This is a genomic window from Citrobacter portucalensis (genome assembly GCF_002042885.1).
In the GTDB taxonomy this organism is placed as follows: Bacteria; Pseudomonadota; Gammaproteobacteria; order Enterobacterales; family Enterobacteriaceae; genus Citrobacter; species Citrobacter portucalensis.
The window spans coordinates 229,451-287,121 of record NZ_MVFY01000006.1 but is presented as its reverse complement, the minus strand read 5'-3'; the positions used below and the strand labels follow the sequence as shown (position 1 = coordinate 287,121).

Genomic DNA, 57,671 nt, shown 5'->3' with positions numbered 1-57,671 from the left:
GCCCCTTCACCCAATGCCACCACGCCAGGCATCATACGCGGCGTTACTTTCGCCTCGATGTGCACTTCACCACGATCGTTAAAGATGCGCACCTTGTCGCCGTTGTTAATGCCGCGTCGCTGTGCATCCATCGGGTTGATCCACATTTCCTGACGGCAGGATGCTTTCAGAACATCCACGTTGCCATAGGTCGAGTGGACGCGAGACTTATAGTGGAAGCCGGTCAACTGCAGAGGGAATTTCTCCACCAGCGGATCGTTTAAGCTCTCAAAACCTGGGGTATAAATCGGCAGTGGATCAATCACATCACCTTCCGGCAGCTCCCAGGTTGACGCGATCTCGGCAAGCTGCTGCGAATAAATTTCGATCTTACCTGACGGCGTGGTCAGCGGATTGGCGTTAGGATCCTCACGGAACGCCTTGTAGGCCACGTGATGTCCCTGCGGGTCGCGCTGTTTAAAGATCCCCTGCTTGCGGAATTCTTCAAACGTTGGCAGTTCAGGAATGGCTTTGCGCGACTGCTCGTACAGATGACGCATCCACTCTTCCTGAGTACGACCTTCTGTAAACTGCTGCTCAACACCAAGGCGTTTCGCTAGCTCGCTGGTCATCTGGTAGATAGTCTTGCATTCGAAGCGTGGTTTGATCGCCTGATCGGTGAAAATCACATACGACATATTTCCGCAGGAGGCATCCAGTGCGAAGTCCATCTGCTCCGAAGCGGTGCAGTCCGGCAGCAAAATATCCGCGTATTTCGCCGAGGAGGTCATATGACAGTCGATGACAACGATCATCTCGCACTTCTTATCATCCTGTAGGATTTCATGTGTGCGGTTGATATCAGAGTGCTGGTTAATCAGACAGTTACCGGCATAGTTCCAGATCATCTTAATCGGAACATCGAGCTTATCTTTGCCACGAACACCGTCACGCAGCGCCGTCATCTCCGGACCTCGCTCAATGGCGTCCGTCCACATAAACATAGAGATGCTGGTTTCGACTGGGTTTTCCAGCGTAGGCATACGTTCAAACGGCAAACTGTATGAGCCCTCACGCGCCCCGCTGTTGCCGCCGTTAATCCCAACGTTACCGGTAAGGATTGCCAGCATAGAAATGGCACGAGTCGCTATTTCACCGTTAGCATGGCGCTGCGGTCCCCACCCCTGACTGATATATGCCGGTTTAGCGCTACCGATTTCACGTGCCAGTTTGACGATTCGATCAGCAGGAATACCGGTAATTTGCGCTGCCCATTCCGGGGTCTTGGCGATACCGTCTTTGCCCTGCCCAAGAATATACGCCTTATAGTGACCGTTTTTCGGTGCGTCGGCCGGTAAGGTTTTCTCGTCGTAACCCACGCAGTATTTATCAAGGAACGGTTGATCGACCATGTTTTCGGTGATCAGCACATACGCCAGACCATTCACCAGCGCCGCATCGGTACCTGGGCGGATCGGGATCCATTCATCTTCACGACCCGCACCGGTATCCGTGTAGCGAGGATCGATAATAATCATGCGGGCATTGGATTTCTGTCGCGCCTGTTCAAGGTAATAGGTTACCCCACCCCCGCTCATACGGGTTTCACCTGGGTTATTCCCGAACAGAACCACCAGCTTGCTGTTTTCAATGTCGGACGGGCTGTTACCGTCTGCCCAGCCGCCGTAGGTGTAGTTCAACCCGGCAGCGATTTGCGCTGAAGAGTAGTCACCGTAGTGGTTCAGGTAGCCGCCACAGCAGTTCATCAGACGTGCTACCAGCGTTTTGCCTGGCGGCCAGGAACGTGTCAGGGTGCCGCCCAGCGTACCTGTGCCGTAGTTCAGGTAGATAGACTCGTTGCCGTAGTCTTTGATAAGACGCTGCATATTGCTGGCAATGATGTCGTAGGCTTCATCCCAGCTGATACGCTCAAATTTCCCTTCGCCACGTTTACCGACACGTTTCATCGGGTATTTCAGACGGTCGGGATTATAAACGCGACGACGCATGGAGCGACCACGCAGACAGGCGCGTACCTGGTGCAAGCCGTCATAGTTGTCATCACCGGTGTTGTCGGTTTCAACATACTTTATTTCACCGTCTACCACGTGCATACGCAGAGGACAGCGGCTACCACAGTTCACCGTACATGCGCTCCATATGACTTTCTCATTGGCCTGTGTCGGATTAAGGGCTTCTGCAGCATTTGCAATACGGGTAAATGGCAGGGTAAACGCGCTACTGGCCACCGCCAGTCCGCCTATCGCCGTCGTTTTCACCAAACCTCGGCGACTAACCTCAGCTGCCAGCATGGCATCGGGGATCTTAGTTTTCATAGTGGCTCACTCTGCTGCTCACAATAAACAAAAGAGAAATACTCGTTATATAGATTTTTATATAGCGTTAATATCAATATACAGACTGGTAGATACTGAATTTGCGAAAAGACAGAGATAAATACTGACTTTCATTCGAAGGCAGTATTACTCCTATGGAGGTAGGCGTTATTGTCCGACGTCAAACGGGCATAAAAAAAGCGCCCTGAGGCGCTTTTTTAGCAAAGAAAGGTAGCTTAGCCGATAAACTCCAGGCCATTCATGTACGGACGTAACACTTCCGGAACCTGAATACGGCCATCAGCCTGCTGATAGTTTTCCATCACCGCAACCAGCGTACGTCCAACCGCCAGACCAGAACCGTTCAGCGTATGTACTAAACGGGTCTTTTTGTCGGATTTGCTGCGGCAACGCGCCTGCATACGACGAGCCTGGAAATCCCACACGTTAGAGCAAGAGGAGATTTCGCGATAGGTGTTCTGCGCCGGGATCCACACTTCCAGATCGTACGTTTTGCATGCGCCGAAGCCCATGTCGCCTGTGCACAGGACGATCTTACGGTACGGCAGGCCCAGCAGCTGAAGAACCTTCTCGGCATGGCCGGTCATCTCTTCCAGCGCGTCCATAGAGTCTTCTGGGCGAACGATCTGCACCATTTCAACTTTATCGAACTGGTGCATACGGATCAGACCACGGGTATCACGACCGTAAGAACCTGCTTCAGAACGGAAGCACGGCGTATGCGCGGTCATTTTGATCGGCAGCGCATCTTCGTCAATGATTTCGTCGCGAACCAGGTTGGTCAGCGGAACTTCTGCCGTTGGGATCAGCGCATAGTTGCTGCTGTCAGCTTCTTCATCCAGCGGACGGGTGTGGAACAGATCGCCAGCAAATTTCGGCAGTTGCCCTGTTCCGTACAGCGTGTCATGGTTAACCAGATACGGAACGTAGTTTTCGCTGTAACCATGCTGTTCGGTATGCAGATCCAGCATGAACTGAGACAGCGCACGGTGCATGCGCGCGATCTGCCCTTTCATCACGACGAAACGAGAGCCGGTCAGCTTAACCGCAGCGGCAAAATCAAGACCCGTGTGCATTTCACCCAGGGTAACGTGATCGCGCACTTCGAAATCAAACTCACGCGGCGTACCCCAACGGCTGACTTCAACGTTGTCATTTTCATCTTTACCCACCGGAACGTCGTCCGCTGGCAGGTTAGGAATGGTCAGCGCAATGTCGCGGATCTCGGCCTGTAAGGTATCAAGTTCAGCTTTCGCGGCATCCAGCTCTTCGCCCAGTTTGTTCACTTCCAGACGTAAAGACTCGATATCTTCCCCGCGCGCTTTTGCCTGGCCGATGGATTTCGATCGAGAGTTACGCTCTGCCTGCAGGTTTTCAGTTTGTACCTGCAGAACTTTACGACGCTCTTCAAGAGCGCGCAGCTTATCTACATCCAGCTTAAAGCCCCGGCTTGCCAGTTTTTCTGCGACTGCGTCTGGCTCATTACGCAGCAGATTGGGATCGAGCATGCTTATCCTGTGCTTATCGAATTAAAATAGGAGAAAGTGACCACAGCCTGCGGTCACAGGGATACAGAGACAACATTACCGCAACGATAACACTAACGGTAGCGTTTTATAGGGCTATTTTGATCCTGTCCGGCGAGCCAGGCGAGCTTTTCGCCAATCTTGCCTTCAAGACCTCTGTTTGTGGGGTGATAATAGCGCGTTTGTGCCATTTCCTGCGGGAAGTACTCTTCTCCGGCGGCATAGGCATTTGGTTCATCATGGGCGTAACGATACTCCTGACCATAGCCCATTTCTTTCATCAGCTTAGTTGGCGCATTGCGCAGGTGGACCGGCACGTCGTAATCCGGACGTTCACGGGCATCAGCCAGCGCGGCTTTGAAGGCGGTGTAAACCGCATTACTTTTCGGCGCGCAGGCCAGATAAACAATTGCCTGAGCAATCGCTCGTTCACCTTCCGCGGGTCCCACGCGGGTAAAGCAGTCCCATGCGGAAATTGCCACCTGCATGGCGCGAGGATCGGCATTGCCGACATCTTCAGAGGCAATGGCCAGACAGCGACGGGCAACATACAGCGGGTCACCGCCTGCACTAATGATGCGCGCATACCAATAAAGTGCCGCATCCGGGGCGCTGCCGCGAACCGATTTGTGTAATGCGGAGATGAGATCGTAAAAACGATCGCCTTTATTATCGAAGCGTGCGCTGCGTTCACCGGCAATTTCAGTGAGCAATTCTGGTTTCAATACGCGCTTACCGGAATCATCAACTTCGGCCATATCGGCCATCATTTCCAGCGTATTCAGCGCTCGCCGCGCGTCGCCATTCACCAGTTCGGCAATCGCCCGACGCGTCTCTGGTGGCAGTACGATATCCTGACCACCGTAACCACGGGCATTATCTGACATCGCCTGGTCCAGCACCTGTTCAATATCGTCGGTGGTTAACGATTTCAGTAAATAAACACGCGCCCGCGACAACAGTGCCGAGTTCAGTTCAAACGAGGGATTTTCAGTGGTGGCGCCAATAAACGTGATGGTACCGTCTTCAATATGCGGTAAAAACGCATCCTGTTGGCTTTTATTAAAACGGTGAACTTCGTCCACGAACAGGATCGTACGTCGACCCGCGTTACGATTCTGACGCGCCCGCTCAATCGCTTCACGAATTTCTTTTACACCAGACGTGACCGCCGAAATTCGTTCAACATCGGCGTTAGCGTAACGGGCAATAACTTCGGCTAGCGTGGTTTTCCCCGTCCCCGGCGGACCCCATAAAATCATAGAGTGCAGGTGCCCGGCCTCGATGGCGCGCGGCAAGGGTTTACCCGCAGCCAGCAGATGCTGCTGGCCGATGTACTGCGCTAAATTTTCTGGCCGCATACGTGCGGCCAGTGGCTGAAAGGTATTATCAGAAAAGTCGAGCGACAGATTGCTCACTCACACGCCTCTACTTACGTTGATCGTCAACCGTTACACCTTGCGGCGGGGTAAAGGTGAATTTCGAAGGTTCAATCGCACCATTCTGCTGAGATTTCAGCTGATAGCTGCTGCGCTGATCGTCTTGCTCAACGGCACTGAACTGATGGATCGTCCCGTCCCGCCCAACATTGATAGTAAACTGCTTCAGATTACCGCTGCTGGTTTTTGGCGTCAGTACGAAATCGTCGCCGTTTTGCTTAATGTTGTACTGTTGCCAGTCGCTGGCCTGGTTACGCGCAATCAGCATGAACGGCGTGTTGCCCGTGGCGTCTTTCAACCAGGTCGCAGTCGCCTGCTCAACAAACGGGTTAAAGAACCACAGCGTTTTACCATCGGAAACCAGGATGCTCTCGTCAGGCTGCGTCATATGCCAGTTAAACAGATTAGGGCGTTTAACCCATAAGTCGCCCTGACCTTCCTGCACCGCCGCGCCGCTACCGTCCGTGACCTTCTGAGTAAAGCTGGCATGGAAGCTACTGACTTTATCCAGACGGCTTTTCAGGTCGCTGGCAGCATCAGCCCAGACGCTGCTCACCACAAAGCTAGACAGTAATGCACAGGTGATTGCGATTCTTTTCATCGTTATTCCTCAAAATACGTCACTCCCAATGGGGAGATCCCTCTGCTATCCATTTCAGGCCAAAAATCAGCATGAGGAAAGTAGAAAATACTGAATTACTTAACTTTGCAATCATTCGAAGGGCGGCGGAGCCAGCACTTCACGATTACCATTATGCCCTTGTTCGCTGACTATTCCCTGCGCTTCCATCTGTTCGATGATGCGCGCCGCTCGGTTGTAACCGATACGGAACTGACGCTGGACGCCGGAGATTGAGGCTTTGCGTTTCTGAGTAACAAAGTTCACCGCCTGATCGAACAGCGGATCCAGTTCTTCGCCACCATCAAAGCCGCCACCGCCGCCTTCGCTTTCGCTGTCAGAGGTAATGCCATCAACGTATTGTGGACGGCCGCGCGCTTTCCAGTCCTGAACTACCGCGTGAACTTCTTCATCGCGTACAAAGGCGCCGTGTACACGCACAGGGATCGTCGAGTTTGGTGCAGAATAAAGCATGTCACCCATACCCAACAGCGATTCCGCTCCGCCCTGGTCAAGGATGGTACGCGAGTCAATTTTACTGGACACTGTAAAGGCGATACGCGTCGGGATGTTCGCTTTAATCAGACCAGTGATAACGTCAACTGACGGTCGCTGGGTTGCCAGCACCAGGTGGATACCCGCCGCACGCGCTTTTTGCGCCAGACGAGCGATTAGTTCTTCCACCTTTTTGCCAACGGTCATCATCAGGTCAGCGAATTCATCCACCAACACCACGATATACGGCAGTTTTTCCAGCACCGGATGCTGAACATCCATGCTGTCGCCCGGCTTCCAGTATGGGTCTGGAATCGGACGTCCCATACGGGCGGCTTCAGCAATCTTATCGTTATAACCGGCAAGGTTACGCACGCCAAGCGCCGACATCAGTTTGTAGCGACGTTCCATTTCATTGACGCTCCAACGCAAGGCATTGGCGGCATCTTTCATGTCGGTCACAACTTCAGTCAGCAGATGTGGAATACCTTCATAAACAGAAAGTTCCAGCATTTTCGGGTCAATCATGATAAAGCGAACGTCTTCCGGCTGCGCTTTGTACAGCATGCTGAGGATCATGGCGTTCACCCCAACAGACTTACCGGAACCGGTTGTCCCTGCCACCAGCAGGTGCGGCATTTTAGCCAGATCGGCCACCACCGGTTCGCCCGCAATATCTTTGCCCAGCACCACAGTCAGCGGAGATGAGTTATCACGGAATTTAGCGTTATCCAGCACTTCTCGCAGATAGACGGTTTGACGTTTTTTGTTCGGTAACTCCAGTCCGACATACGGTTTGCCTGGAATAACCTCGACCACACGTACCGCCGCGGTCGACAATGAACGCGCCAGATCTCGTGACAGGTTAGAAATACGCGCTGCTTTAACCCCTGGAGCCAGATTAAGCTCAAAGCGGGTAATCACCGGGCCAGGAGAATAGTTCACCACATCGGCTTTAATGCGGAAATCCGCCAGACGCGCTTCCACCAGACGTGCCATTTGTTCCAGTGCGAACGTATCTATCGGCTCAACTTCGCTCGGCGGCGGCGTGAGCAGATCTAACGATGGCAGCGGCGTGCTTGGACGGTGCGCCGGACGACTATCCCCATTACGCATCAGCAGCGGATGGATCAGACTATCCTGCGGCGGCGGTGTAACAGGCTGCGCTGGCTGCTGATAATGCTGCTGCGGTGCAACTGGCTGCGCTGGCTGTTGATAATGCTGCTGCGATGCAACTGGCTGCACCGGTTGCTGGTAGTGCTGCTGCGATGCAACTGGCTGCGCTGGTTGCTGATAATGCTGCTGTGGTGCAACTGGCTGTGCCGGTTGCTGATAGTGCTGCTGCGGTGCAACTGGCTGCGCCGGTTGCTGATAATGCTGCTGCGGCGCAACTGGTTCCTGGTACTGCGGCGCGGGCTCCGGCATTACGCCAGGCGTAAACAGCGGCTCATGCGGCCCCTCATCCACCAGCGTTTTCATTGGCGAAAATTCAAAGTCATCGAGGGAGAACGGATTCGCTCCGACAGGCTGTTCACCGGAATAACGCTGCTGCTGAGAAGAAGCAAACTGGCGAGCCAGTTCCGCTTCTGCGGCTGAATCTTCGTCATCAGTCTGGTGGGTATCGTCCTGATACTCTTCGCCATAACGATGCTGCTGCGACTGAGCGAACTGACGTGCCAGATCGTCCTGCTGCATTGCATCCATTTCATCGTCACTATACGCATCTGTATCAAGCTGCTCTTCGCGCGCTTTCTCTTCAGCCATACGCTGTGACGGCAGTTTTATGCCATATGAAGCCAGCTCACGACGAGTAGGCACGCGCACACGATTCGGACGCGGCAACTGCGGGCCAATGCCCTCTTTCACCTGCGGACGCGGCGTACCGCTGCCTGCAAGGCTAAAGACAGGTGCTGCGGCAGCGGCACCTGCCCCTAACGCGGCGCTTTTTACGCCAGCGGCCAGCGGTGCAACGGCAGCAACAGACTCAACGGGTGGTATGGATGCAGTCGCCGGCATAGATGGCGTAGACGGCTTAACACGCTCAGGCTCCTGAGCAGGTTCTGGAATCGGCTGATACCATGCGGCCAGTTGCTCACGCTCACGCGCACGTTTCTCTTCGACTTCTTCAAAGTAATAGAGCGGCGGACGAGTCGGTTTAACTTCTTCAACCACCGGCTCAGGTTCCACCACTGTTGGTTGTTCAACCACAGGCTGCTGGAACGTAGTGCTCTGTTGAAAAGTTGGATCCTGCTGATAAACAGGTTGCTGCACAGGCTCCGGCTGATAACCAGGCTGCTGGAATGCGGTGTTCTGTTGAGAGGTCGGATCCTGTTGATAGACAGGTTGCAGCACGGGCTCCGGCTGATAAACAGGTTCCGGCTGCGGCGCGACAGGCTGCGTATAAACAGGTTCAACGGGCTGCTGTGCGTAATATTGCGGCTGCGGACTCTGCTCCACAACCGGTTGTTGCCATGGCTCATACGGCTGCTGCACCGGAGGTTGCGCGTACTGGGCTGGCTGCGGATAACCTTCAGGCGCTGGTGCAATCGCGGCATCACCGGTTTGCGGGCCAGGCACGGGTTGCCAGGCCACAGTTGGGACCGGTTGCTCCATAACAGTGTTGGTCACGGGTGACGTTTGCAGCAACGGATCGACCGGTGCGCTCCAGGCCTGAGCGGCCGTTGTAGCTACAGCTGCTGCAGCCACAGGCTCGGTCACCGAGTGGCCGTTAAGGAGCGGATCAAGTTCGTCATATTCAGGCAGCGTCGCGCGATTACCGGAAAACAGCACATCATTAGGATCGGCAACCACGCCACGGGCGCTGTATTCAATTTCGTCTTCATCATCCATGCGTTTGCCGGAGAACAGCGCCGCATCGGTATGACGACCAAGCGGGTTGGTAAATTTCTCCGCCAGACGTTTACGGCGCGCTAACGCACCGCGCAGGATACGAGCTCGGCGCGATTCATGGGGTTTGCCATCAGCGGCGTCGACAGACTCTTCTTCGTCTTCATACTCTTCGTCATCGACCCAGGTATCGTCGCGGCGGGTACGGTTGCTGGCAAACGTCAGGATATTGAGTAACCAGCCGCCCAGTTTTTCCGCAATGCTCACCCATGACCAACCGGTGAACAGCGTTAATCCCGCTGCCCAAATGCACAACAATGTCAGCGTGCCGCCGCTGCTGTGCAGCAATGGTTGTAGCGTGGTGCTGAGCAGACTGCCGATCACGCCGCCAGAGGCGAAATACCAGATGTCATCGGCGTTAATTGCGGCCAGCCCGCAGGAAGTGAGAATCAGCGCCAGAACGCCAATAATGCGTAGCGAGACGGCAAAATAATCGACGTATTCGTCGCTGGCCTGATGTCGCCAGGCAAACCAGCAGCCACCGACAATGATGACGGGGATGGTGTAGGCCATGACGCCAAAAATAAAGAACAGCGTGTCCGCCAGCCATGCTCCAGGTATTCCACCCAGATTATGGATAGGCTCATGCCACGCGGTTTGCGACCAACTGGGATCCGAAGGGTTAAAGCTGAGTAAGGCAGCCATCAACCAGACGGCAAAAAGGGCAATAAGGATCAGTAGCGCTTCCAGAAGTCGGCGCCCGCTGCTTAACTTCGTCAATATGACGTCTTTGTCTTCAGTGTATTCCTGGCTCAAAAACGGCTCTCCAGGTTTCGGGCTTTTCCTGCCCGATGCTAAAACGGACAACAGCACCGGGTTGCCCCGGCACTGTTGCTGTATGGATTAACAGGAGTGTAATCAAACTGCGTCGATTTTGCACCTGTTCCGTGTTAGCGCGTCTTAATTACCAGACGATTGCTCTGTTTGACTTCTTCCATTACTACATAAGTACGTGTGTCATTCACGCCAGGCAGACGCAGCAGGGTTTCCCCCAACAGCTTACGGTATGCCGACATATCCGGTACGCGTGTTTTCAGCAAATAGTCGAAATCACCGGAAACCAAATGACACTCTTGAATTTCTTCAAGTTTTTGTACTGCAGAGTTAAATTGTTCAAACACATCCGGGGCGCCACGATTCAGAGTAATCTCAACAAAAACCAGAAGTGATGCATCCAGATAATGCGGGTTTAACAGCGCTGTATAGCCCTGAATAAAACCCTGTCTTTCCAACCGACGCACACGCTCAAGGCAGGGCGTTGGTGAAAGTCCCACACGTTTAGAAAGCTCGACGTTAGAAATACGCCCATCCTTTTGCAGCTCATTAAGAATGTTACGATCGATACGGTCGAGATCTTTGCCAGGGCGCTTCTTACTATCTACCATTATTATTGTCTCTCTGTATTCCTTCCCTACTCCTGCCTGACTCTACCAACATCACTGTTCAGAGTCGCTACCCATCAAAATAACCGCAACCCAGAGGGATTTTCGGTTCGCAATGTCTGGGTTTATGGTGAGAAGACCGTTGCCTGTCGGCGGCTATCGACATCACGAATGGCATCTGTCCACACCATGCGTAGATTTCGCTAACACGGTAAACATGGTATCTACATGCATGATTATGCAGCACATACATGACACAGTTTTTTTCTTCCTTGAATGTTTTCGCAAAACAGCAGGGGATTGTCAAAGCAAAACATCGATTTTTAGTACAACATGCCAGTTATTCATTCGCAGTGATGGAAAATCGTCATTTTATCACCTTATAACTGACCTATTTTAAGTAGAAATCGTTATAGTATTACGACTAATTCTGCCGTTCATCGGTTCCCGCTATTACACATATTGTTAACAAAATCGCCATACTCTTTTTTTACGCCTGTAAATTCCCTACAATCCTGCTCATTGCCTGCTAACAACTATGGGGATCTCATGGGCGCAACCAAACACAGTAAACTTCTTATTCTGGGCTCTGGCCCTGCGGGGTATACCGCTGCGGTCTACGCTGCACGCGCGAACCTGCAACCGGTACTGATTACCGGTATGGAAAAAGGTGGTCAGTTGACCACAACAACAGAAGTGGAGAACTGGCCTGGCGATCCGCACGATCTCACAGGCCCATTGCTGATGGAACGCATGCACGAACATGCGACCAAATTTGAAACTGAAATTATTTTTGATCATATCAGCAAAGTTGATCTGCAAAACCGCCCTTTCCGTCTGACCGGCGACAGCGGTGAATACACCTGTGACGCACTGATCATCGCCACCGGTGCGTCAGCACGCTACCTGGGTCTGCCTTCAGAAGAAGCCTTCAAAGGCCGTGGCGTTTCCGCCTGCGCGACCTGCGACGGTTTCTTCTACCGTAACCAAAAAGTTGCGGTGATCGGCGGCGGCAACACCGCTGTTGAAGAAGCGCTGTACCTGGCGAATATCGCATCTGAAGTGCATTTGATTCACCGTCGCGACAGCTTCCGCGCCGAGAAAATCCTGATCAAGCGTTTGATGGATAAAGTCGAAAACGGCAACATCGTGCTGCATACCCACCGCACACTGGAAGAAGTGACCGGCGATCAAATGGGCGTAACCGGACTGCGCCTGCGCGATACGCAAAACACTGACAACGTCGAGTCACTTGACGTTGCAGGCTTGTTTGTCGCTATCGGCCACAGCCCGAATACCGCCATTTTTGACGGTCAGCTTGAACTGGAAAATGGCTACATCAAAGTTCAGTCCGGGATTCATGGTAACGCCACCCAAACCAGCATTCCGGGTGTATTCGCCGCCGGTGACGTGATGGACCATATTTATCGCCAGGCGATCACTTCAGCAGGCACCGGTTGTATGGCTGCGCTTGACGCAGAGCGTTATCTCGACGGTCTGGCAGACGCTTGCAAATAAGTTTTACAAATCAGTAACAAAAGTAAAAAAGGCGACTATAAGTCGCCTTTATTTTTGCCTCGTTGTAACATTGTCCTGCCCAAAAATTCCAATAACTCACCTGCTAAGCGTGCAATGAATAAAACCCGTCAAAAAGAGCTGACCCGCTGGTTAAAACAGCAAAGTGTAATTTCCCAACGATGGCTGAACATTTCACGCCTGTTGGGGTTCGTGAGCGGCCTGTTAATTGTCGCTCAGGCCTGGCTCATGGCCCGAATTCTCGACCATATGATCATGGACAATATCCCCAGAGAGGCGCTTCTGCTCCCTTTCATTGTGCTGGTATTGATTTTCATCCTGCGGGCATGGGTCGTCTGGTTACGCGAACGCGTCGGGTTTCATGCTGGCCAACATATCCGCTTTGAGATTCGCCGCCAGGTTCTGGATCGCCTGCAACAGGCGGGTCCGGCCTGGATACAGGGTAAACCAGCCGGGAGCTGGGCTACGCTGATCCTCGAGCAGATTGACGATATGCATGATTACTATGCACGTTATCTGCCACAAATGGCGCTGGCCGTATGCGTCCCCTTATTGATCGTGGCGGCGGTATTCCCGTCAAACTGGGTAGCCGCCCTTATTCTGCTTGGAACTGCCCCGCTGATCCCGTTGTTTATGGCGATGGTTGGTATGGGTGCAGCCGATGCTAACCGCCGCAACTTTCAGGCTCTTGCCCGCCTCAGCGGCCATTTTCTCGATCGCCTGCGGGGCATGGAGACGCTAAGAATCTTTGGTCGCGGTGAAGCCGAAACAGAAAGCATCCGCGCAGCGTCACAGGATTTCCGCCAGCGCACGATGGAAGTCCTGCGCCTGGCGTTTCTGTCATCCGGTGTCCTTGAGTTCTTTACCTCCCTGTCCATCGCACTGGTCGCGGTTTACTTCGGTTTTTCCTACCTCGGTGAACTCGATTTTGGCCACTACGGGACGGGCGTCACATTGGCTGCTGGCTTCCTGGCGCTCATTCTGGCGCCGGAATTTTTCCAACCCCTGCGCGATCTGGGTACGTTCTATCACGCCAAAGCACAAGCCGTTGGTGCTGCAGACAGTCTGAAAACCTTCATGGAAACCCCGCTTGCACATCCTGAGCGTGGCGATATTGAGCTGACAACAAAAGACGCAGTTACAATTGAAGCAGAAGATCTGGTCATCACCTCGCCGGAAGGTAAAGTGCTTGCAGGTCCGCTCAACTTTACCCTGCCAGCGGGCCAACGCGCGGTGCTGGTTGGCCGCAGCGGCTCCGGCAAAAGTTCGTTGCTCAATGTCCTGTCCGGTTTTCTCTCTTATCAGGGATCGCTGCGGATTAACGGCTTTGAGCTGCGCGACCTGTCGCCTGATTGCTGGCGCAAACAGCTGTCCTGGGTTGGACAAAATCCGCAGCTCCCTGCCGCCACGTTACGCGATAACGTGCTGCTCGCTCGCCCCGATGCCAGCGAAGAACAGCTGCAAGCCGCACTCGACAGCGCCTGGGTCAGTGAGTTTTTACCACTTCTGCCACAGGGTGTGGATACACCAGTAGGCGATCAGGCTGCTCGACTTTCTGTCGGACAAGCGCAGCGCGTTGCCGTGGCTCGCGCCTTACTCAATCCATGTCAGTTGTTGCTGCTTGACGAGCCCGCCGCCAGCCTTGATGCACACAGCGAACAACGCGTGATGCAGGCATTGAAAGCAGCATCACGCCGCCAGACCACGCTGATGGTGACACACCAACTTGAAGATCTTGCCGACTGGGACGTTATCTGGGTGATGCAGGACGGACAGATCGTTGAACAAGGCACTTATGCCGAACTTAGCGCAGCCAACGGGGCGTTTGCGACATTACTGGCTCATCGTCAGGAGGACATCTAAATGCGCGCTTTGCTACCTTATCTGACGCTGTATAAACGTCACAAATGGATGTTAACCCTGGGGATCGTTCTGGCGATCGTCACACTGCTGGCAAGTATTGGTTTGCTGACGCTTTCCGGCTGGTTCCTGTCGGCTTCTGCTGTGGTGGGTGTCACCGGGATTTACAGTTTTAACTATATGCTCCCTGCTGCCGGGGTACGCGGTGCGGCAATCACCCGAACCGCGGGCCGCTATTTCGAGCGATTGGTCAGCCACGACGCGACGTTCCGCGTGCTGCAACATTTGCGTATTTATACCTTCAGCAAACTGCTGCCGCTCTCCCCTGCTGGCCTGTCCCGTTATGGACAAGGTGAATTGCTTAACCGCGTGGTGGCGGATGTCGACACGCTCGATCATCTCTATTTGCGCGTGCTCTCCCCGCTTGTGGGCGCTTTTGTCGTCATCATGGTGGTCACGCTGGGGCTAAGCGTTCTCGATTTCACGCTGGCTATCACTCTCGGCGGTATTATGCTGCTGACCTTATTTATCCTGCCCCCACTCTTTTATCAGGCAGGTAAAAGCACCGGGCAAAGTTTGACGCATTTACGTGGGCAGTATCGTCAGCAGTTAACATCCTGGCTGCAGGGCCAGGCTGAACTGACCATCTTTGGCGCCAGTGAACGTTACCGCGCCCAAATGGAAGCCACCGAGTTGCAGTGGCATGAAGCCCAACGACGTCAGTCTGAATTAACGGCGCTATCACAGGCGGTCATGCTGTTAGTCGGCGCACTGGCAGTGGTTGTGATGTTATGGATGGCCTCCGGCGGCGTGGGTGGCAATACCCAGCCTGGCGCGCTGATCGCGCTGTTTGTCTTCTGTGCGCTGGCCGCGTTTGAAGCTTTGGCACCCGTCACCGGGGCATTTCAGCATCTCGGACAGGTTATTGCCTCTGCGCTGCGCATCACCGAACTGACCGAACAGCAGCCAGAAGTCACCTTCCCGGATGCCGGTTCTCCAGTTTCTGAGCAGGTCACTCTCACGCTACGCGATGTTTCATTCAGCTATCCGGGGCAAACACAAAAAGCGCTCGACACCCTTTCGCTGCAGGCTCAGCCCGGTGAACACATTGCGATTCTCGGTCGCACTGGCTGCGGTAAGTCAACGTTACTACAATTGCTGACCCGCGCATGGGATCCGCAGCATGGCGAAATTCTGATTAATGAGCAGCCGATTTCAGCCCTCAGTGAAGCCGCGCTGCGCCAGAGCATCAGCGTCGTGCCACAGCGCGTGCACCTGTTCAGCGCGACGCTTCGCGATAATCTGCTGCTGGCAGCACCGCACGCCAGTGATGACACATTATCCGCAATGCTGTGCCGCGTCGGTCTGGACAAACTGCTAGAGGGTGATGGACTCAATGCCTGGTTAGGCGAAGGCGGTCGTCAGCTTTCTGGCGGCGAACTCCGTCGTCTGGCTATCGCTCGCGCCTTATTGCACGATGCCCCACTGATGCTGCTGGATGAACCGACCGAAGGGCTTGATGCCACAACAGAAAGCCAAATGCTTGAATTAATTGGCGATGTCATGCGCGATAAAACCGTGCTGATGGTGACACATCGTCTGCGCGGCTTGTCACGTTTTGATCAAATAATAGTGATGGACAACGGACACATTATTGAGCAAGGTAATCACGCAGATTTGCTAGCCCGGCAGGGGCGTTATTACCAGTTTAAGCAACGTCTGTAAGCTATTATTGAACGATCAAACTCGCGTAGTGGAGTTTCGCTGTCATGCGCCTGGTGCAATTGTCCCGCCATTCTATAGCCTTCCCTTCACCGGAAGGCGCTTTACGCGAGCCTAACGGTTTGTTGGCGCTTGGCGGCGATCTCAGTCCAGCTCGACTGTTAATGGCCTACCAGCGCGGAATTTTCCCATGGTTTTCACCTGGCGACCCCATCCTTTGGTGGTCGCCCGATCCACGCGCCATTCTTTGGCCCGAGAAATTTCATCTCAGCCGCAGCATGAAACGTTTTCATAAAAACTCGCCTTATCGCGTGACGCTCAATTACGCGTTCGGTCAGGTGATTGAAGGCTGCGCGAACGACCGGGAGGAAGGTACCTGGATAACGCATGATGTGGTGGACGCATACCATCGCCTGCACGAACTGGGGCATGCGCACTCTATTGAAGTGTGGCGACACAATGAATTAGTGGGCGGTATGTATGGTGTGGCGCAAGGCACGTTGTTTTGTGGCGAATCGATGTTCAGCCGTCAGGAAAATGCGTCCAAAACCGCACTGCTTGTTTTTTGCGCTGAATTTATCCGTCAGGGCGGAAAATTAATCGACTGCCAGGTATTAAATAGCCACACAGCTTCGCTGGGAGCGGTCGAAACACCGCGTCGGGAGTACCTTGAGCACCTGAGCAGACTGCGCCAGCAGCGGCTACCGAGCCATTTCTGGGTTCCCAGGACGTTATTTTCGCCTCAGGGGTGAATGTTTTCGGCACATTTTTTGTCGGGGTGTTATAATTGTCGCGCAGAGTTGGTTTAGCCCATTACCCCGCCGCCGTTAAGGAACAGTTCGCGTCAGGCAACGCCTATCGTTTATCTCCTCGTTCCCTTACACGTTGCGCTTTAAGTGCGGCTTTGCCGTGTGTGGTTAGAGTAATGCGCCAAACCCGATTTGCTGTGTTTTAAACGCACAAATCTTTACTTATTAAAAGAACTTCGGCATTATCTTGCCGGTTCAAATTACGGTAGTGATACCCCAGAGGATTAGATGGCCAAAGAAGACAATATTGAAATGCAGGGTACCGTTCTCGATACGTTACCTAATACCATGTTCCGCGTAGAGTTAGAAAACGGTCACGTGGTTACTGCACACATCTCCGGTAAAATGCGTAAAAACTATATCCGCATCCTGACGGGCGACAAAGTGACTGTTGAGCTGACCCCGTACGACCTGAGCAAAGGCCGCATTGTCTTCCGTAGTCGCTGATTGTTTTTAACGCCCGAATGGCGTCCAGATAATAAAAGGTCGGTTTAACCGGCCTTTTTTGTGGGCCAAGGTCAGGTATTTAATCCTCAATCATCCGCGCATATTCTTCCGTTAAGAAATCCACTAATGTGCGTACTGACGGCAATAATCCCCTGCGTGATGGAAAGACTGCGTGAATTATTTCTCGCTTCGGTTCCCAGCCGTCGAGCAATGCCACCAGTTCACCCGCAGCTACTTGATCTTTTACCATCAGCTGTGGAAGTTGAACTACCCCCACACCGGCAACTGCGGCTTCACGTAACGCCAGCATATCGGTGGTGATCATACGTGGCGTGAAATGCACCTCCGCACGTGCGCCCTGCGGCCCGAATAACTCCCAACGATGCACATGTTTACCCGTCGCCAGACTCAGGCCAGGCCAACGCGTCAGCTCCGCCGGAGAATGTAGCGTTCCCATTTGCTCGATTAACTGCGGGCTGGCATACAAACGATGTCCCCTGTCCGCCAGCACACGCATCACCAGGTCGCTATCCTCAAATGGTCGGGGCCTGACGCGAATCGCCACGTCCAGGCCCTCTCCAACAACGTCCACGCGGCGGTTAGTGGCCTCCAGTTGCACTGATACGTCAGGATAACGCGCCATAAAACGGGCAAGCATTGGCCCGATATGCACATGCAGCAGCGTGACCGGACACGTCAACTTCACCACGCCACGCGGTTCAACCTGTAACGCGGCAATCGCATCCTGCGCTGCCTGCGCTTCCACCAGCATCGCCTTACAGTGTTCGTAAAAGGTTTGCCCAACTTCCGTCACGTTAAACTGGCGGGTGGTTCGCTGAATCAGTCGAACTCCCAGCGTCTCTTCCAGTTGCGCTATCCGTCGGCTTAGTTTTGATTTCGGTTCATCAAGCGCCCGACCCGCCGCCGCGAATCCCCCTTCCTCTACAACATGTACAAACCATGCAAAATCATTGAGATCCGGCTTTGTCATCTAATTGTCCTATTTATGAGACAGTGAGGACTATTTTAGCTACTACTCAGCTCGCTGTCATGAATATAAGCTTATTCACATCAAGATAACGCCACAGAGGAGACAAATATGAAACAAGTAACAGGCGTCTACACCGCACCTCGCCCACACTGGGTTGGCGATGGATTTCCGGTTCGCTCGATGTTTTCTTACCAGTCTCATGCTGAACAGCTAAGTCCGTTCCTGCTGCTGGATTACGCCGGCCCACATACGTTTACGCCGGGTAACGAAAAACGCGGCGTAGGTGAACACCCTCACCGTGGTTTTGAGACGGTGACCATCGTTTACAGCGGCGAAGTTGAACACCGTGATTCAACCGGTCGCGGCGGCATTATCGGCCCCGGGGACGTGCAGTGGATGACCGCAGGAGCAGGAATATTACACGAAGAGTTCCATTCACCTGAATTTACCCGTCAGGGTGGCGAACTGGAAATGGTACAGCTGTGGGTCAATCTGCCAGCAAAAGACAAAATGGCCGTTCCGGGTTACCAGGGCATCAGCAGCGATGTGATCCCCACTGTCACCCTGCCAGATGAAGCAGGGAGCGTTCGTGTGATTGCGGGCAGCTATCAGGATACAAAAGGCCCGGCACATACCTTCTCGCCGCTGAACGTCTGGGATATGCGTGTGCAACGTAATCATCAGCTCACGTTGTCCCAGCCGGAAGGATGGAGCACTGCCCTAGTGGTATTGAAAGGGAATATCACCGTAAACGGCACTACGTCTGCCAGCGAAGCGCAACTGGTGGTGCTGAGCCAGCAGGGGAAAACGCTGCATATTGAAGTCTCCAGCGACGCCAGCGTGCTGCTGCTTTCTGGAGAACCGTTGAACGAGCCGATTGTAGGTTACGGTCCGTTTGTAATGAACACGAAACAAGAAATCGCTGAAGCCGTACGCGATTTTAACTCCGGCCGCTTTGGCCAAATCTGAATCGAAGGAGAAGAATATGTCCAGTCCTGCAAACTTTAATGGTTCACGTCCGGTCATCGATGTGAATGATTCCGTCATGCTGCTTATCGATCATCAGAGCGGGCTGTTCCAGACCGTCGGCGACATGCCAATGCCAGAACTGCGTGCGCGTGCCGCCGCGCTGGCTAAAATGGCGACTCTGGCGAAGATGCCGGTGATTACCACGGCATCCGTACCGCAGGGACCTAACGGCCCGCTGATCCCTGAGATCCACGCCAATGCGCCGCATGCCCAATACGTGGCGCGTAAAGGCGAAATCAACGCCTGGGATAACGAAGACTTCGTGAAAGCGGTCAAAGCAACGGGTCGTAAAACGCTGATTATCGCCGGTACAATTACCAGCGTGTGCATGGCTTTCCCGGCTATCAGCGCGGTTGCGGAAGGCTATAAGGTCTTCGCAGTGATCGACGCTTCCGGTACTTACAGCAAAATGGCGCAGGAAATCACCCTGGCTCGTGTTGTTCAGGCTGGCGTCGTGCCGATGGATACCGCCGCAGTCGCTTCTGAAATTCAGGGCACTTGGAACCGTGAAGACGCCGCCGAATGGGCGGAAGTGTATACCAAAGTCTTCCCGGCTTATCAGTTGCTGATCGAAAGCTACAGCAAAGCTCAGGAAGTCGTGACCAGCGGCGAAAAACTGGACTCTCAGCGCTAATCCTTTCCTCCGCGCCTGCCTGGGCGGAGGAATATGTATATTGCGTAACCAAACGAGAGTTAACACGTAAATTCTGCTTGACCGTTTTAGCGCAACTCCCTATAGTAGCGCCCCGTTGCCCCCCAAGCGGTCAGGCAGCAATACAATATGGTGAGGTGTCCGAGTGGCTGAAGGAGCACGCCTGGAAAGTGTGTATACGGCAACGTATCGGGGGTTCGAATCCCCCCCTCACCGCCATATTTTAAGAAGAGCTCGTACGAAAGTACGGGCTTTTTTTTCGCATGTTGCATTTGCCGGATGCGGCGCAAGCGCCTTATCCGGCCTACATTGCTACAGCCCTGAATATCTCCGTAGGCCTGATAAGCAAAGCGCCATCAGGCATGGCAACTATTGTCGGCTGAGCAGCGTTAGCACTTCATAGTGCGCGGTGTGTGGGAACATATCGAAAAGTTGGACGCGTTCAATGCGATACCCAGGCAACTCACGAATATCCTTCGCCATGGTTTGCGCATTACAGCTGGAATAAACGATATAACGCGGTGCCATGCGAGAGAGAAAATCGCACAGCGGCTTTCCAATCCCCCGACGCGGCGGATTCACCAGCACCAGGTCAGGTACTTCGCCCTGAGCGGTAGCAAACTGGGTTGAATCCAGCGCCTGAAAATGCAGATTCTGCAACCCAAGCTCCTGCGCTGACTGCTTCGCGCAGGTAATCGCTTCTGGCGCGATTTCAATCCCCGTCAGTTTCATTTGCGGTGTAGCACAGTGCAGACCAAAACCCCCGACGCCGCAAAACAGATCCCACATGTGATTAACCGGAAGCTGACGCACCCAGTCACGCGCCGTGGCATATAATTGCCCCGCTACCACCGGATTGGTCTGGAAGAAACTCTGCGGGCGGATCCACAACGGCACATCGTTAAAGCGTTCCGCCAGCGCCTGTTGTTCCGTCAGGAAGATTTCTGTCTCCCCTTCCATGATCGCCATATGCACCGGCTGAATATTGGCAGTGATCACTTTTAACTGTGGGAGTTGTGCCTGCAACCAGGGTAGCGCCGCGCGCAGCTGTGCCAGTTTTGCGTCAGAACGCAGGACAAAACGCAGCATCATACCGCCATCGAATCTGCTTTCCGTTAACAGCAGATATTTCAGCTCCCCGCGTTTGCGCGCCACGTTATAGGGCGTCAGCCCCGCCCGAGCGATAAACGGCTTAAGCGCGGCAAATACGGGCGCAAAAGACTCAGGATAGAGCGGACAGTCGCACAAATCCTCAGGCGTACCGTCACGATGCAGCATTCCCAGAAGCGGTTTTTCCACGCTGCCGCTGACTACCATTTTGGCTTTATTACGAAACGCGCTTTCCGGACCACTGACCGGCGCGCACCATTCTCCGACCGGATACTCGGCCAGCAGATTCTGCAGATCGGCTGTTTTTTCGAAGAGTTGATCGGCGACAGGCTGTGTTATCCACTGACAGGAGCGGCAGCGTTCGGCGTCATATAGTGCGCACTGCATACAAAGACCTACAAATTAACCGGGGGCCAAGATTATACACGTTATTGCAAACGGAAGAACCGCCTGCTGGACGCAGGAACAAACAGCAGCAGCAATACCAGCATATCCGGCAGTTTTTGCATTACCAGAGTATGCAGGATTTCGCGTCTGGACTCCCCCGCAATGCTGAACAGTTCGGGATATCCGTAGCCCAGCGAAGCCGCCCACAGATAGACGCTGGCGATAATCTGGGTCAAGAGATAGATCCAGCGTGCCCAGTTCCGTCCTTTTACCAGCGAAAATGCGCAGTAAATTTCGATAAATAGCAGCACCAGACTGCCCAGAAACACCAGCGTCAAATTCCAGGTCTGCACACTGCGATGAATAAACTCACTGGTTCCACGAAACCCAAGCGTATTAAAAATCATCAACAGATCGAGACAGCGGATCATGATAATAGCCAGCGCCGCCACCTGCACCAAAGCAGGGACGTTTAAGCGAGCATGTGATGTGGATGATTTCTTAAAAAATCCCAACGCGTCGTCTTCCATGAAAACGGCGCAACCACCACAGCTGCGCCGTATAGACAGGTTGGCAGATTTTAGTTTTTTCAGCCGCGTCTTGCACGTTGGATATCGCGGATCCGTTGTTTTTCTGTTCGCGCCATCAGATACCACGCGATAAATCCGATAATTCCTACCACACCAAGGATCAGCGTCGCCAGGGCGTTGATCTCCGGGTTCACCCCCATACGTACGCTGGAGAACACCAACATCGGTAACGTTGTGGCGCCAGGACCAGAGACAAAGCTGGCAATAACCAGATCATCGAGTGACAGCGTGAAGGCTAATAACCAACCGGAAATCACCGCCGGCATAATCATCGGCAGGGTGATGACGAAAAAGACCTTCAGCGGCGTGGCGCCGAGATCCATCGCAGCTTCCTCAATGGAGTGATCCAGTTCGCGCAAACGTGAAGAAATCACCACTGCTACGTACGCCGTACAGAAAGTGACGTGCGCCAGCCAGATGGTCAGCATGCCGCGATCCGCCGGCCAGCCGATGGCGTGAGCCAACGCAACAAACAGCAGCAGCAGCGACAAACCGGTAATGACATCCGGCATGACCAGCGGCGCGGTGATCATAAAGGCGAAACCATTCGAACCACGAAAACGACCAAAGCGCACCATTACCACGGCGGCGATGGTGCCAAGGATTGCCGCCATCGTCGCAGCACCCGCAGCAATCGTTAAGCTCATGCCGACGGCGCTTATCATCGCGCTATCGTGAAAAAGCTCGCCATACCAACGTGTTGACCACCCCGCCCAGACCGTCACCAGCTTCGAGCTGTTAAACGAATAGATAACCAACATCAGCATAGGCGCGTACAGGAAGGTAAAGCCCACTACCAGGATAAAAATACGCCACGGCGAGCGAACGACCGGTAAGTTATTCATCCGTGTTCCCCCACGCTTTTTTGCTGATATTTATGGAACCACATGATTGGCACAATCAGTAACAGCAGCATAATAATGGCGACAGCAGAAGCCACCGGCCAGTCGCGGTTATTAAAAAACTCCTGCCAAAGCACGCGGCCAATCATGATGCTATCCGGTCCGCCCAACAGTTCCGGGATCACAAACTCGCCAACAGCCGGAATAAATACCAGCATTGACCCGGCGATAATGCCGCCCTTGGTCAACGGTACAATCACGCTAAAGAAGGTCTTCAGCGGCCGGGCACCTAAATCCAGCGCAGCTTCCACCAGCGAGTAATCAATACGGGTCAGCGCGGTATAAATCGGCAGCACCATAAAGGGCAAATAGGCGTAAACAATACCGATGTAGACCGCCAGATTGGTGTGCAAAATCGTCAACGGTTGGTCGATGACACCCAGCCACATCAGGAAGTTGTTCAGCACGCCGTTGTTTTTCAGGATCCCCATCCAGGCATATACGCGAATTAAAAACGAGGTCCAGGACGGCAGGATCACCAGCAACAGCAGAATATTACGCGTTGAGGGTTTACTGTGCGCGACGGCCCATGCCAGCGGGTATCCCAGCAGCAGGCAACAGATTGTCGAAATTCCCGCCACCTGTAACGATTGCATGTAGGCATCGAAATAGAGCGGATCGTCCGTTAACTGCAGGAAGTTGGCTAAGTTGAGCGTGATGGATAGCTGATCGTCAGCCCATGAAACGAGGTCCGTATAGGGAGGAATAGCGCGCGCCATTTCAGCCAAACTGATCTTGAAGACGATCAGAAAAGGCAGCAGAAACAGGAGCAGCAGCCACACATACGGCAGCGCGATCACCAGCTTGCGCCCGTGCTTCATTTGCAGCCGCGACATAAACAGCGTGAATCGCCCTGCTTTATCCACGCGTGCCGGAGGTTCAAGTGTACTCATCTTCGCTCCTTAAACCGTCAACACCACACAGCTGTCCGCATCCCAACATAAACGGACTTCGTCACCCCAGGTTGGTAATCCCTTGCGATAACGATGCTCATTTTGTAGCTGGGCGCTCAACATCTGGCCGCTTTTCAAACGTACGTGGTACACCGACAAATCGCCCAGATAGGCAATGTGCACCACTTCGCCTACCGCGAAGTTATAACCCTCTGGCGGAGGGGCTTCGCAGAGCATGATTTTTTCCGGACGCAGCGCAACATACACCGGGACGTTATCGACAACAGAAGCATCGGCGTCCACTTTCAGCGGATGCACCAGACCAGGAGACTCAATCACCAGACCGTCTTCCTGGCGTTCTTTTAGCAGTCCCTCAAAAACGTTTACCGAACCGATAAACTCTGCGCTGTAACGCGTAGTCGGATGCTCATAGATCTCTTCCGGCTCGCCAATCTGGACAAATTTGCCACGGTTCATGATCGCAATACGGCCCGCCATCGTCATGGCTTCTTCCTGATCGTGTGTCACCATCACGCAGGTCACGCCGACGCGTTCAAGGATATCCACCACTTCCAGTTGCATGCGGTCTCGGAGTTTTTTATCCAGCGCTCCCATCGGCTCATCCAGCAGCAGCAGTTTTGGCCGTTTCGCCAGACTACGCGCCAGTGCCACACGCTGACGCTGGCCGCCAGAAAGCTGATGCGGCTTGCGTTTGGCGAACTCCTGCATATGCACGAGTCCCAGCATCTCATTCACCCGACTGGCGATTTCAGCCTTCGGCAGTTTGTCCTGCTTGAGGCCAAAGGCAATGTTCTGCTCGACAGTCATGTGCGGAAACAGAGCATAGGACTGAAACATCATATTAATCGGACGCAGATAAGGCGGGACATGCGCTAAATCGACGCCATCAAGCATGATTTGCCCGGTGGTCGGCAGTTCAAATCCCGCCAGCATCCGTAGCAGAGTCGATTTGCCACAGCCGGACGCGCCGAGCAGCGCAAATATTTCACCTTTGTAGATAGTAAGATTGACGTCATCAACGGCGTGCTGACCGTCAAATGACTTGGTCAGATTGCGAATTTCAAGCAGCGGGGTCAGCGCCTTGCGGATTTTCGCTTGTGGGCGTGGGGTTGCATCATTCACTCAGGTGCTCTCCGGCATAAAACAAAGAAACGGTGCAAATAACGCACCATAACGGTGCGTATTGCCGGGTTCAACGCTGCCCGGCAGGCAAAAATCCTGCCGGGTCATGTCCCAAACATCGGTTTATTTCCCGCTTTTTACCTTCGTCCATGCGCGGGTACGTACACGATCGATCTTCGGATCCTGTACTTTCAGTGTGAACAGCTTGGCGCGAACATCCGCAGGCGGGTAGATACCCGGGTTGTCACGAACTTCAGGGCTGACCAGAGCCGTCGCTTCTTTGTTGGCATTGGCATAAAACACGTGGTCGGAGATATGCGCAATCACATCAGGGCGCAGCAGGTAATTGAGGAACTGATAGGCTTCATCTTTGTTTTTCGCATCGGCAGGCATCGCGAATACGTCAAAGAACGCCATTGCACCTTCTTTAGGAATTGAGAAGGAGATATTGACGCCATTTTTCGCTTCTTTCGCACGGTTTGCCGCTTGCCATACGTCCCCTGCCCAGCCAATCGCGACGCAGGTATCACCGTTTGCCAGGTCGTTAATATATTGCGAGGAGTGGAAGTAGCGAATATTTGGGCGCAGCTTCAACAGCAGATCGGTTGCCGGTCCGGTGTAATCATCCGCTTTGGTACTGTTTGGGTCTTTACCCAAATAGTTCAGCACCGTGGCAAACACCTCTTCGGGCGCATCGAGGAAAGAGACGCCGCAGCTTTTGAGTTTTTCCAGATTTTCCGGTTTGAGGATTAAATCCCAGCTGTTAACCGGCGCATCTGGCCCCAGCACCGCTTTGACTTTATCCACGTTATAGCCAATACCGGTCGTAGCCCACATATACGGCATCGCGAACTTGTTGTCCGGATCGTGTTTACCCACCAACTTCAGCAGTTCAGGATCAAGATTTTTCCAGCCCGGCAATTTGCTCTTATCCAGCGGCTGGAATACGCCCGCAGTCAGTTGACGCTCAAGGAAGCTGGCAGAAGGAACGACAAGGTCAAAGCCGGTACTGCCAGCCATGAGCTTACCTTCCAGTACTTCATTGGAATCAAATACGTCATAGATAACTTTAATTCCGGTCTCTTTTTCAAAATTAGCCACCGTGTCCGGGGCAATATAATCAGACCAGTTATATATATGCAGCGTTTTTTGTTCAGCAGCGAGCGTGCCGGCAGAGATGGCCATCAGAGCACCCGCAACCAGGCCTGATAACCATTTTTTATTTAAGGCGGTCATAATCTCTTTCCTTCTGAAAGTTCGTTAACAAACGAACAAAAATGTCACACTCTAATGATATGCAAGAAACGTGCATATTCTTTCATGCAGCACCGATGAAAAGAGAGACCTCTCTTCACGCCGCTGTTGCTCGCTGGCATCCGCCTATGCATTCAACGCACATTGCGGCCACAGATCAGGTCACAAGGGGCTGTTTAAATGATGACGTTGGTAAGCTTCGCAAGAATAACTTTAGCCAGGAATTGTGGATATAGCCCAGATTAAAAAACGTCTTTTATCAATTTTTTATGCAGGAATTGTCTATGACATAAAGCGGAAGGCGCTGAATCGAGGTGAATAATTCTTTAATGAAAGGTTAAATGCAGAATAAAAACAGGCAATACGCAACCGCTCTGGCAGCGGCTGCGCGATATATGTCCAGATTCAGGAAGAATTAATGGAGGAAATGAATTTCAGCGGTGCTGTTTTGCGCATCTTCTTCAGCATTAAATAACAGCTGATGCGCTCCGGCTTCGAGGATCACCATCGATATTTGCTCTTCGCTCTGGCGAACAAAACATTCAAACTGCTCAAAGGTTACGCCCGGCGTAACGGATAAAGACTGGCAAACCACCAGCTTTGGCAGATTATCATCCTGCATATCCAGAAACGCTTTCACCGTCAGTGAACTGGCATTGATCGCAGACAGATCGGCTGCCAGTGGCAGCAATGCAGAAGGTCTGACTTCCGCCATCGCAGAAAACAGAATGACGTTATCGACCAAATCAACTTTTGCATCAAAGATGCCGTCAAAATTCTGCATGTGTGGCAAGTGCAGCGCCTGACAGGTATCGCATTCAAAAAAACTCATGCCCAGGTCGTCGAGCCATTGACGCAACGTATCCAGAGTGGGAACGACCAGTGATGTCATAATAATGTGCGACCTCTATTGATGAAAAAAATACCGGCACAGCTTACGCAAAAAGAGCGTGTCATACCACGATCGCAATCGATATTGCGCTTAGCCGCCGATTTTAAGACAAAATTCAGGAGTAGCATGGCGCTCGATCCACTGGATCATTTTCGCGGCAATGTCTATTCCGGTGGTTTTCTCCACGCCTTCCAGCCCCGGAGACGCGTTGACCTCCATGACCAGTGGCCCTCGATCAGCGCGCAGAATATCAACGCCTGCAACGTCCAGGCCCATCGTCCGGGCGGCTTTGAGCGCAATTTCTCTTTCGCGCGGCGTGATACTCGCAATAGTCGCCACCCCACCACGATGGAGATTAGAACGAAAATCGCCCTCTTTAGCCCGTCGTTCAATGGCGGCCACTACTTCATCGCCCACCACGAAACAGCGGATATCGCGCCCCTTCGCTTCTTTGATATATTCCTGAACCAGGATATGGGCATTCACCCCACGAAAGGCATCTACCACGCTTTCTGCAGCCTGCCGCGTTTCCGCCAGTACCACGCCAATACCCTGGGTGCCTTCAACCAGTTTCACCACCAACGGCGCACCGCCAACCATGTCAATCATGTCGCTGGTATCGTCCGGAGAGTGAGCAATTCCGGTAATGGGTAAATCAATTCCCTGACGCGCCAGCAGCTGTAGCGAACGCAGCTTATCGCGCGCTCGCGTAATCGCTACTGATTCATTCAACGGATAGCTACCCAGCATCTCAAACTGGCGCAGCGCCGCCGTCCCATAAAAGGTAATCGCGGAACCAATCCGCGGGATCACCGCATCGAAATGAGGAAGCTGACGGCCCTTGTAATGAATAGAGGATGCCGCCGGGCTGATGTTCATATAGCAAGAAAGGGGATCGATAACTTCAACCAGGTGACCGCGCTGCATCGCCGCTTCACGCAGGCGTTTACAAGAATAGAGCGTTCCGTCCCGGGACAAAATGGCAATTTTCACCCTGCACCTCTCTGAATGACCTGGTAAAAGCTGGCGTATCATACACTGGGTTAAAATCTTTAGCGCGTGGCCCATCCCTGTTTATGCAAATATTCCAGGATAAAGGGGCGACTTTCTTTAATGATGGTACGGCGAATATGATCGCTCCAGGTGTCGCGGCGGGTATTGCTGCCTCGGGTCAGATAGTACTGCGCGAGCTGCTCATCATATTGCGCCAACACATCACTGTTGAGTGGCTGGTATTGGTTTTCTTGCACCACAAGCGACGCGGGCAGGCGCGGCTTGATATCCGGGTTATCCGCAGGCCAGCCGAGGCACAATCCAAAGAGCGGCAGAACATGTTGCGGAAGCTTCAGCAGTTCGGTGACCGGCTCAATATTGTTACGCAAACCGCCAATAAACACGCCGCCAAGTCCCAGCGACTCTGCCGCCGTCAATGCATTTTGCGCCATCATTGCAGTATCAACCACACCCAGCAGCAGCTGTTCCGCCAGCCCAAGTTGCGCGTCAGGGCAAATCTGCAAATGACGGTTAAAATCAGCGCAAAACACCCAGAACTCAGCGGCCTGTGCCACATGCTTTTGACCGCCAGATAAGGTAGCCAGTGATTCACGCAAGGATTTATCCGTTATGCGAACGATCGTCGTGCACTGTAGAAAACTGGAGCTTGACGTTCCCTGAGCGGCGGCAATAATCGCCTCACGCTGTGCATCCGAAATGGCATCATCAGTAAAATGGCGAATGGAACGGTGGCTGCGGAGTAAATCAATGGTTGGAGTCATCTCTTTTGTCTCTGTCTGAATCAGTTGAATCACCGGGTGTGCGAGACATCAGTTGCGGTGCCAGCAGTTGAGCAACACGCCACATCAACGCCACCGCAGCAGGGAGCATCAGCAGTACGCCCAGAAATATCATCACCACGCAGGCTAACGGGCTGTTAAGCGGTGCGGGCAAGGTGAGGTAATCGTTAAGCGATAGCAGCGCCAGCGATAACAAAACCATCCCAATTATTTCCAGCATCAATACGCTTTTGGGTAATACACCAATTGTGCGCATACGCGGCCTCCCGGCGAAATGGCTTCCATTATAAAACGTTCCGGCTTGCCGTGTTTAACAGATATAGCTTGAGGATATCAAAGCAACAGGCTGAACCTGCTTTCCATCCGTCACAAATCGCGGCATCATAACCATTATTGCCATCCGGCCTGATAAGTTCGAGGAGAAAGAGATGTTTGCCGTTATTTTTGGTCGCCCAGGGTGCCCGTATTGCGTGCGCGCAAAAGAATTAGCAGAAAAATTAAGCAGTGAGCATGAAGATTTTAACTTCCGCTACATTGATATCCATGCTGAAGGAATTACCAAAGCAGATCTGGAAAAGACGGTAGGTAAGCCAGTTGAAACCGTTCCGCAGATTTTTGTCGATCAAAAACACATCGGCGGCTGCACGGATTTTGAAGCTTGGGCAAAAGAGAACATGAATCTGTTCGCCTGATAGCGGTTTCTACGCCCTCACCTTGAGGGCGTCATCAGTTCTTTTTCCGCCGTTGATGCTGATTGAATAAGCTACTGATAAATAAAAAACATAATGCGCCAAGCGCGCACCAAAACACCGCACTAAACAACCACGCCAGCTCTTGCCACAATGAACGCGTCGGCATAAAAACGAACCGCATCAGTAACAGGCAGCACGGCGCCGCCAACATTGCACCAAGCAGGGGTTTGAGCACTTCCCGACGATGGGAAAAAAAGCTTGCTGCAGCACCAGGTAAGATAAAAAACAACAATCCGACCTCAGGATGCCCTGCCGCTCTGAATGCCCCTTTCACGTTCAGCGTTAATGAAAGACACACCACAATAAAGAGCACAAAGCAGCAGACCGCACTCGCCCAACTTTGCTTATGTTTCAATCGTTCCTCCTGACACATTCTCTATCGAACACTCTTTTCGCCCGCAGGCGTCCAGTCAGATAAAGTAACTCGGCATTCCATGCCAAAAACACACCCACACGATTCTTATAGCCGTTGATACGTAATGAGATTAAACTAACCGCATATATTGTTATGCTGCATTATTCGGGGCTGTGTACGATGCTATCGCCCCTTAATTTCTGGCAAAAACATTAGCGTAAATTGCCATTTCTTTCAATAGCTTACTAGTAAACAAGAAGTTAGTCTCCGTGAATATAAACGTCGCAGATTTGTTAAATGGGAATTACATCCTGTTATTATTTGTGGTCCTGGCTCTGGGCCTGTGTCTGGGCAAATTACGTCTGGGTTCAGTCCAACTCGGTAATTCCATTGGCGTTTTAGTGGTCTCCCTATTATTAGGTCAGCAGCACTTTAGTATTAACACCGATGCATTAAATCTCGGCTTTATGCTGTTTATTTTTTGCGTCGGCGTCGAAGCCGGTCCCAACTTTTTTTCGATTTTTTTTCGCGATGGGAAAAATTATCTAATGCTTGCCCTGGTGATGGTCGGTAGCGCAATGCTGATCGCGCTGGGGCTAGGTAAGCTATTTGGCTGGGATATCGGCCTGACGGCGGGTATGCTGGCTGGCTCGATGACCTCAACGCCGGTGCTGGTCGGCGCGGGTGATACCTTGCGCCATTCAGGAATGACAGGGACACAACTTTCAAGCGCTCTCGATAACCTGAGCCTGGGTTACGCCCTCACCTATTTGATTGGTCTGGTCAGTCTGATTGTTGGTGCGCGCTATTTGCCGAAACTCCAGCATCAGGACCTGCAAACCAGCGCCCAACAAATCGCGCGTGAACGAGGTCTGGACACCGACGCCAATCGTAAAGTGTACCTCCCGGTGATCCGCGCCTATCGCGTTGGCCCTGAACTGGTGGCATGGGCCGATGGTAAAAATCTGCGCGAACTCGGTATTTATCGCCAGACCGGTTGTTACATTGAACGCATCCGTCGCAACGGCATTCTGGCCAACCCGGATGGTGATGCAGTGTTGCAAATGGGCGATGAGATAGCCCTGGTGGGTTATCCGGACGCCCATGCTCGCCTCGATCCCAGCTTCCGTAACGGTAAAGAGGTGTTCGATCGCGATCTGCTCGATATGCGCATCGTCACTGAAGAAATTGTGGTGAAAAACCACAATGCCGTTGGTCGTCGCCTGGCCCAGTTGAAACTAACCGACCATGGTTGTTTCCTGAACCGCGTGATCCGCAGCCAGATTGAAATGCCTATTGATGACAACGTCGTACTCAATAAAGGCGACGTGTTGCAGGTCAGCGGTGATGCTCGTCGCGTGAAAACCATTGCCGATCGTATCGGCTTCATTTCAATTCACAGTCAGGTGACCGATCTGCTGGCCTTCTGCGCCTTCTTTATCATCGGTCTGATGATCGGGATGATCACCTTCCAGTTCAGTAATTTCAGCTTCGGCATTGGGAATGCGGCTGGACTGCTGTTCGCCGGGATCATGCTGGGCTTCCTGCGAGCCAACCACCCCACGTTTGGCTATATCCCACAGGGTGCGCTGAATATGGTGAAAGAGTTTGGCCTGATGGTATTCATGGCGGGCGTCGGTTTAAGCGCGGGCAGCGGCATTGGCAATGGCCTGGGCGCGGTCGGTGGTCAAATGTTGATTGCCGGTCTGGTAGTCAGCCTGGTTCCAGTTGTCATCTGTTTCTTGTTTGGTGCTTACGTATTGCGCATGAACCGTGCCCTGCTGTTTGGTGCCATGATGGGCGCACGTACCTGTGCTCCGGCAATGGAAATCATCAGCGACACCGCACGCAGCAACATCCCTGCGTTAGGCTATGCCGGGACTTACGCGATTGCCAACGTTCTGCTGACATTAGCAGGGACACTCATCGTCATTGTCTGGCCTGGCCTTGGTTAGCGCTGAAATTTTCCCTTAATTGAAAAATTTTTGCAGGTAAGCAGAACTTTTCTTCAAGGCGTCAGTCATAACTATTGCCACTGCTTTTCTTTGATGTCCCCAATTTGTGGAGCCCATCAACCCCGCCGTTTTGGTTCAAGGTTGATGGGTTTTTTGTTGCCTGAAATTTGCGTTCATCGCCTTCCACCTCTGAAACACCTCCCAAATTTGCAGCATGCCGGTTATGGCACATACTTTAAAACGGTGCTTTATCGGGGATGGGGGTTAGTCATGTTGCTTACTGGCAAAGTCGCAGTAATTTTTGGTGGCAGCGGGGCTATTGGTAGTACGGTTGCGCAGGCCATGGCGCGCGAAGGAGCCCATGTGTGTTTGGGTGCTCGCAGCCAGGAAAAGCTTGATCGGACGGCCAGTATTATCCGAATGGCAGGAGGTACAGTCGAAACCTTTATCACCGATGTACTCGACGAGCACAACGCATCGAAGGAAGTTACCCGCCTTGTAGAGCAAACCGGTGGAATAGATGTGGTGGTTAACGCAACGGGATTTATGCACGAACAGGGCAAACGCATTAACGCATTATCCCTCTCTGAGTTTATGAGCGGTATAACCCCTTTCCTCTCGGCGCAGTTCAATATCGCAAAAGCCGTAACGCCGCACATGGGCGGCAATCGTGCGGGCGTCATTCTCAGCGTTGTTGCCCCCGCGGCCCCGATGGCGATACCTGGTCATCTGGGTCATATTGTTGGTTGTGCAGGAACAGAGGCTTTTATTAAAGCGCTCGCCAGCGAGATAGGACCGGCAAATATCCGGGTCGTCGGCGTGCGCTCGCATGCGATTGTGGATGCTGTTGCAGCTGGCTCCTATACCGGAGAAATTTTCTCCGCTAAAGCACAGTCAATGGGTGTAACCGTCGATCAATGGTTAGGGGGTGCGGCGAAAAGTACCATGCTCGCGCGCCTGCCTACGCTTGCACAAATCGCTGAGGTCATGACCTTTCTCGCTTCAGACCATGCCAGCGCCATGACCGCGACGGTAGTGAATATTACCGGAGGCGCTACGCACAGCTGACTGTCGCGGGTATCCCTGCAATACGCTCCACCATCAGCAAGATATCTTCTCGCTGCAGTGGTTTTTTGTCCGTGACAAAATGCAGCGTCATTCCTTCAATAAACGCATCCAGCGCCCGCGCCGTAACCGGGTCAAACCACTGCTCCAGCGTTTGTTGGCTGCGTAGCATCCAGTTCTGCATCACCGTTTTCAACGCTGGTTTACGGCTGGCAAAAGCATACAGCTGATACATGAGCTCCATATTATCAGGCGTTGTGACCTGAGAGCCGTAAATCATATCGGTAATGGCATGGCAAGCCTGCGACGCATCCTTAACATCGGCAAAAAAGTCCTGATACTGCAGCATCATCCTGTCAGTAAAACAGCCAAATGCCTCCATCAAAAGCTCATCAATTCCCGAAAAGTAATAGGTCATAGAACCCAGTGGCACCTCGGCAATCATAGCGATTTTACGGTGTGTAACCCCATGAATACCATGGGCTATTACTGCATCCAGAGTCGCCTGAACTATTTTTTCCCGCCGCTGCGGATCGTTTGCACGTCGCACTACATTTCCTCTTCTTGCATTTGTGTACAAATGTACACAGTCTTGCTAATGTTGTCTCCTTCCCTCTTTTCTTTGGCTCGAATTCATGACTGGCATCTCATCACGCAAAGCCTTAAGACGTCGCACCTGGGCGCTGTTCACGTTCTTCTTTTTACCAGGATTATTAATGGCCTCCTGGGCAACGCGTACCCCTGCCATCAGAGATATCCTCTCCATCTCCACTGCCGAAATGGGCGCGGTGTTGTTTGGGCTCTCTATTGGTTCGATGAGTGGCATACTTTGTTCGGCCTGGCTGGTGAAACGATTTGGCACGCGTAAGGTGATTCGCACCACCATGTCTTGTGCAGTCCTCGGAATGGCGATCCTCAGCGTAGCGCTCTGGCTGCATTCCGCATGGCTTTTCGCGTTTGGCCTGGGCGTATTTGGCGCCAGCTTTGGTGCGGCAGAAGTTGCCATCAACGTCGAAGGTGCAGCCGTTGAGCGCGAAATGAACAAAACCGTGCTGCCGATGATGCACGGTTTTTACAGCCTGGGAACGTTGGCAGGGGCTGGAGTTGGAATGATGCTTACCGCCTTCAGCGTCCCGGCTACCGCGCATATCATTTTGGCTGCAATGGTTGTTATCACACCTATTTTCATCGCCATCAAAGCTATTCCTGACGGCACGGGCAAAAATGCCGCTGACGGTTCTCACTCCGGTGAAAAAGGACTGCCTTTTTATCGTGATATCCAGCTATTGCTGATCGGCGTTGTAGTGCTGGCGATGGCATTTGCTGAAGGTTCCGCCAACGACTGGCTTCCACTGTTAATGGTGGACGGACATGGATTTAGCCCGACATCAGGCTCGCTGATTTATGCCGGTTTTACGCTGGGTATGACCGTTGGGCGATTTACCGGTGGCTGGTTCATCGACCGTTACAGCCGCGTTGCGGTGGTGCGCGCCAGTGCGCTGATGGGCGCTCTCGGGATTAGCCTGATTATTTTTGTCGACAGCTCCTGGGTGGCCGGTGTGTCCGTTATTCTGTGGGGACTCGGCGCATCGCTCGGTTTCCCGCTGACCATTTCAGCCGCCAGCGACACCGGCCCCGATGCACCGACCCGCGTCAGCGTCGTGGCGACCACCGGTTACCTGGCGTTCCTTGTTGGACCACCGCTGCTAGGCTATCTGGGTGAACACTATGGCCTGCGCAGCGCTATGTTGGTGGTGCTGGCGCTGGTGCTTGTCGCCGCCGTCGTCGCGAAAGCGGTAGCGAAACCGGATCTCAAAAATACTACGGTGATGGAGAACAGCTAATGAGTATCAAATTAATTGCGGTCGACATGGACGGCACATTTTTAAGCGACCAAAAAACCTATAACCGTGAGCGCTTTATGGCGCAATACCGCCAGATGAAAGAACAAGGGATCCGCTTTGTGGTCGCCAGCGGCAACCAATATTATCAGTTGATTTCCTTTTTCCCCGAACTGGCCAATGAGATCTCATTTGTCGCCGAAAACGGCGGTTGGGTGGTCAGCGAAGGAGAAGATGTCTTTAACGGCGAACTGGCTAAAGACGATTTCCATGCCATCGTGGATCATCTGTTGACCCGCGCCGATATCGACATTATTGCCTGTGGTAAAAACAGCGCCTATACGTTGAAACAGTACAGCGATGAGCATAAGAACGTTTCCGCCATGTACTATCATCGTCTCGAATTTGTAGATAATTTTGACAATCTTAACGACGTTTTCTTCAAGTTCGGGCTGAATATTTCCGACGACCGAATTCCACAGGTACAGGCCGATCTCCACGAGGCGATTGGCGATATTATGGTACCGGTGCATACCGGCTACGGCAGCATCGACTTAATAATACCCGGCGTGCATAAGGCTAACGGTCTGCGCCTGCTGCAACAACGCTGGAATATTAACGACGACGAGGTTGTTGTGTTTGGCGATGGCGGAAATGATATTGAGATGCTGCGTCAGGCGGGATTTAGTTTCGCAATGGCCAACGCTCACGAACCGGTTGTCCAGGCGGCAAAATATCGTGCAGGCTCGAACAACGAAGAGGGCGTGCTGGATGTTATCGACCGCGTGTTAAAGAATGAAGCACCGTTTACGCATTAACGGCTCAGCACAGACGGCAACAAAATGATGGCATGATCTATTCATAATCCGCCTCAAATTAACCCGCTGGATTATTACTTCCAGTGAATATTTCAGGCGAGCGGATCATGAAGAAAAGTGTACTGATGGCGACATTGTTGCTGGGCTTTGCGGGGACAACATTTGCACAGAGCGTTACCGTTGATGTCCCCAGCGGTTATAAAGTGGTGGTAGTGCCCTCTTCCGTCAGCGTCCCGCAGGCGGTCAGCGTAACGACCGCACCACAAACGGTATATGTTGCTCCAGCGCCTGCTCCGGCCCCAGTCTATCGCGCACATCCTTATGCGCGACATGTGGCAAGCGTCGGTGAAGGGATGGTTATCGAACATCAGATTGACGACCACCACTAAGTTGTCGCCAGGCCCAGACAACCGTAATACTGGTCAGTTAAGATCTTTGGTGAGCGGTAGGCCGGATAAGGCGTTTACGCCGCCATCCGGCAATTTGCTACAGGCCGCCGGATGGCGCTTCGCTTATCCGGCCTACAGCGTGATTCTATTATCAACATAATGATGAATTTATCGGCGTCATTATGCTTATCTGCGCTGGATTGCGGACAACCGGGCCTTAACCTTCCCGGGAATTCCCTACCCGTTTATCTTTCAGGAAGATAACCATCAAAATCAGCCACAGTACGCCGCTTGCCAGATTGAACAAGCTGAACAAGCCGTTCCCTCCAAGCAGATACGCGTGTTTGCTCAACTCAATACCGACGGTAAAAATCAGCATCTGCAACATACCCATTGCGGCAGAAACAGTACCCTTACTCATTTCGCTGGCAAACAGCGTCAGGCGCACCAGCCCCGCATTCGCCACGCCAATGCCAAACGCATAGATACTCAAACCTGCCGTCATCCATAGATATGCATGAGATGACACTACCGTGGCCGCAGCAGCAATAATCAGGCCAACGGCGATTGGCCAGCCGCCCATGATAATTAGCGAACGCACGGTTTTTCGCGAAGTCAGACGCGCCAGCACCAGGTTACCGGCAATCAACGCGCCAAAAATCGGTACCTGCAACAGACCATATTCGTAGCTGCTGAGATGTTCACCACTGATGATAATAATCGGGGACTGCGCAATCCACGCCAGTAACGGCAGGCTGACAAAACCCAACGCCAGTGCGCCTGCAACGAAGCGCACGTTCCTCAGCACCAGCTTATAATCCTTGCCCAACTCTTTAATGGACAGCTTTTCACCAAGCCGGGTTGCCGTTTCCGGCATCGCGCGTTGCAGACCAAAAAAGGAGATGGCCGCCAGAGCAGCAAACAGGATAAACATCCCTTCCCACGGCAGAACATGTACCCAGGCTGCGCCTACCAACGGACCCAGCAGTGGCGCAATCAGCGCCACGTTTGCCATCAGCGCGGTAATTTTTATGCAGACCGCTTCTTCAAAGGATTCCTGAATGGCGGCGTAACCCACCGCACCAATAAAGCACAGGCTTATCCCCTGCAAAAAACGCAGGAAGGTAAATTGCTCAATATTCTGTGCAAGCAGGGTTGCAAGGCAGGTAACGATGAACCAGATCACACCGGTTAACATTACCGGACGACGACCAATACGGTCCGACAGCGGTCCTAACAACCACTGCAAAAACATGCCGCCTGCCAGATAGGCGGTCATGGACGTAGGTACCCAATCTAATCCGGCGTTATATTGCGCCACCACCGCCAACATTCCGGGCTGGATCATATCGTTGCCGATATAAGTGGAGAATTCGTAAAGCACCAGACAGAGCGGGAAAAGTAATGCCTGACGTCCCAAACGGACGCCTGAAGATAAACGGTTCTGCATGCAATCTCTTAACTATAGAAAAATCGCGCAAAGTGTAATAAATGCGCCGTACTGGTGATAGTGAATTATGTGATTTGAAAGCAAAATGCGCACATTTTTACACTCATTTGCTCAAGAACATTTTGCTTTAAGGTTAATTTAAGTTGAGACCGCTATCATGCTCAATAAGTCTCATTAATTGTCTTAAAAATCGTCATTTAACAGGCAAATAAGACAAGACCGCTTTTTATCCCGTGAAAGCAATTTTATGCTCTCCCCAAATGGGTCTATTTAACGATTACACTGAGTCTGGACGTTATGCTGGAAAATCTGAACAATTCGCTTTTTTACTTGATCAATGCAACACCCGACTCTGCGCAATGGGCAATTTCGCTCGCCATTTTCATTGCCAAAGATCTGATCAGCATAGTGCCGCTGTTAGCCGTTGTGCTCTGGCTTTGGGGACCTCGTGGTCAGGTTACGCTCCAGCGCCAGTTGGTCATCAAAATGGCCATTGCGTTGGTAGTCGGTCTGACGATTTCCTGGCTGATGGGGCATCTTTTCCCCCACGATCGTCCGTTCGTTAACCACATCGGCTATAACTTCCTGCACCATGCGGCAGATGACTCTTTCCCGAGCGACCACGGTACGGTTATCTTTACCTTTGCTCTGGCCTTCCTGTTCTGGCATCGCTTGTGGACGGGTGCTCTGCTGATGGTTGTCGCCGTGGCGATTGCCTGGTCACGAGTTTACCTTGGCGTTCACTGGCCGCTGGATATGCTGGGCGGATTTCTGGCCGGGTTGATCGGCTGTCTGAGCGCCCAGATGATCTGGCAACGGTTCGGCACAACCTTGTACCTCGGCCTGCAGACGTGCTATCGCACCTGCTTCGCTCTCCCCATCCGTAAAGGTTGGGTACGTGACTAACCCGCGGTAAAAAGAGTAGTATTAAGCGCGAAACTAAGCACTTATTCTATTCTCCAGGGGAACTATGGAAACTCGACGCGACGAGCGTATTGGTCAATTACTGCAGGCACTGAAACGCAGCGATAAATTACACCTCAAAGAAGCCGCGACGTTGCTGGGCGTATCTGAGATGACCATTCGTCGCGACCTGAATAATCATGATGCTCCCGTCGTGCTGCTCGGGGGCTATATTGTTCTGGAACCCCGCAGCGCTAACCACTATTTAATCAGCGATCAAAAATCCCGTCTGGTTGATGAAAAGCGTCGTGCTGCCCAGCAGGCGGCGAGTCTCGTGCAGGCGCATCAGACCATCTTTTTCGATTGCGGTACGACCACGCCGTGGATCATTGAAGCGATCGACAATGAACTGCCCTTCACCGCAATCTGCTACTCGTTGAATACGTTTCTGGTGCTGCAGGAAAAACCGCAGTGCCGCGTCATTCTGTGTGGTGGTGAATTCCATGCCAGTAACGCGATTTTTAAACCGCTCGATTTCCAGGAAACGCTGAACAACCTCTGTCCGGATATCGCCTTTTATTCCGCAGCAGGTGTTCACATCGAAAAAGGCGCGACCTGTTTTAATCTGGAAGAACTGCCGGTGAAGCACTGGGCGATGTCGATGGCGCAGCATCACGTTTTGGTGGTCGATCACAGCAAGTTTGGCAAGGTGCGACCTGCGAGGATGGGGGAATTAAAACGCTTTGATACCATCATCAGCGACAGCCGTCCTGACGAGGCATTTGTTGAGTACGCTAAAGCACAACGTATCACGCTGAAGTACTAACAGATACTGCCGGACGGCGATTGCGCCATCCGGCAATAGATAAGATTAAGAGAACCAACCACCAAACCACTGGTGGAATTTCATCATCACAAAGTCCCACATGCGGCTAAAGAAACCACCCTCTTCCACATCTTCCATCACCATCAACGGACGCTGCTCAATGGATTTTCCGTTCAACTGGAAGTCGATAGTGCCCACAACCTGACCTTTCTTCAGCGGTGCAGTTAGCTGTGGTTCAGTCAGGGTAAAGCTGGCCTTCAGGTTTTTGAGCTGGCCACGCGGAATGGTCACAGAACCCCCTTCTCCGGCGCCCAGATTCACTTCACTCTTATCGCCAAACCAGACGCGCTGGGTGACGAAAGTCGCATCCGGCTTGATCGGCGTAACGGTTTCAAAGAAACGGAAACCCCAGGTCAGCAGTTTTTCTGACTCATTGAAACGAATGCGGTCGGTTTTTGCTCCCAGCACCACGGAGATCAGGCGCATATCACCCTGGGTCGCGGAGGCCACCAGGTTGTATCCCGCCCCGGCAGTGGTCCCGGTTTTCATACCGTCCACGTTCAGGTTGGTGCTCCACAACAGACGGTTGCGGTTCGGTTGACGTATTTTATTGAAGGTAAATTCTTTCTCTTTGTGAATAGCGTACTCTTCCGGCACATCGTGGATTAACGCCTTCCCGAGCAACGCCATATCACGCGCGGTACTGAACTGTCCTGCCGCATCCAGGCCGTGTACCGTCTGGAAAGTCGTGTTTGTCAGCCCCAGTTTTTTCGCATAGCCGTTCATCAGACCAATAAAGGATTCCTGGCTACCGGCAACGTAATCAGCGAGTGCAATACAGGCATCGTTACCTGACTGAATGATAACGCCTTTATTCAGATCGGACACCGCGACCTGATCGCCGGGCTTGAGGAACATGACCGACGAACCGCGCAGGGCTGGATTACCGGTCGCCCATGCGTCTTTGCCCACAGTGACCATGTCGTTGAGGTTAATTTTTCCGGCCTTCAGCGCCTGCCCAACCACATAGCTGGTCATGATTTTGGTCAGACTGGCAGGATCCAGTTTCTCATCAGCATTACCTTCCGCCAGCACCTTACCACTGGCGTAATCCATCAGAATCCACGCACGCGCGTCCACGCTCGGCGGGGCCGTCGGTTGCTCCGCCGCCTGTACGGTCGGCGCCAAAAGGATTAAGAGTGCAGAACCTGCAGCAAAGCTGCGAAGTGAAGAGAAGTATTGCGTCATAAATGCCACCCGAGTATCCATTCCAAAAAACCACGTCATACCACACCGTGTTTACACAAAACCGGCCAAGCGACCTCGACCAACCCATGCAGAAAAAGTCTGATGGATGACGTGTAAAATAAGTGCGGTGAGTAATAACGCACTAACGAGCTTAAAGAAACCGTAAGTTGGTAAAGTTTTTAAAGTTTATGCAATAACGCCGCGCTGCGCTGCTCCTGGCACGATTTTTTTAGACTTTGTTGCGTAAATATTAGGTTTACCCCACCATGTGAGCTAGTCAGATGGCATCTGCAGCCATAAAGCTGCTCAATTAATTTGCGGGGTTACTATGATTACACTGTGGGGTCGCAATAACTCGACCAACGTAAAAAAAGTATTGTGGACGCTCGAGGAACTGGAACTGCCGTATAACCAAATTCTGGCGGGCGGACAGCATGGCGGTAACCGCGATGCCGACTATCTGGCACTGAACCCGAACGGACTGGTCCCGCTGCTACGCGATGATGAAACAGACGTTGTTCTGTGGGAATCCAATACCATTGTCCGCTATCTGGCCGCTCAGTACGGACAAAAACGTTTGTGGATTGACGCCCCGGCCGCGCGCGCAGTCGGTGAAAAATGGATGGACTGGGCAAATCAGACTCTAAGCCCTGCGCACCGGGTTATCTTATTTGGTCTGGTCAGAACACCTGCCGATCAGCGCGATATGGCGGCCATTGAGGCAAGTAAGCAAGTTTGCGAGAACCTGTTTGCCATTCTGGATAACGCGCTGGCAGACCAGCCATGGTTCTCCGGGGCCGAATTTGGCACGGCGGATATCGCTGTTGCACCGTTCATCTATAACCTGTTCAACGTTGGTCTGAGCTGGACCCCGCGCCCGCATCTGGAACGCTGGTATCAACAACTGACCGAGCGACCGGCGTTTCAAAAAATCGTGATGATCCCGGTCAGCTAACCAAATCAGGGACTCACTTTCAGTAATTCCCCGTCGGACTCGTCGGTTAACACGTACAAATAACCGTCTGGTCCGACGCGCACATCACGGATCCGCTGCCCCCTTTCCTGCAACAGACGACCATCCTCAGTGACCGTATTCCCTTTAACGCTCAGCACGATCACTTCTTTATCTTTCAACGCGCCGATGAACAACTTCTGCCGCCACTGCGGGAAGGTATCGCTATTGTAAAAAGCCATTCCACTAACCGCCGGCGACTTTTCCCAGTAAAAGATGGGTTGTTCTGTGCCTGCAACAATTTGACCTTTTGCTTCGGGAATTTTCAAACCACTGTAGTTAACACCCCAGGTCGCGATAGGCCAGCCGTAGTTTTTCCCTTTCTCAGGGATATTGATTTCATCGCCTCCGCGTGGACCATGCTCATTGAGCCACAGCACATCACTCCACGGATTCATCGCCATCCCCTGCGGGTTGCGGATGCCATACGACCAAATCTCTGCCCGCGCTCCTGCCATGTTCACAAACGGATTATCCGGCGGAATTTTTCCCTCGTCGGTCAGTCGGACTAATTTACCCTGCAATTTATCCAGGTCCTGGGCGGTAGCGCGTTGATTATTCTCCCCAAGGCCAATAAACAGATAACCGTTACCATCAAATACCAGACGTCCACCAAAATGGTTTCCGGTGGAAAGCTTTGGCTGTTGGCGAAAAACGGTCTGAAATCCTTGCAGATGTTTGAGATCGTCACTCAATCGCCCGTAGCCTACCGCAGTGCCCGCTTTGCCTTCGCGGTCGGCTTCAGCGAAGCTTAGCCATACCCGGCGAGATTGTGCAAAATCCGGTGCTAACGCCACATCAAGCAGTCCTCCCTGACCATTTGCCCAAACTTTTGGTACGCCGGTCAGCGGGTCGGAAAGCCCTTTATCAGGCTGCCAGAGTCGAAGCTGTCCACCTTTGAGCGTAATGAGCATACCGCGGTTATCGGGTAAAAAAGCCAGTGACCATGGGTGATCGAGTTTAGTTTGCAGCACTTCCACTTTTACCGCGGCGGCATAAGTGGAAAATAGCGCAAGTGGAATAGCACAGAGAAAGAGTCGACGCATAACACCTCCTTAATGGCTCTGCATAAAGCGTAGCCAGCAAGGGGAATTATCCCGCTACATTTACATAATCTTGACGAAAAGGGGGAGCGCCCTCCCCCTGATTCAGACGTGTTCCAGCGTTGGGTAAGATTGCAAACTCTGGATACTTAGCGTCAGCGTTGTCAGGCAGTTTTCCAGTTTCTCTGCGTTAACGGCGATAAACGTTGGACAATCGTGATGTCCACTCATAAGACAAACCGCGGCGGCGGCTAACGCCCCTTCAGCACGATGAAGGGCATTCCACTCTTCCTGATCAAGATGCATACCGTGAAGCCGTGATTGCTCGTGCAATTCGCGATTCAGTGCAAAAAAAACATCACGCAGGCGATCGCTCTCGCTAACTGACATGTAGCCTTTCGCTTTTCTCAACTGCAGATAAGCGGCAAGTTCGATACGGGCGTTTATCAATTTGTTGAGAAGATCGGTTCTCAGTCTGTCAACAACCATACTTTGTTCCTCCTCTTTCCAACTATGGTGCAACTTAATAGTATGGTTGTTTTTTGAACAAATAGATGTCCTACATCAATAAAGCCCAATTGATTAACATAATTTACAATGTTACAACTTCATCCGGTACGCTTATCGAAGGCGCTCTGTGTCTGACTCGCCTGACTTTTTTTGCTATACCTGATGTGGTTACTGCCATGGTGTTGATGATGAGGGGTCTATGTCGAAAGCAAATGATGCAGAAAAGATACGCACACTATCAAAAATAGATCTCAATCTGCTGACCATTTTCTGTTTGATCTATAGCGTGGGTAGCATTTCCAGAGTCGCTGACATGCTGAACATCTCACCTTCCGCCGTCAGCCAGTCATTAAGAAAACTGCGCGAAATGATGGGGGATAATCTGTTTGTCCGTAGCGGGAATGCACTGTTACCGACGGTCTATTCTGATGAACTGTATGATAATACAATCCCAATTATCGATAAGCTGTCAACGCTGATGCCGCTTTCCACGCCTGCCACCAAAAAAAGGTTAACGCTTTATACGGAATCTTTTATTTCCCCTATCGTTATTCCAGATGTCACCGCCAGAATAATCGAGACTGACGCCGATATCAGCCTCCTGCACCTTACCGCCGACCTGAATGAACAGAGTATTATTGAACTGCTGAATATGCGTCAGGCAGATGCCGTTTTTTCTACCTTTTCTGTAGAGTCAGCAAGTCTTTCATGCCAGAAAATATGCGATATGCGCCTGGTGCTGGCGGCCTCGCAGAATAATTCTTTATATGGTAACACCATCAGTGAAGCGCAATTCAGAAACGCTAACCTGGTCGGTTACAATACTAAGAATGAGAAAATCATTTATCATCGCAGTATTGTGGATAAAAAATTTAGAACCGGAGAACGCTGCCTGCTTACCTCATCGTTTACGGCGATTCTGACGATTGTGTCCAATACACATTGTTTAGGGGTAATCCCGGAAAAGGTATTTGAAACACACGCTCACCTGTATGGACTAAAAAAAATAAACACTCCGTTTCCCTTACCACAATTTAGCGTGTTTGCCTCATCGCGCAAAGAAAGTAATACCCACAAAATCCTCTCACCTATTCTGGCTGATTTGCAAACAGCCTCCCTGTTATGAAAACCAGAGAGGCTGAGCGTTAGAAATACTGGCTACACGCGTATTTTTGCTATGCGCCAGATATGGTCGGCATATTCCTGAACCGTTCTGTCCGACGAGAAATACCCCATGTTAGCAATATTATGCATGGTTTTTGTCGTCCACTCCCGGGGAGTACGATACAACTCGTCCACCGCATCCTGACAATCTACATAGCTGCGGTAATCTGCCAACACCTGATAGTAGTCGCCGAAGTTAATCAATGAATCCAACACCTCCCTATAACGCCCTGGCTCCTGCGGACTAAACATCCCCGTACCGATTTGCGTCAGCACCTGATGAAGTTCCTCATCCTTTTCAAAGATGTGCCTCGGGTCATAGCCATCACGTCGCAGAGTTTCAACCTGATTCGCCGTATTGCCAAAGATAAAGATGTTATCTTCCCCAACGTATTCGCGCATTTCGATATTCGCACCGTCGAGCGTACCGATAGTGAGCGCACCATTCATACCGAATTTCATATTGCTGGTCCCGGAGGCTTCCGTCCCGGCCAGGGAAATTTGCTCTGACAGATCGGCTGCCGGAATAATTAGCTGAGCGAGACTGACGCTGTAATCCGGGATAAACACTACTTTCAGTTTGCCGCCAATCTGCGGATCGTTATTGACTAACTGCGCCACATCGTTAATCAAGCGAATAATTTGTTTTGCCATGTGATAAGAGGAGGCTGCTTTTCCGGCAAAGATATTCACTCGCGGTACCCAGTTGGCATCCGGCGCGGCTTTAATTCGGTTATAGCGTGTAATAACGTGGAGCACATTCATGAGTTGCCGCTTGTACTCGTGGATGCGTTTCACCTGCACATCAAACAGCGCATCAGGATTCACCACCACGCCATAGTGGGTGGCAATATGGTGCGCCAGTCGCTGCTTATTGTTACGTTTCGCACGATGCACAGCCTCATTCACCGACGGATAATCTATAAACAGCTTCAGCTCGCCCAACTGCATTAATTTAGTCCGCCAGCTGTCACCGATATTTTCGTCCAGCACTTTGGCAAGCGGTGGATTCGCCAGCGCCAGCCAACGACGCGCAGTCACACCATTGGTTACGTTGGTGAAACGCAGGGGAAAAATATTCGCAAAATCTGCAAACAGTGATTCGGTCATCAGTTTTGAATGCAATGCCGACACGCCGTTTACCTTATGACTGACAACTACCGCCAGCCAGGCCATACGCACCACACGACCATTGGACTCATCAATTAACGACACACGTTTTAGCAGATCGCTGTCATTACGATAACGTTCCTGTAAGGTCTTCAGAAAACGATCGTTAATCTCAAAAATAATCTGCAAATGGCGCGGCAAAATTCGACTTAGCATTTCTACTGGCCAGGTCTCCAGCGCCTCACTCATCAACGTATGGTTGGTATAAGAAAAAATCTGACAAGTCACGTCAAACGCGTTATCCCAACTAAACTGATGATGATCAATCAATAAACGCATCAACTCAGGGATCGCCAGTACCGGATGCGTATCATTAAGGTGAATCGCAATTTTATCGGCCAGATTGTCGTAAGTTTTGTACAACTGATAATGACGACTCAGAATATCCTGAATCGTCGCCGAGGCCAGGAAATAGGCCTGGCGTAAACGCAATTCACGCCCCGCATCGGTGGAATCATCCGGGTACAAAACCCGCGAGATACGATCGAAGTGGTATTTGTTTTCCACTTCAGTAGCAAAGTCGTCCTGCTGATTCAGTTTGCCCGCATTAACTTCGCTATTCACCTGCACGTTCCACAAGCGTAACGTATTAGTCGTGTCCGTCGCATAACCTGGAATAATTTGATCATGCGCCACGGCCAGAATATCCTCGGTTTCAAGCCAGCGGGTTTTATTCCCCTCCTGTTGAACACGCCCGCCAAAACGTACTTTATAATGCGTATTATGACGTTTAAACTCCCATGGATTACCGTATTCCAGCCAATAATCGAGCGACTCTTTTTGTACACCGTTAACGATATTTTGTTTGAACATACCGTAGTTATAACGAATACCGTATCCACATCCCGGCAACCCAAGCGTCGCCAGTGAATCAAGGAAGCAGGCCGCCAGACGACCGAGACCACCATTACCTAATCCGGGATCGTTTTCTTCGTCAATCAGTTCTTCCAGTTCAAGCCCCATTGCCTCCAGCGCGCTTCTGACTTCGTCATAAATACCTAAAGAGAGCAATGCATTGGATAGCGTACGACCAATTAAAAATTCCATCGACAGATAATATACCTGGCGCGCATCCTGAGAGAATTGCGCCCGATTAGAACGGTGCCAGCGCTCGACCATCCGATCGCGTACCGCATATAACGTCGCATTAAGCCACTCCCGTTTCGTGGCGATTGCGGGATCTTTGCCAATTATGAATAAAAGTTTATTAGCAATATCATCTCTAAGTTTATCAACATCAGAGTCCGTGACGACCGGAAGTGGCGAAATATACATATTAACGTTACCTTTCAAATTTTGTAGGATGGTAATAGACAGGTGAATTATTTAAAGTTTGGGTACGTGAGCGTTAGCTTTTTGTCGAATATTTTCATGACTGGCGATAAACGTTAATTCTGTCATTAATACACGCCAACTTAAGCCTGTGGCAAGCGAGATATAATATAAACTCACACCATTAGCATAAAGAGTTTTAGCCATTTCAAGTTTCGACTTCAAAACAATATCTTTCAAATTTAACCTCATTAGTAACGCTCGACGAGATAAAATTTACGATAATGAGTGCCTATAGCCAAGAAGCGGCACTTAAAGCCGGAATTAGACTCACTAAACACCTTTCACTGACCGATCTACTCTTTATAGGTATCGCTCTTTATTCTCTCCGTCTTATGCTGATCAGATATAGATGTACCGTGAAGGCATCTGTATAATCCCCCGATTACGAGCAATGTACAGTATAAGAAAATGGCAAAAATTGGTTTTATATCACTAGGTTGTCCGAAAAACCTCGTCGATTCTGAGCGCATCCTGACCGAACTTCGTACCGAAGGCTATGATGTTGTGCCAAGCTACGACGACGCGGATATGGTTATCGTTAATACCTGCGGCTTTATCGACAGTGCGGTTCAGGAGTCCCTGGAAGCAATTGGCGAAGCGCTGAACGAGAACGGTAAGGTGATCGTCACCGGCTGTCTGGGCGCGAAAGTCGATCAGATCCGTGAAGTCCACCCGAAGGTGCTGGAAATCACCGGGCCGCATAGCTATGAACAGGTTCTGGAGCACGTTCACCACTATGTGCCAAAACCAAAACACAACCCGTTCCAGAGTCTGGTTCCTGAGCAGGGCGTCAAGCTGACTCCTCGCCATTACGCCTATCTGAAGATTTCCGAGGGCTGTAACCACCGCTGCACGTTCTGCATTATTCCCTCCATGCGCGGCGATCTGGTGAGCCGTCCGATTGGCGACGTCCTCAGCGAAGCCAAGCGTCTGGTCGATGCGGGCGTGAAAGAGATTCTGGTAATCTCTCAGGATACCTCTGCGTACGGTGTAGATGTGAAGCATCGTACCGGTTTCCATAACGGCGAGCCGGTCAAAACCAGCATGGTTGATCTGTGCGAACAGTTATCAAAACTGGGGATCTGGACGCGCCTGCATTACGTCTACCCTTACCCGCACGTTGATGATGTGATCCCGCTGATGGCGGAAGGCAAAATCCTGCCGTATCTGGACATCCCGTTACAGCATGCCAGCCCGCGTATTCTTAAACTGATGAAACGCCCGGGCTCCGTGGACAGACAGCTGGCGCGCATCAAGCAGTGGCGTGAAATCTGCCCTGAACTGACGTTGCGATCCACTTTCATTGTTGGTTTCCCGGGTGAAACGGAAGAAGACTTCCAGATGTTGCTCGACTTCCTGAAGGAAGCGCGTCTGGATCGCGTGGGCTGCTTTAAATACAGCCCGGTAGAAGGCGCTGGCGCTAATGACCTGCCGGATCAAATCCCGGAAGAGGTGAAAGAAGAACGCTGGAACCGCTTTATGCAATTGCAGCAGCAGATCTCTGCTGAACGTTTGCAAGAGAAAGTGGGCCGCGAGATTCTGGTTATCGTTGATGAAGTTGACGAAGAAGGCGCAATTGGTCGTAGCATGGCTGATGCTCCAGAAATCGACGGCGCGGTATACCTGAATGGTGAAACCAAGGTGAAACCTGGCGATATCATCCGCGTGAAGGTCGAAAACGCAGATGAATACGATCTGTGGGGCACCCGCGTTTAATTAGCGTAACCCAACGTAGGCCGGATAAGGCATTTATGCCGCATCCGGCAATGCCTGATGGCGACGCTGAAGCGTCTTATCAGGCCTACGGTTTACCCTTTTATCTTCGGGTCCAGCGCGTCACGCAGACCATCTCCCAGTAAGTTAAACGCCAGCACAGTCAGGAATATCGCTACCGCCGGGAAAATCGCCACGTGCGGTGCGATCACCATATCAGCGCGCGCTTCATTAAGCATTGCCCCCCACTCCGGCGTCGGCGGCTGTGCGCCTAATCCCAGAAATGACAGGCTCGCGGCAGAGATGATCGACGTGCCAATTCGCATGGTAAAAAAGACCACGATCGATGAGACCGTTCCAGGCAGAATATGGTTGAAGATGATGGTCGCATCGCTGGCACCAATACTACGCGCAGACTCAATAAACGTCTGTTGCTTCAGCACCAGCGTATTCCCACGCACCAGGCGCGCGAAGGCTGGAATGGAGAAAATGGCCACGGCAATGATCACGTTAGCAATACCGCTGCCCAGCACAGCGACCACGGCTATCGCCAGCAATATCCCCGGAAAGGCGAACAGCACATCGCAGATTCGCATGATCAGTCGATCCCACCAGCCTTCGTAGTACCCCGCCAGCAGACCCAGAACCGTACCAATCGCCGCGCCAATAAATACGGCAAAGACCCCTGCCGCCAGCGAGATTTGCGCCCCAACCAGCACGCGGCTAAAGATATCCCGTCCCAGTGAGTCAACGCCAAACCAGTGCAGCATCGATGGCCCGTCATTCAGACGGTCATAATCGAAGTAATTCTCGGCATCAAATGGCGTCAGCCAGCGGGCAAAAATCGCTACCACGATCAGGAGCAATACAAACAGCCCAGCGACCATCGCCATGTGCTGTCGACGGAACCGACGCCAGAACTCATGCCACGGTGTGCGTATCTGCTCTGGCTTAACAAGGGGCATCGCATTTAAAATCGCCTGTCGGCGCCAGTTAAAAAATCGCATCCTTACTTGTACCTGATAGCCGGATTAATGGCAGCGTAGAGCACATCCACCACTAAGTTAATAAGAATAAATTCCAGAGAAAACAACAGCACCTCGGCCTGAATCACCGGGTAGTCGCGCATTTCGACGGAGTCCACCAACAGCCGCCCAAGCCCGGGCCAATTGAACACCTTCTCAACCACGATTGAACCACCAAGCAAAAAGCCAAACTGTAGTCCCATCATGGTGACCACCGGGATCATCGCATTACGCAGACCATGTTTTAACACTACCCAAGTTTCACTCACCCCTTTAGCCCGCGCGGTGCGCATATAATCTTCGCTGAGCACATCAACAAACGAGGCGCGAGTAAATCGAGCTAACACCGCAGCCACCGCCGCACCCAGCGTAATAGACGGGAGGATGTAGTGAAGCCAGGTGTCTGCGCCCACGGTAGGCAACCAACCGAGTTCAACGGAGAATATCTGCATCAGCAGCATGCCAAGCGCAAACGCCGGGAACGAGATCCCGGTGACCGCCAGCGTCATGCTTAATCTGTCCGGCCAGCGATTGCGCCATACGGCAGCAATGATCCCCGCCGTCATACCAAACAATACCGCCCACGCCATACTGGCAATAGTCAGCCATAGTGATGGCATAAAACGACTGGCTATCTCTTCAGAAACCGGGCGACGAGAAACCATCGAGGTGCCAAAATCGCCTTGCAACACGTTAGTCATGTAATGCCAGAACTGAACATGCAGCGGCTGGTCCAGACCCAGCTGCTTGCGCACCAGTTCAATAACCTCGGCGTCAGCTTCCGGTCCGGCAATCAGCCGGGCCGGATCGCCGGGTAGCAGGTGAACAAATAAAAATACCAGCACCGCAACAATCAACAGAGTTGGAATCAACCCCAGCAGGCGCTTGAAAACATAGTTAAGCATCAGGCTCCCTTCGTCGGCCCCTGTGCTAAGGGGCCGAATGCATAGCTTATTTTAAATCCGCATCATCAAAACTAAATCCGGTATCCGGCATAATCCAGAACCCGGTCAACCGGGTACTGTGTGCCGAAATCAGTTTTTCCACCACCAGCGGGATCCACGGCGACTCTTTCCAGATAATATCCTGCGCGTCTTTGTACAGCTTCGCTTTCTGCGCCGGATCGTTAGTTTGCAACGCTGCCGCTAAATCACTGTCCACCTGCTTATTGCTGTAGAACGCCGTATTAAACAAAGTTGGCGGCCAGTTTTGTGATGCAAACAGCGGTGACAGCGCCCAGTCAGCTTCGCCCGTAGACGCCGACCAGCCGGTGTAGAACATCCGTACCCCGCTCTCTTTCTGCGCTTTCCCTTCAACTTCCGCGGCGCGCTGACCGGCATCCATCGCTGTTACCTGAGCCTTAATGCCCACCTGCGCCAGCTGCTGCTGGGTAAATTGCAGCACTTTCTGCGCGGTACTGTGGTTATGCGAAGACCATAGCGTAGTGGTAAAACCGTTCGGATAACCTGCTTCTTTCAGCAGTTCGCGCGCTTTCGCCGGGTCGTAGGGCCACGGCGTATAGCTTTGCGCATAGGCTATCGACGGGGGGATAACGCCGGTTGCCGGCGTCGCGTAACCAGCAAAAGCCACTTTCACCAGCGCCTGGCGGTTGATGGCATAATTCAGCGCTTCACGCACCTTCGGGTTGTCGAACGGTTTTTGCGTGACGTTCATGCTGATGTAACGCTGCATAATAGACGGACTGGCCACCAGTTCCAGGTTTTTGTTCTTCGCCAACAGCGACGCCTGCTCGTATGGGATCGGGAAGGCAAACTGCGCTTCCCCAGTTTGCAGCATGGCCGCACGCGTGTTGTTGTCGGTCACCGGACGCCAGGTAATCGTATCCAGCTTTGGCAACCCTTGCTGCCAGTAGCCCGCGAACTTCTTAACCTTCACAAAATCCGTCTGATTCCAGGTATCAAGCTGGTACGGCCCGGTCCCCACAGGATGGAAACCGATCTCTTTACCGTATTTTTCCAGCGCGGCGGGAGAAATCATCGCCGTTGCCGGGTGCGCCAGAATATTGATAAAGGCAGAGAACGGCTGTTTCAGCGTAATCTTCACCGTCGACGGATCGACGACTTCGGTTTTATCGATATTCTTATACAGGTTGTAACGTTTCAGATGGTTTTCCGGGTTACTGGCCCGATCGAGGTTAGCTTTTACCGCATCGGCATTGAAGTCGGTTCCATCCTGAAACTTCACGCCCTGGCGCAGCTTAAGGGTATAGGTCAGCCCATCATCAGAAACCGTATAACTCTCCGCGAGCACATTTTTCAGTTTCATCTCTTTATCAAGACCAAACAGCCCCTGATAAAACGACTTCGCTACCGCCTGTGACAACGTGTCATTCGCGTCATAGGGGTCGAGCGTCGTGAAATTGGATCCCACGGCCACCACTACATCTTTGGCGGCCCAGCCAGGCGATGCGGCCAGTGCAGAGGCCACTCCCACAGCAACCAGCCATTTTCGAGCAACAATTTTTGTCATGTTATTCTCCTTAAACCCTGCCTGCCTGTTATAAACGCGAAAGCGCATTTTCTGGTAGCGGACGCGCAACATAATGCCCCGGACCAACTAACTGGAGTGATACGGGGGAAATCTCTTCGCCACGTTTACGAATATTGCTGGGGATATCGTCCGACAACAGCACGCGCTGGGGACGGTGATGGGATGGATCGGCGACCGGAACTGCTGCCATCAGCTTGCGAGTGTACGGATGTTGCGGATTTTCAAACACCGCCCGTCGGGTGCCTATCTCAACGATCTGCCCCAGATACATTACCGCCACACGATGACTGATCCGTTCCACTACCGCCATATCGTGGGAAATAAACAGGTATGCGATACCCAATTCTCGCTGCAGATCGAGCATCAGATTGATGATTTGCCCGCGAATTGAAACATCCAGCGCCGAGACAGATTCATCGGCAATAATCACTTTGGGATTGAGCGCCAATGCCCGTGCAATACAGATACGTTGACGCTGACCGCCGGAAAACTCGTGCGGATAGCGCCAGGCATGCTCAGGTAGCAAGCCTACACGTTCCAACAACCATGCAACCCGTTTTGATCCCGCATCGCCCTGCAATAACCCATGTACCCGTAGCGGCTCCAGAATGGAATATCCCACGGTCTGGCGCGGATCGAGCGAGGCATACGGATCCTGGAAGATAAACTGAATATCCCGACGCAGCGGCTGCAACTTGCTGGCAGCAAGGGTATCAATACGCTGTCCGTTGAAAATGATTTCCCCACGCTGAGACTCAACCAGGCGCAGCAGCGCCCGCCCGGTGGTGGATTTCCCGCAGCCCGACTCCCCCACCAGTGAGAGCGTTTCTCCCGGCCACAGGTCAAAGCTGACGTTTTCCACTGCATGCACCTCGCGAGTCACGCGATTTAGAATGCCGCTGCGCAGAGGAAAACGCGTCACCAGATTACGTACCCGTAGGATAGGCTCGCCTTCAACCACGGTGTCCTGCTCGGTCTGCGGTTCTACATGACTGGGATCGTGCAATGAAATGAGCGGGAAACGGCGCGGAAGCTCATGCCCGTTCATCGCCCCAAGCTGCGGCACGGCTGCCAACAGCGCTTTGGTATAGGGATGCTGGGGAGCGTGAAAAATCTGTTCAACGCTGCCGGTTTCTACCGCCTCGCCCTGATACATCACCAGCACGCGGTCAGCAATATCCGCCACAACGCCCATATCGTGGGTAATGAAGATCACTCCCATCGACATATCCTGCTGCAACACTTTTATCAGTTGCAGGATCTGCGCCTGAATGGTGACATCCAGCGCGGTCGTCGGCTCATCGGCAATTAAAACCGCAGGGCGACACGACAGTGCCATGGCGATCATCACCCGCTGGCGCATACCGCCGGAAAGCTGGTGTGGATAACGCGATAAAATCGCCTTCGCCTCGGGGATACGCACCTGATCGAGCATCCGCTTCGCTTCTACCATCGCCTCTTCATGACTGGCGCCCTGGTGCAAGCGTATAGACTCGGCAATCTGCTCGCCCACGGTAAACACCGGATTGAGCGATGTCATAGGCTCCTGGAAGATCATCGCGATATCCGCACCGCGCACGTGACGCATTTGTGATGCGCTCTGTTCACCCAGCTCAATAACCTGCCGGTTGCGGCGTCGCAGCAGCATTTCATCGCAGCTTACCTCGCCGCCTGCTTGTTCAATCAGACGCATCAGCGACAAGGCCGTCACCGACTTTCCTGAACCGGACTCACCAACAATCGCCAGCGTTTCGCCACGCTTCAGGCGAAATGACAGATTACGCACTGCGCTGACACGCTGCTGCTCCTGTTCAAAGGCAATATTCAGATTTCTGACTGCCAGCACGTCGCTGGCATCAAGCTCATCACTGTGTGGCAACGCTATCTCCTTTTTCCCGATAAATACCGGTGGTTGGCGTATCGCCTGCGTATCCCCAGGCGCGGTACATGCCTTCGCTATTAAACGGCAAGGCCACGTTGCCCTCATGATCGATAGCAATTAAACCGCCACTGCCGCCAAGCGCCGGTAATTTTTCCATCACTACGCGTTCACACGCTTCGGATAAACTCAGGCCGCCATAGTCCATCAACGCCGCAATGTCATAGGCCGCCAGCGCACGAATAAAGACTTCCCCGGTTCCGGTGCAGGAGACTGCCACACTTGCGTTATTGGCATAACAGCCTGCGCCGACCAACGGACTGTCACCCACCCGCCCAGGTAATTTGTTGGTCATCCCCCCGGTCGATGTTGCGGCCGCCAGATTGCCAAACATATCTAACGCGACCGCCCCCACGGTACCCATTTTGTTGTTTTCATCCAGCGGGCTCGCGCTATGGTCCAGTACCGTTTCACCCGCTGTTCGCGCCGCCAGTAGTTGAGCGTAGCGTTCTGGCGTCGAGAAAATATCCGCTGATACGCGCTCCATACCCTGCGCAATGGCAAAGTTTTCAGCCCCTTCACCTATCATCATGACGTGTGGGCTGTGTTCCATTACCAGGCGCGCCGCGAGAATCGGATTGCGTAAATGGCTGACTCCGGCGACGGCTCCCGCATTCAGCGTGTTACCGTCCATCACGCAGGCATCCAGTTCATGGGTTTCATCACGGGTATACACCGCGCCAATTCCGGCATTAAACAACGGACACTCTTCCAGCAGGCGCACGGCTTCGGTCACCACATCCAGTGCGCTACGACCGTCCTCAAGCATCCGCTGACCGGTTTCAACGATATCCGACAGCGCCTGAATATAACGCAACTCTTGCTCCTGGCTCAGCTGCGAACGGGTGATAGCCCCTGCGCCGCCGTGAATTGCAATGACTGCTTTACCCATTTTTTTCGTCCATCAGGTGGCAGGTACCGGGGTTATAAATATCAGAATTTCTGTGACTTATTGATTCGATTTTTGAATATAGAAAGATGCAGACGTCATGTAAAGGTTAAGGCCCGTACCTCACGCCCCATCCCATCAGGTTATTTAGATGAGTTAAACAGAAAGAGTTTCTTCCAACATCGTTGAATATATTATTCAAGCCGATCGGCAATCTGTTTTTTTGCATAAAACACAAAGCGTTCAACAGATGGCATAGACGCAGCCCAGTTCTTTTTGGTTAACCCCAGGTATTCTGCACGTGCGGCTTGCAGCGTATCAGCATACTCATCGGGTAATTGCGGTATAAGCCAGGAGGCAGCTTCATCTTTAGCGACAATATTGCCCGTAACTACGCTGTACCAAATACGCGCCAGAGTAAGGATGATATTTCGCTCGTCACCCTCTAAATCGCCCGGTTTCTGCCACATATCAAGGATATGCCGAAACGTTTGCACGACATCGCTAAAAGGGATGACGTTGAATAACGTCTCAGCGGGTTCACCGAACAACGCTACGCTGGCGCGCCGGGCCTGGGTCAGCAGGATCGAAAGATCAGGATCCACCTGTCTCGGTTCAACAATTCCCGCGCGAATATCGTCACGCAACCATTCGCCAAATTGCATTTCTCTTGACGGTGGGAATCGCCACGGCACAAGTTGTGAATAGACCACAATGGTCACTTCCAGCGCCCGATAGCTATCAACGCTGCCAGGCGGTGCTGATATTTCCAGAAAACCCTGCATCAGATCTTTTCTTTGCCGGGTATTCAGTGGCTGCCTAATGGTAACCAGTAAATCGATATCGCTTTGGGGCTTTAAGCCACCTTCAACAGCAGAGCCATACAAATGAACAGCAACCAGGTCGCCCTCTATAATCCGCGCAATCAGTGCACTGGCGGCATTCACCTGTTGTCGAATTGAATTCGGGATAGTCGCAGCCATTTAGCCTCCTGGAAAAAAGCAGAAATAATGAGTCTATACTGCATTTTTCCTGTAGCGCTATTCTCTGGCAGAAAACCTGTCTCAGATCGGATCCTAAGCCTGAGGTAGCATACTGTCCGCGTCCATTTTCTGACATAATGAGCGGATTCGATTTTGCCCCGCAGGAGTCTTCTCATGGAATTTACCGCCGGACTGATGCCGCTTGAAACGGCTCTCTCTCAGATGCTTTCGCGTATTACCCCACTCACCGCCGTCGAAACGCTGCCGCTGGTTCAATGCTTTGGCCGCATTCTGGCCACCGACGTCATCTCCCCGATTGATGTGCCGGGATTCGATAACTCGGCAATGGATGGCTATGCGGTGCGATTAGCCGATTTACAATCAGACCAGCCTCTTGCGGTGGCTGGCAAAGCCTTTGCTGGTCAACCATTCCACGGCGAGTGGCCTGCGGGAACCTGCATCCGCATTATGACCGGTGCCCCGGTGCCTGCCGGTTGTGAAGCGGTGGTGATGCAGGAGCAAACGGAACAAACTGACGACGGTGTGCGTTTTACCGCCGAGGTCCGCAGCGGACAAAATATTCGTCTGCGCGGTGAAGATATCGCAAACGGCGCGGTGGTATTCCCTACCGGAACTCGTCTGACAACCGCCGAGCTTCCTGTTCTGGCCTCGCTCGGCATTGCCGAAGTACCGGTCGTTCGCAAAGTTCGCGTGGCGTTGTTCTCCACCGGTGATGAGCTGCAACTGCCGGGTCAACCGCTGGGCGACGGGCAGATTTATGACACAAACCGTCTGACCGTTCACCTGATGCTGCAGCAACTGGGCTGCGAAGTGATCAACTTAGGAATTATTCGCGACGATCCCAACGCGCTGCGGGCCGCGTTTATCGAAGCCGACAGCCAGGCCGATGTCGTCATCAGCTCTGGTGGCGTTTCGGTAGGCGAAGCGGATTACACCAAAACCATTCTGGAAGAGCTGGGAGAAATTGCCTTCTGGAAGCTGGCCATCAAACCCGGTAAACCGTTCGCGTTTGGTAAACTGAGCAACAGCTGGTTTTGCGGCCTGCCGGGTAATCCGGTTTCTGCGGCCCTCACCTTTTATCAACTGGTGCAACCGCTGCTGGCGAAACTCAGCGGAAACACCGCCTGTGGGTTACCTCCGCGCCAGCGCGTGCGCACAGCCTCACGCCTGAAGAAAACGCCAGGGCGTCTGGATTTTCAACGTGGTGTATTGCAGCGTACCGCGGAAGGCGAACTGGAAGTCACCACCACCGGACACCAGGGCTCGCATATTTTTAGCTCCTTTAGCCAGGGCAACTGCTTTATCGTGCTGGAGCGCGATCGCGGTAACGTTGAGGCCGGAGAATGGGTTGAGGTCGAGCCGTTTAACGCACTGTTTGGAGGCCTGTAATGGCAGAACTCAGCGACCAGGAGATGATGCGCTATAACCGGCAAATCATTCTGCGCGGCTTCGATTTCGAAGGTCAGGAAGCGCTCAAAGATGCGCGGGTACTGGTCGTTGGTCTGGGGGGACTGGGATGCGCAGCAACTCAGTACCTTGCAGGCGCTGGCGTCGGACATTTAACCCTGCTCGACTTTGACACGGTCTCCGTGTCGAACCTCCAACGCCAGACGCTGCACAGCGATGCAACCGTCGGGCAACCCAAAGTGCTATCCGCCCGTGACGCGCTGGCGCGGATTAACCCTTATATCGCCATTACGCCGGTGAATGCGCTGCTTGACGATAGCGAGATTCACGCGCTTATTGCCGAACACGATTTGGTGCTGGACTGTACGGATAACGTCAGCATCCGCAATCAGCTGAATGCCGGATGTTTTGCCGCCAGAGTCCCGCTGGTTTCCGGTGCAGCTATTCGCATGGAAGGACAAATTACCGTATTTACATACCAGGACGGTGAGCCCTGCTACCGTTGCCTGAGTCGTCTGTTCGGTGAAAATGCCCTGACCTGCGTAGAAGCCGGAGTGATGGCCCCGCTGATCGGCGTGATCGGATCGTTACAGGCGATGGAAGCCATTAAGCTACTGGCAAACTACGGTAAAC

Annotated in this window: 51 protein-coding genes and 1 tRNA gene (2 of these 52 running past the window's edge); 21 read left to right on the top strand and 31 right to left on the bottom strand. The window is 52.5% G+C overall.

The window, feature by feature from the left end:
• The 6 genes from dmsA to lrp all read right to left on the bottom strand — a co-directional run.
• Window positions 1–2,315: the 5' portion of a dimethylsulfoxide reductase subunit A gene (dmsA, locus tag BZK40_RS11700; RefSeq protein ID WP_008784257.1), read on the bottom strand. 130 nt of this gene lie to the left of the window's left edge; the window shows 2,315 of its 2,445 coding nt (coding positions 1–2,315); its start codon is at window positions 2,313–2,315; its stop codon lies beyond the left edge, outside the window.
• 236 nt (window positions 2,316–2,551) lie between these two features.
• Entirely contained in the window at window positions 2,552–3,844 is a 1,293-nt protein-coding gene (gene serS, locus BZK40_RS11695) for a serine--tRNA ligase (RefSeq protein ID WP_048214580.1), read from the bottom strand.
• 92 nt (window positions 3,845–3,936) lie between these two features.
• The gene (gene rarA / locus BZK40_RS11690) at window positions 3,937–5,280 is read right to left on the bottom strand and encodes a replication-associated recombination protein RarA (RefSeq protein WP_048214581.1); all 1,344 of its coding nucleotides are present in this window, start codon (window positions 5,278–5,280) and stop codon (window positions 3,937–3,939) included.
• A 10-nt stretch (window positions 5,281–5,290) separates the two neighbouring features.
• Entirely contained in the window at window positions 5,291–5,902 is a 612-nt protein-coding gene (lolA, locus tag BZK40_RS11685; protein ID WP_003831898.1) for an outer membrane lipoprotein periplasmic chaperone LolA, read from the bottom strand.
• A 111-nt stretch (window positions 5,903–6,013) separates the two neighbouring features.
• Window positions 6,014–10,078, bottom strand: a complete 4,065-nt coding sequence (gene ftsK / locus BZK40_RS11680) for a DNA translocase FtsK (protein ID WP_079934669.1) — start codon at window positions 10,076–10,078, stop codon at window positions 6,014–6,016.
• Window positions 10,079–10,212: 134 nt separating this feature from the next.
• Entirely contained in the window at window positions 10,213–10,707 is a 495-nt protein-coding gene (gene lrp, locus BZK40_RS11675; protein WP_002439523.1) for a leucine-responsive transcriptional regulator Lrp, read from the bottom strand.
• A 546-nt stretch (window positions 10,708–11,253) separates the two neighbouring features.
• Between lrp and trxB the strand changes: the two genes are divergently transcribed.
• The 5 genes from trxB to infA all read left to right on the top strand — a co-directional run bounded on the left by trxB (window position 11,254) and on the right by infA (window position 17,078).
• Window positions 11,254–12,222 carry a thioredoxin-disulfide reductase gene (gene trxB / locus BZK40_RS11665; protein ID WP_003831889.1) on the top strand — a complete coding sequence of 323 codons (969 nt, stop codon included), beginning with the start codon at window positions 11,254–11,256 and terminating at the stop codon, window positions 12,220–12,222.
• Window positions 12,223–12,336: 114 nt separating this feature from the next.
• Window positions 12,337–14,103, top strand: a complete 1,767-nt coding sequence (gene cydD / locus BZK40_RS11660) for a heme ABC transporter permease/ATP-binding protein CydD (protein WP_079934667.1) — start codon at window positions 12,337–12,339, stop codon at window positions 14,101–14,103.
• Window positions 14,104–15,825 (top strand): heme ABC transporter ATP-binding protein/permease CydC, encoded by a 1,722-nt coding sequence (gene cydC / locus BZK40_RS11655; protein WP_048225901.1) that lies wholly within the window; start codon window positions 14,104–14,106, stop codon window positions 15,823–15,825. It abuts the gene before it with no gap.
• Window positions 15,826–15,869: 44 nt separating this feature from the next.
• Entirely contained in the window at window positions 15,870–16,574 is a 705-nt protein-coding gene (gene aat / locus BZK40_RS11650) for a leucyl/phenylalanyl-tRNA--protein transferase (protein WP_079934666.1), read from the top strand.
• Window positions 16,575–16,859: 285 nt separating this feature from the next.
• Window positions 16,860–17,078 (top strand): translation initiation factor IF-1, encoded by a 219-nt coding sequence (infA, locus tag BZK40_RS11640; RefSeq protein WP_002211347.1) that lies wholly within the window; start codon window positions 16,860–16,862, stop codon window positions 17,076–17,078.
• A gap of 79 nt (window positions 17,079–17,157) precedes the next feature.
• On the opposite strand, the gene BZK40_RS11635 is transcribed toward infA, so the two are convergent.
• Window positions 17,158–18,069 (bottom strand): LysR family transcriptional regulator, encoded by a 912-nt coding sequence (locus BZK40_RS11635; protein ID WP_003831675.1) that lies wholly within the window; start codon window positions 18,067–18,069, stop codon window positions 17,158–17,160.
• Window positions 18,070–18,177: 108 nt separating this feature from the next.
• On the opposite strand from BZK40_RS11635, the gene BZK40_RS11630 reads away from it, so the two are divergent.
• From BZK40_RS11630 to BZK40_RS11620, 3 genes are all read left to right on the top strand, one after another.
• Window positions 18,178–19,038, top strand: a complete 861-nt coding sequence (locus BZK40_RS11630; RefSeq protein WP_079934665.1) for a pirin family protein — start codon at window positions 18,178–18,180, stop codon at window positions 19,036–19,038.
• A 16-nt stretch (window positions 19,039–19,054) separates the two neighbouring features.
• Entirely contained in the window at window positions 19,055–19,732 is a 678-nt protein-coding gene (locus tag BZK40_RS11625) for an isochorismatase family protein (protein WP_003831673.1), read from the top strand.
• Between the two features lie 149 nt (window positions 19,733–19,881).
• Window positions 19,882–19,969, top strand: a tRNA-Ser gene (locus BZK40_RS11620).
• A gap of 150 nt (window positions 19,970–20,119) precedes the next feature.
• On the opposite strand, the gene rlmC is transcribed toward BZK40_RS11620, so the two are convergent.
• The 10 genes from rlmC to BZK40_RS11570 all read right to left on the bottom strand — a co-directional run bounded on the left by rlmC (window position 20,120) and on the right by BZK40_RS11570 (window position 28,970).
• Entirely contained in the window at window positions 20,120–21,247 is a 1,128-nt protein-coding gene (gene rlmC / locus BZK40_RS11615) for a 23S rRNA (uracil(747)-C(5))-methyltransferase RlmC (protein ID WP_032942821.1), read from the bottom strand.
• A gap of 41 nt (window positions 21,248–21,288) precedes the next feature.
• Complete coding sequence (locus BZK40_RS11610; protein ID WP_003035378.1) at window positions 21,289–21,777, bottom strand: YbjO family protein; 489 nt, start codon at window positions 21,775–21,777, stop codon at window positions 21,289–21,291.
• Between the two features lie 59 nt (window positions 21,778–21,836).
• Window positions 21,837–22,682: a putrescine ABC transporter permease PotI gene (gene potI, locus BZK40_RS11605; protein ID WP_008784246.1), complete on the bottom strand. Its 846-nt coding sequence runs from the start codon at window positions 22,680–22,682 to the stop codon at window positions 21,837–21,839.
• Complete coding sequence (potH, locus tag BZK40_RS11600) at window positions 22,679–23,632, bottom strand: putrescine ABC transporter permease PotH (protein WP_079934664.1); 954 nt, start codon at window positions 23,630–23,632, stop codon at window positions 22,679–22,681. The genes potI and potH overlap by 4 nt, the downstream gene beginning before the upstream one ends.
• Before the next feature lie 9 nt (window positions 23,633–23,641).
• Window positions 23,642–24,775 (bottom strand): putrescine ABC transporter ATP-binding subunit PotG, encoded by a 1,134-nt coding sequence (gene potG, locus BZK40_RS11595; protein ID WP_003831665.1) that lies wholly within the window; start codon window positions 24,773–24,775, stop codon window positions 23,642–23,644.
• Between the two features lie 123 nt (window positions 24,776–24,898).
• Window positions 24,899–26,011, bottom strand: coding sequence for a spermidine/putrescine ABC transporter substrate-binding protein PotF (potF, locus tag BZK40_RS11590; protein WP_003831664.1), 1,113 nt, complete (start codon window positions 26,009–26,011; stop codon window positions 24,899–24,901).
• Window positions 26,012–26,444: 433 nt separating this feature from the next.
• Window positions 26,445–26,921 (bottom strand): type III secretion system chaperone family protein, encoded by a 477-nt coding sequence (locus BZK40_RS11585; RefSeq protein ID WP_003831662.1) that lies wholly within the window; start codon window positions 26,919–26,921, stop codon window positions 26,445–26,447.
• Between the two features lie 90 nt (window positions 26,922–27,011).
• Complete coding sequence (gene rimK / locus BZK40_RS11580; RefSeq protein ID WP_003831660.1) at window positions 27,012–27,914, bottom strand: 30S ribosomal protein S6--L-glutamate ligase; 903 nt, start codon at window positions 27,912–27,914, stop codon at window positions 27,012–27,014.
• A 59-nt stretch (window positions 27,915–27,973) separates the two neighbouring features.
• Window positions 27,974–28,696, bottom strand: coding sequence for a nitroreductase NfsA (nfsA, locus tag BZK40_RS11575; protein ID WP_079934663.1), 723 nt, complete (start codon window positions 28,694–28,696; stop codon window positions 27,974–27,976).
• Window positions 28,680–28,970: a DUF1418 family protein gene (locus BZK40_RS11570; RefSeq protein ID WP_003831656.1), complete on the bottom strand. Its 291-nt coding sequence runs from the start codon at window positions 28,968–28,970 to the stop codon at window positions 28,680–28,682. The genes nfsA and BZK40_RS11570 overlap by 17 nt, the downstream gene beginning before the upstream one ends.
• 172 nt (window positions 28,971–29,142) lie before the next feature.
• On the opposite strand from BZK40_RS11570, the gene BZK40_RS11565 reads away from it, so the two are divergent.
• Complete coding sequence (locus BZK40_RS11565) at window positions 29,143–29,406, top strand: GrxA family glutaredoxin (RefSeq protein WP_008784241.1); 264 nt, start codon at window positions 29,143–29,145, stop codon at window positions 29,404–29,406.
• Between the two features lie 34 nt (window positions 29,407–29,440).
• Here the strand turns inward: BZK40_RS11565 and BZK40_RS11560 are convergent, their stop codons facing one another.
• A complete protein-coding gene (locus BZK40_RS11560; protein WP_003035356.1) occupies window positions 29,441–29,821 on the bottom strand; it encodes an inner membrane protein YbjM in 381 nt (126 codons plus the stop codon).
• Between the two features lie 269 nt (window positions 29,822–30,090).
• Here BZK40_RS11560 and BZK40_RS11555 point away from each other — a divergent pair, with 269 nt between their 5' ends.
• Entirely contained in the window at window positions 30,091–31,776 is a 1,686-nt protein-coding gene (locus BZK40_RS11555; RefSeq protein ID WP_003831652.1) for an aspartate:alanine antiporter, read from the top strand.
• Window positions 31,777–32,046: 270 nt separating this feature from the next.
• Window positions 32,047–32,844, top strand: coding sequence for an SDR family NAD(P)-dependent oxidoreductase (locus BZK40_RS11550; protein ID WP_079934662.1), 798 nt, complete (start codon window positions 32,047–32,049; stop codon window positions 32,842–32,844).
• Here BZK40_RS11550 and BZK40_RS11545 read toward each other — a convergent pair.
• The gene (locus tag BZK40_RS11545) at window positions 32,831–33,391 is read right to left on the bottom strand and encodes a TetR/AcrR family transcriptional regulator (RefSeq protein ID WP_008784239.1); all 561 of its coding nucleotides are present in this window, start codon (window positions 33,389–33,391) and stop codon (window positions 32,831–32,833) included. The two genes, BZK40_RS11550 and BZK40_RS11545, sit on opposite strands and share 14 nt — an antisense overlap.
• Before the next feature lie 85 nt (window positions 33,392–33,476).
• On the opposite strand from BZK40_RS11545, the gene BZK40_RS11540 reads away from it, so the two are divergent.
• The 3 genes from BZK40_RS11540 (at window position 33,477) to BZK40_RS11530 (ending at window position 35,889) form a co-directional block, all read left to right on the top strand.
• On the top strand, window positions 33,477–34,685 hold the full coding sequence (locus tag BZK40_RS11540) for an MFS transporter (protein ID WP_079934661.1): 1,209 nt from the start codon (window positions 33,477–33,479) through the stop codon (window positions 34,683–34,685).
• Window positions 34,685–35,500 carry a Cof-type HAD-IIB family hydrolase gene (locus BZK40_RS11535; protein ID WP_079934660.1) on the top strand — a complete coding sequence of 272 codons (816 nt, stop codon included), beginning with the start codon at window positions 34,685–34,687 and terminating at the stop codon, window positions 35,498–35,500. The genes BZK40_RS11540 and BZK40_RS11535 overlap by 1 nt, the downstream gene beginning before the upstream one ends.
• 107 nt (window positions 35,501–35,607) lie before the next feature.
• A complete protein-coding gene (locus tag BZK40_RS11530; RefSeq protein ID WP_003831642.1) occupies window positions 35,608–35,889 on the top strand; it encodes a hypothetical protein in 282 nt (93 codons plus the stop codon).
• Between the two features lie 217 nt (window positions 35,890–36,106).
• Here BZK40_RS11530 and BZK40_RS11525 read toward each other — a convergent pair whose 3' ends face one another.
• Window positions 36,107–37,339, bottom strand: coding sequence for an MFS transporter (locus BZK40_RS11525; RefSeq protein ID WP_008784235.1), 1,233 nt, complete (start codon window positions 37,337–37,339; stop codon window positions 36,107–36,109).
• 297 nt (window positions 37,340–37,636) lie between these two features.
• Between BZK40_RS11525 and ybjG the strand changes: the two genes are divergently transcribed.
• Together ybjG and deoR are read left to right on the top strand one after the other, a co-directional pair.
• Window positions 37,637–38,245, top strand: coding sequence for an undecaprenyl-diphosphate phosphatase (gene ybjG / locus BZK40_RS11520; RefSeq protein ID WP_079934659.1), 609 nt, complete (start codon window positions 37,637–37,639; stop codon window positions 38,243–38,245).
• Window positions 38,246–38,309: 64 nt separating this feature from the next.
• Window positions 38,310–39,068: a DNA-binding transcriptional repressor DeoR gene (gene deoR / locus BZK40_RS11515; protein WP_032942805.1), complete on the top strand. Its 759-nt coding sequence runs from the start codon at window positions 38,310–38,312 to the stop codon at window positions 39,066–39,068.
• A gap of 45 nt (window positions 39,069–39,113) precedes the next feature.
• On the opposite strand, the gene dacC is transcribed toward deoR, so the two are convergent.
• Window positions 39,114–40,316, bottom strand: coding sequence for a serine-type D-Ala-D-Ala carboxypeptidase (dacC, locus tag BZK40_RS11510; RefSeq protein WP_020996521.1), 1,203 nt, complete (start codon window positions 40,314–40,316; stop codon window positions 39,114–39,116).
• Window positions 40,317–40,644: 328 nt separating this feature from the next.
• Here dacC and BZK40_RS11505 point away from each other — a divergent pair, with 328 nt between their 5' ends.
• Entirely contained in the window at window positions 40,645–41,271 is a 627-nt protein-coding gene (locus tag BZK40_RS11505; RefSeq protein WP_032942804.1) for a glutathione S-transferase family protein, read from the top strand.
• A 5-nt stretch (window positions 41,272–41,276) separates the two neighbouring features.
• On the opposite strand, the gene BZK40_RS11500 is transcribed toward BZK40_RS11505, so the two are convergent.
• Window positions 41,277–42,374, bottom strand: coding sequence for a PQQ-dependent sugar dehydrogenase (locus BZK40_RS11500; protein WP_032942802.1), 1,098 nt, complete (start codon window positions 42,372–42,374; stop codon window positions 41,277–41,279).
• A gap of 102 nt (window positions 42,375–42,476) precedes the next feature.
• On the bottom strand, window positions 42,477–42,860 hold the full coding sequence (gene bssR / locus BZK40_RS11495; RefSeq protein ID WP_079934658.1) for a biofilm formation regulator BssR: 384 nt from the start codon (window positions 42,858–42,860) through the stop codon (window positions 42,477–42,479).
• A 220-nt stretch (window positions 42,861–43,080) separates the two neighbouring features.
• On the opposite strand from bssR, the gene BZK40_RS11490 reads away from it, so the two are divergent.
• Window positions 43,081–44,007, top strand: coding sequence for a LysR family transcriptional regulator (locus BZK40_RS11490; protein ID WP_048214596.1), 927 nt, complete (start codon window positions 43,081–43,083; stop codon window positions 44,005–44,007).
• A gap of 32 nt (window positions 44,008–44,039) precedes the next feature.
• On the opposite strand, the gene glgP is transcribed toward BZK40_RS11490, so the two are convergent.
• The gene (gene glgP / locus BZK40_RS11485) at window positions 44,040–46,490 is read right to left on the bottom strand and encodes a glycogen phosphorylase (protein WP_079934657.1); all 2,451 of its coding nucleotides are present in this window, start codon (window positions 46,488–46,490) and stop codon (window positions 44,040–44,042) included.
• 51 nt (window positions 46,491–46,541) lie between these two features.
• Window positions 46,542–46,727, bottom strand: a complete 186-nt coding sequence (locus BZK40_RS11480; protein ID WP_223240755.1) for a glycine cleavage system protein T — start codon at window positions 46,725–46,727, stop codon at window positions 46,542–46,544.
• A gap of 231 nt (window positions 46,728–46,958) precedes the next feature.
• Between BZK40_RS11480 and rimO the strand changes: the two genes are divergently transcribed.
• Window positions 46,959–48,266 (top strand): 30S ribosomal protein S12 methylthiotransferase RimO, encoded by a 1,308-nt coding sequence (gene rimO, locus BZK40_RS11475; RefSeq protein WP_003831616.1) that lies wholly within the window; start codon window positions 46,959–46,961, stop codon window positions 48,264–48,266.
• Between the two features lie 92 nt (window positions 48,267–48,358).
• On the opposite strand, the gene gsiD is transcribed toward rimO, so the two are convergent.
• The 6 genes from gsiD to BZK40_RS11445 form a co-directional block, all read right to left on the bottom strand.
• Window positions 48,359–49,270, bottom strand: coding sequence for a glutathione ABC transporter permease GsiD (gsiD, locus tag BZK40_RS11470; RefSeq protein WP_032942798.1), 912 nt, complete (start codon window positions 49,268–49,270; stop codon window positions 48,359–48,361).
• Between the two features lie 2 nt (window positions 49,271–49,272).
• Window positions 49,273–50,193: a glutathione ABC transporter permease GsiC gene (gsiC, locus tag BZK40_RS11465; protein ID WP_032942797.1), complete on the bottom strand. Its 921-nt coding sequence runs from the start codon at window positions 50,191–50,193 to the stop codon at window positions 49,273–49,275.
• Window positions 50,194–50,239: 46 nt separating this feature from the next.
• Window positions 50,240–51,778 carry a glutathione ABC transporter substrate-binding protein GsiB gene (gsiB, locus tag BZK40_RS11460; RefSeq protein WP_079934656.1) on the bottom strand — a complete coding sequence of 513 codons (1,539 nt, stop codon included), beginning with the start codon at window positions 51,776–51,778 and terminating at the stop codon, window positions 50,240–50,242.
• Between the two features lie 28 nt (window positions 51,779–51,806).
• Entirely contained in the window at window positions 51,807–53,678 is a 1,872-nt protein-coding gene (gene gsiA, locus BZK40_RS11455) for a glutathione ABC transporter ATP-binding protein GsiA (protein WP_079934655.1), read from the bottom strand.
• A complete protein-coding gene (gene iaaA / locus BZK40_RS11450; RefSeq protein WP_003836974.1) occupies window positions 53,665–54,630 on the bottom strand; it encodes a beta-aspartyl-peptidase in 966 nt (321 codons plus the stop codon). The genes gsiA and iaaA overlap by 14 nt, the downstream gene beginning before the upstream one ends.
• Window positions 54,631–54,821: 191 nt before the next feature.
• Window positions 54,822–55,610, bottom strand: a complete 789-nt coding sequence (locus BZK40_RS11445) for an aminoglycoside nucleotidyltransferase ANT9 (RefSeq protein WP_032942791.1) — start codon at window positions 55,608–55,610, stop codon at window positions 54,822–54,824.
• Between the two features lie 174 nt (window positions 55,611–55,784).
• Between BZK40_RS11445 and moeA the strand changes: the two genes are divergently transcribed.
• Both moeA and moeB read left to right on the top strand, forming a co-directional pair.
• Entirely contained in the window at window positions 55,785–57,020 is a 1,236-nt protein-coding gene (gene moeA, locus BZK40_RS11440) for a molybdopterin molybdotransferase MoeA (protein WP_008784221.1), read from the top strand.
• Window positions 57,020–57,671, top strand: partial view of a molybdopterin-synthase adenylyltransferase MoeB gene (gene moeB, locus BZK40_RS11435; RefSeq protein WP_057067348.1) — the 5' portion only. The gene runs 98 nt beyond the window's last position; only the first 652 of its 750 coding nucleotides appear in the window; its start codon is at window positions 57,020–57,022; the stop codon falls past the right edge of the window. The genes moeA and moeB overlap by 1 nt, the downstream gene beginning before the upstream one ends.

What these genes read in the sequence shown, in the direction of transcription:
- serS (WP_048214580.1), bottom strand. Translation starts at nt 3,844, where the DNA reads ATGCTCGATCCCAATCTGCTGCGTAATGAGCCAGACGCAGTCGCAGAA.
- lolA (WP_003831898.1), bottom strand. Translation starts at nt 5,902, where the DNA reads ATGAAAAGAATCGCAATCACCTGTGCATTACTGTCTAGCTTTGTGGTG.
- lrp (WP_002439523.1), bottom strand. Translation starts at nt 10,707, where the DNA reads ATGGTAGATAGTAAGAAGCGCCCTGGCAAAGATCTCGACCGTATCGAT.
- trxB (WP_003831889.1), top strand. Translation starts at nt 11,254, where the DNA reads ATGGGCGCAACCAAACACAGTAAACTTCTTATTCTGGGCTCTGGCCCT.
- cydD (WP_079934667.1), top strand. Translation starts at nt 12,337, where the DNA reads ATGAATAAAACCCGTCAAAAAGAGCTGACCCGCTGGTTAAAACAGCAA.
- cydC (WP_048225901.1), top strand. Translation starts at nt 14,104, where the DNA reads ATGCGCGCTTTGCTACCTTATCTGACGCTGTATAAACGTCACAAATGG.
- aat (WP_079934666.1), top strand. Translation starts at nt 15,870, where the DNA reads ATGCGCCTGGTGCAATTGTCCCGCCATTCTATAGCCTTCCCTTCACCG.
- infA (WP_002211347.1), top strand. Translation starts at nt 16,860, where the DNA reads ATGGCCAAAGAAGACAATATTGAAATGCAGGGTACCGTTCTCGATACG.
- BZK40_RS11635 (WP_003831675.1), bottom strand. Translation starts at nt 18,069, where the DNA reads ATGACAAAGCCGGATCTCAATGATTTTGCATGGTTTGTACATGTTGTA.
- BZK40_RS11630 (WP_079934665.1), top strand. Translation starts at nt 18,178, where the DNA reads ATGAAACAAGTAACAGGCGTCTACACCGCACCTCGCCCACACTGGGTT.
- BZK40_RS11625 (WP_003831673.1), top strand. Translation starts at nt 19,055, where the DNA reads ATGTCCAGTCCTGCAAACTTTAATGGTTCACGTCCGGTCATCGATGTG.
- rlmC (WP_032942821.1), bottom strand. Translation starts at nt 21,247, where the DNA reads ATGCAGTGCGCACTATATGACGCCGAACGCTGCCGCTCCTGTCAGTGG.
- BZK40_RS11610 (WP_003035378.1), bottom strand. Translation starts at nt 21,777, where the DNA reads ATGGAAGACGACGCGTTGGGATTTTTTAAGAAATCATCCACATCACAT.
- potI (WP_008784246.1), bottom strand. Translation starts at nt 22,682, where the DNA reads ATGAATAACTTACCGGTCGTTCGCTCGCCGTGGCGTATTTTTATCCTG.
- potH (WP_079934664.1), bottom strand. Translation starts at nt 23,632, where the DNA reads ATGAGTACACTTGAACCTCCGGCACGCGTGGATAAAGCAGGGCGATTC.
- potF (WP_003831664.1), bottom strand. Translation starts at nt 26,011, where the DNA reads ATGACCGCCTTAAATAAAAAATGGTTATCAGGCCTGGTTGCGGGTGCT.
- BZK40_RS11585 (WP_003831662.1), bottom strand. Translation starts at nt 26,921, where the DNA reads ATGACATCACTGGTCGTTCCCACTCTGGATACGTTGCGTCAATGGCTC.
- nfsA (WP_079934663.1), bottom strand. Translation starts at nt 28,696, where the DNA reads ATGACTCCAACCATTGATTTACTCCGCAGCCACCGTTCCATTCGCCAT.
- BZK40_RS11570 (WP_003831656.1), bottom strand. Translation starts at nt 28,970, where the DNA reads ATGCGCACAATTGGTGTATTACCCAAAAGCGTATTGATGCTGGAAATA.
- BZK40_RS11565 (WP_008784241.1), top strand. Translation starts at nt 29,143, where the DNA reads ATGTTTGCCGTTATTTTTGGTCGCCCAGGGTGCCCGTATTGCGTGCGC.
- BZK40_RS11550 (WP_079934662.1), top strand. Translation starts at nt 32,047, where the DNA reads ATGTTGCTTACTGGCAAAGTCGCAGTAATTTTTGGTGGCAGCGGGGCT.
- BZK40_RS11540 (WP_079934661.1), top strand. Translation starts at nt 33,477, where the DNA reads ATGACTGGCATCTCATCACGCAAAGCCTTAAGACGTCGCACCTGGGCG.
- BZK40_RS11535 (WP_079934660.1), top strand. Translation starts at nt 34,685, where the DNA reads ATGAGTATCAAATTAATTGCGGTCGACATGGACGGCACATTTTTAAGC.
- BZK40_RS11530 (WP_003831642.1), top strand. Translation starts at nt 35,608, where the DNA reads ATGAAGAAAAGTGTACTGATGGCGACATTGTTGCTGGGCTTTGCGGGG.
- BZK40_RS11525 (WP_008784235.1), bottom strand. Translation starts at nt 37,339, where the DNA reads ATGCAGAACCGTTTATCTTCAGGCGTCCGTTTGGGACGTCAGGCATTA.
- ybjG (WP_079934659.1), top strand. Translation starts at nt 37,637, where the DNA reads ATGCTGGAAAATCTGAACAATTCGCTTTTTTACTTGATCAATGCAACA.
- deoR (WP_032942805.1), top strand. Translation starts at nt 38,310, where the DNA reads ATGGAAACTCGACGCGACGAGCGTATTGGTCAATTACTGCAGGCACTG.
- dacC (WP_020996521.1), bottom strand. Translation starts at nt 40,316, where the DNA reads ATGACGCAATACTTCTCTTCACTTCGCAGCTTTGCTGCAGGTTCTGCA.
- BZK40_RS11505 (WP_032942804.1), top strand. Translation starts at nt 40,645, where the DNA reads ATGATTACACTGTGGGGTCGCAATAACTCGACCAACGTAAAAAAAGTA.
- BZK40_RS11500 (WP_032942802.1), bottom strand. Translation starts at nt 42,374, where the DNA reads ATGCGTCGACTCTTTCTCTGTGCTATTCCACTTGCGCTATTTTCCACT.
- bssR (WP_079934658.1), bottom strand. Translation starts at nt 42,860, where the DNA reads ATGGTTGTTGACAGACTGAGAACCGATCTTCTCAACAAATTGATAAAC.
- BZK40_RS11490 (WP_048214596.1), top strand. Translation starts at nt 43,081, where the DNA reads ATGTCGAAAGCAAATGATGCAGAAAAGATACGCACACTATCAAAAATA.
- glgP (WP_079934657.1), bottom strand. Translation starts at nt 46,490, where the DNA reads ATGTATATTTCGCCACTTCCGGTCGTCACGGACTCTGATGTTGATAAA.
- rimO (WP_003831616.1), top strand. Translation starts at nt 46,959, where the DNA reads ATGGCAAAAATTGGTTTTATATCACTAGGTTGTCCGAAAAACCTCGTC.
- gsiD (WP_032942798.1), bottom strand. Translation starts at nt 49,270, where the DNA reads ATGCGATTTTTTAACTGGCGCCGACAGGCGATTTTAAATGCGATGCCC.
- gsiC (WP_032942797.1), bottom strand. Translation starts at nt 50,193, where the DNA reads ATGCTTAACTATGTTTTCAAGCGCCTGCTGGGGTTGATTCCAACTCTG.
- gsiB (WP_079934656.1), bottom strand. Translation starts at nt 51,778, where the DNA reads ATGACAAAAATTGTTGCTCGAAAATGGCTGGTTGCTGTGGGAGTGGCC.
- iaaA (WP_003836974.1), bottom strand. Translation starts at nt 54,630, where the DNA reads ATGGGTAAAGCAGTCATTGCAATTCACGGCGGCGCAGGGGCTATCACC.
- BZK40_RS11445 (WP_032942791.1), bottom strand. Translation starts at nt 55,610, where the DNA reads ATGGCTGCGACTATCCCGAATTCAATTCGACAACAGGTGAATGCCGCC.
- moeA (WP_008784221.1), top strand. Translation starts at nt 55,785, where the DNA reads ATGGAATTTACCGCCGGACTGATGCCGCTTGAAACGGCTCTCTCTCAG.